This is a genomic window from Rubellimicrobium mesophilum DSM 19309, from assembly GCF_000600335.2.
Classification (GTDB): domain Bacteria; phylum Pseudomonadota; class Alphaproteobacteria; order Rhodobacterales; family Rhodobacteraceae; genus Rubellimicrobium; species Rubellimicrobium mesophilum.
Map to the genome: position 1 here is coordinate 122,802 of NZ_KK088560.1, position 54,813 is coordinate 177,614.

General features: G+C 69.7%; 50 protein-coding genes and 6 pseudogenes (1 of these 56 cut by a window edge). 25 read left to right on the top strand and 31 right to left on the bottom strand.

What is annotated here, in order from left to right; genetic code table 11:
* Positions 1-104 precede the first annotated feature (104 nt).
* The 4 genes from RUMESO_RS24985 to RUMESO_RS07160 all read right to left on the bottom strand — a co-directional run bounded on the left by RUMESO_RS24985 (position 105) and on the right by RUMESO_RS07160 (position 4,185).
* Positions 105-269, bottom strand: coding sequence for a hypothetical protein (locus RUMESO_RS24985; RefSeq protein ID WP_156362731.1), 165 nt, complete (start codon positions 267-269; stop codon positions 105-107).
* Between the two features lie 677 nt (positions 270-946).
* Positions 947-2,632 (bottom strand): hypothetical protein, encoded by a 1,686-nt coding sequence (locus RUMESO_RS24990; protein ID WP_156362733.1) that lies wholly within the window; start codon positions 2,630-2,632, stop codon positions 947-949.
* 498 nt (positions 2,633-3,130) lie between these two features.
* Positions 3,131-3,397 (bottom strand): AlpA family phage regulatory protein, encoded by a 267-nt coding sequence (locus tag RUMESO_RS24000; protein WP_342670737.1) that lies wholly within the window; start codon positions 3,395-3,397, stop codon positions 3,131-3,133.
* Positions 3,398-3,621: 224 nt separating this feature from the next.
* The gene (locus tag RUMESO_RS07160; protein WP_037279217.1) at positions 3,622-4,185 is read right to left on the bottom strand and encodes a hypothetical protein; all 564 of its coding nucleotides are present in this window, start codon (positions 4,183-4,185) and stop codon (positions 3,622-3,624) included.
* Positions 4,186-4,800: 615 nt separating this feature from the next.
* Between RUMESO_RS07160 and ytfQ the strand changes: the two genes are divergently transcribed.
* From ytfQ to RUMESO_RS07185, 7 genes are all read left to right on the top strand, one after another.
* The gene (ytfQ, locus tag RUMESO_RS07165) at positions 4,801-5,748 is read left to right on the top strand and encodes a galactofuranose ABC transporter, galactofuranose-binding protein YtfQ (protein ID WP_037279219.1); all 948 of its coding nucleotides are present in this window, start codon (positions 4,801-4,803) and stop codon (positions 5,746-5,748) included.
* Between the two features lie 174 nt (positions 5,749-5,922).
* Positions 5,923-6,216: an ATP-binding cassette domain-containing protein gene (locus tag RUMESO_RS26960; protein ID WP_281177543.1), complete on the top strand. Its 294-nt coding sequence runs from the start codon at positions 5,923-5,925 to the stop codon at positions 6,214-6,216.
* Complete coding sequence (locus RUMESO_RS28415; RefSeq protein ID WP_425414881.1) at positions 6,201-7,427, top strand: sugar ABC transporter ATP-binding protein; 1,227 nt, start codon at positions 6,201-6,203, stop codon at positions 7,425-7,427. The genes RUMESO_RS26960 and RUMESO_RS28415 overlap by 16 nt, the downstream gene beginning before the upstream one ends.
* On the top strand, positions 7,424-8,464 hold the full coding sequence (locus tag RUMESO_RS07175; protein WP_037279221.1) for an ABC transporter permease: 1,041 nt from the start codon (positions 7,424-7,426) through the stop codon (positions 8,462-8,464). Before RUMESO_RS28415 ends, RUMESO_RS07175 begins: the two co-directional genes overlap by 4 nt.
* Positions 8,461-8,952, top strand: coding sequence for an ABC transporter permease subunit (locus RUMESO_RS26970; RefSeq protein WP_245639179.1), 492 nt, complete (start codon positions 8,461-8,463; stop codon positions 8,950-8,952). Before RUMESO_RS07175 ends, RUMESO_RS26970 begins: the two co-directional genes overlap by 4 nt.
* Entirely contained in the window at positions 8,925-9,425 is a 501-nt protein-coding gene (locus RUMESO_RS26975; RefSeq protein WP_245639180.1) for an ABC transporter permease subunit, read from the top strand. Before RUMESO_RS26970 ends, RUMESO_RS26975 begins: the two co-directional genes overlap by 28 nt.
* Before the next feature lie 5 nt (positions 9,426-9,430).
* Positions 9,431-10,156 carry a FadR/GntR family transcriptional regulator gene (locus RUMESO_RS07185; RefSeq protein WP_037279223.1) on the top strand — a complete coding sequence of 242 codons (726 nt, stop codon included), beginning with the start codon at positions 9,431-9,433 and terminating at the stop codon, positions 10,154-10,156.
* Positions 10,157-10,491: 335 nt separating this feature from the next.
* Here the strand turns inward: RUMESO_RS07185 and RUMESO_RS25680 are convergent, their stop codons facing one another.
* The 3 genes from RUMESO_RS25680 to RUMESO_RS24995 all read right to left on the bottom strand — a co-directional run bounded on the left by RUMESO_RS25680 (position 10,492) and on the right by RUMESO_RS24995 (position 18,081).
* The gene (locus RUMESO_RS25680; protein ID WP_245639187.1) at positions 10,492-11,787 is read right to left on the bottom strand and encodes a calcium-binding protein; all 1,296 of its coding nucleotides are present in this window, start codon (positions 11,785-11,787) and stop codon (positions 10,492-10,494) included.
* The gene (locus RUMESO_RS26980) at positions 11,678-13,111 is read right to left on the bottom strand and encodes a calcium-binding protein (protein ID WP_245639181.1); all 1,434 of its coding nucleotides are present in this window, start codon (positions 13,109-13,111) and stop codon (positions 11,678-11,680) included. Before RUMESO_RS26980 ends, RUMESO_RS25680 begins: the two co-directional genes overlap by 110 nt.
* 77 nt (positions 13,112-13,188) lie before the next feature.
* Positions 13,189-18,081, bottom strand: a complete 4,893-nt coding sequence (locus RUMESO_RS24995) for a calcium-binding protein (protein WP_037279227.1) — start codon at positions 18,079-18,081, stop codon at positions 13,189-13,191.
* Positions 18,082-18,471: 390 nt separating this feature from the next.
* On the opposite strand from RUMESO_RS24995, the gene RUMESO_RS07200 reads away from it, so the two are divergent.
* Positions 18,472-19,302 (top strand): SDR family NAD(P)-dependent oxidoreductase, encoded by an 831-nt coding sequence (locus RUMESO_RS07200; RefSeq protein WP_037279373.1) that lies wholly within the window; start codon positions 18,472-18,474, stop codon positions 19,300-19,302.
* Between the two features lie 15 nt (positions 19,303-19,317).
* On the opposite strand, the gene RUMESO_RS28085 is transcribed toward RUMESO_RS07200, so the two are convergent.
* The gene (locus tag RUMESO_RS28085; protein WP_342670736.1) at positions 19,318-19,842 is read right to left on the bottom strand and encodes a DUF808 family protein; all 525 of its coding nucleotides are present in this window, start codon (positions 19,840-19,842) and stop codon (positions 19,318-19,320) included.
* Between the two features lie 121 nt (positions 19,843-19,963).
* Positions 19,964-20,515 (bottom strand): annotated as a pseudogene (locus RUMESO_RS28420) (DUF808 family protein); the annotation flags it as partial.
* Between RUMESO_RS28420 and RUMESO_RS28425 the strand changes: the two are divergent.
* Positions 20,438-20,755 (top strand): annotated as a pseudogene (locus RUMESO_RS28425) (creatininase family protein); the annotation flags it as partial. The pseudogenes RUMESO_RS28420 and RUMESO_RS28425 sit on opposite strands and share 78 nt — an antisense overlap.
* Before the next feature lie 110 nt (positions 20,756-20,865).
* Positions 20,866-21,165, top strand: coding sequence for a creatininase family protein (locus RUMESO_RS26210; RefSeq protein ID WP_211262810.1), 300 nt, complete (start codon positions 20,866-20,868; stop codon positions 21,163-21,165).
* On the opposite strand, the gene RUMESO_RS07215 is transcribed toward RUMESO_RS26210, so the two are convergent.
* On the bottom strand, positions 21,152-21,709 hold the full coding sequence (locus RUMESO_RS07215; protein WP_037279229.1) for an SRPBCC family protein: 558 nt from the start codon (positions 21,707-21,709) through the stop codon (positions 21,152-21,154). The two genes, RUMESO_RS26210 and RUMESO_RS07215, sit on opposite strands and share 14 nt — an antisense overlap.
* A 73-nt stretch (positions 21,710-21,782) precedes the next feature.
* Positions 21,783-23,384: a polysaccharide biosynthesis/export family protein gene (locus tag RUMESO_RS07220; RefSeq protein WP_051521104.1), complete on the bottom strand. Its 1,602-nt coding sequence runs from the start codon at positions 23,382-23,384 to the stop codon at positions 21,783-21,785.
* A 398-nt stretch (positions 23,385-23,782) separates the two neighbouring features.
* Between RUMESO_RS07220 and RUMESO_RS25000 the strand changes: the two genes are divergently transcribed.
* Together RUMESO_RS25000 and RUMESO_RS07225 are read left to right on the top strand one after the other, a co-directional pair.
* Positions 23,783-23,947, top strand: a complete 165-nt coding sequence (locus RUMESO_RS25000) for a hypothetical protein (RefSeq protein ID WP_156362735.1) — start codon at positions 23,783-23,785, stop codon at positions 23,945-23,947.
* 313 nt (positions 23,948-24,260) lie between these two features.
* The gene (locus RUMESO_RS07225) at positions 24,261-24,572 is read left to right on the top strand and encodes a hypothetical protein (protein WP_037279231.1); all 312 of its coding nucleotides are present in this window, start codon (positions 24,261-24,263) and stop codon (positions 24,570-24,572) included.
* A gap of 75 nt (positions 24,573-24,647) precedes the next feature.
* On the opposite strand, the gene RUMESO_RS07230 is transcribed toward RUMESO_RS07225, so the two are convergent.
* The 3 genes from RUMESO_RS07230 to RUMESO_RS07240 form a co-directional block, all read right to left on the bottom strand.
* Positions 24,648-24,884, bottom strand: a complete 237-nt coding sequence (locus RUMESO_RS07230; protein WP_037279233.1) for a hypothetical protein — start codon at positions 24,882-24,884, stop codon at positions 24,648-24,650.
* 164 nt (positions 24,885-25,048) lie between these two features.
* Positions 25,049-25,339, bottom strand: coding sequence for a hypothetical protein (locus tag RUMESO_RS07235; protein WP_037279235.1), 291 nt, complete (start codon positions 25,337-25,339; stop codon positions 25,049-25,051).
* 217 nt (positions 25,340-25,556) lie between these two features.
* A complete protein-coding gene (locus RUMESO_RS07240) occupies positions 25,557-27,233 on the bottom strand; it encodes an MFS transporter (RefSeq protein ID WP_037279237.1) in 1,677 nt (558 codons plus the stop codon).
* Between the two features lie 338 nt (positions 27,234-27,571).
* Here RUMESO_RS07240 and RUMESO_RS07245 point away from each other — a divergent pair, with 338 nt between their 5' ends.
* The 3 genes from RUMESO_RS07245 (at position 27,572) to RUMESO_RS07255 (ending at position 29,628) form a co-directional block, all read left to right on the top strand.
* Positions 27,572-27,853, top strand: coding sequence for a hypothetical protein (locus RUMESO_RS07245; protein WP_156362736.1), 282 nt, complete (start codon positions 27,572-27,574; stop codon positions 27,851-27,853).
* A gap of 189 nt (positions 27,854-28,042) precedes the next feature.
* Complete coding sequence (locus RUMESO_RS07250; protein ID WP_037279239.1) at positions 28,043-28,777, top strand: ABC transporter ATP-binding protein; 735 nt, start codon at positions 28,043-28,045, stop codon at positions 28,775-28,777.
* 89 nt (positions 28,778-28,866) lie between these two features.
* The gene (locus RUMESO_RS07255; RefSeq protein ID WP_037279378.1) at positions 28,867-29,628 is read left to right on the top strand and encodes an ABC transporter permease; all 762 of its coding nucleotides are present in this window, start codon (positions 28,867-28,869) and stop codon (positions 29,626-29,628) included.
* A gap of 157 nt (positions 29,629-29,785) precedes the next feature.
* On the opposite strand, the gene RUMESO_RS07260 is transcribed toward RUMESO_RS07255, so the two are convergent.
* The 5 genes and pseudogenes from RUMESO_RS07260 to RUMESO_RS07280 form a co-directional block, all read right to left on the bottom strand.
* Entirely contained in the window at positions 29,786-30,376 is a 591-nt protein-coding gene (locus tag RUMESO_RS07260) for an ABC transporter ATP-binding protein (protein ID WP_037279240.1), read from the bottom strand.
* Positions 30,373-31,122, bottom strand: coding sequence for an ABC transporter permease (locus tag RUMESO_RS07265; RefSeq protein ID WP_037279241.1), 750 nt, complete (start codon positions 31,120-31,122; stop codon positions 30,373-30,375). Before RUMESO_RS07265 ends, RUMESO_RS07260 begins: the two co-directional genes overlap by 4 nt.
* A 1-nt stretch (position 31,123) precedes the next feature.
* On the bottom strand, positions 31,124-32,095 hold the full coding sequence (locus RUMESO_RS07270; protein WP_037279242.1) for an ABC transporter substrate-binding protein: 972 nt from the start codon (positions 32,093-32,095) through the stop codon (positions 31,124-31,126).
* A gap of 102 nt (positions 32,096-32,197) precedes the next feature.
* A pseudogene (locus RUMESO_RS07275) lies at positions 32,198-33,162 on the bottom strand (YVTN family beta-propeller repeat protein).
* On the bottom strand, positions 33,159-34,346 hold the full coding sequence (locus RUMESO_RS07280; RefSeq protein ID WP_037279380.1) for an ABC transporter substrate-binding protein: 1,188 nt from the start codon (positions 34,344-34,346) through the stop codon (positions 33,159-33,161). The pseudogene RUMESO_RS07275 and the gene RUMESO_RS07280 overlap by 4 nt, the downstream one beginning before the upstream one ends.
* Before the next feature lie 70 nt (positions 34,347-34,416).
* Here RUMESO_RS07280 and RUMESO_RS07285 point away from each other — a divergent pair, with 70 nt between their 5' ends.
* Complete coding sequence (locus RUMESO_RS07285) at positions 34,417-34,929, top strand: DUF3280 domain-containing protein (protein ID WP_037279244.1); 513 nt, start codon at positions 34,417-34,419, stop codon at positions 34,927-34,929.
* A gap of 20 nt (positions 34,930-34,949) precedes the next feature.
* Here the strand turns inward: RUMESO_RS07285 and RUMESO_RS07290 are convergent, their stop codons facing one another.
* From RUMESO_RS07290 to RUMESO_RS07310, 5 genes and pseudogenes are all read right to left on the bottom strand, one after another.
* Positions 34,950-35,489 (bottom strand): PQQ-dependent catabolism-associated CXXCW motif protein, encoded by a 540-nt coding sequence (locus tag RUMESO_RS07290; protein ID WP_037279246.1) that lies wholly within the window; start codon positions 35,487-35,489, stop codon positions 34,950-34,952.
* Between the two features lie 5 nt (positions 35,490-35,494).
* Complete coding sequence (locus RUMESO_RS07295) at positions 35,495-36,328, bottom strand: substrate-binding domain-containing protein (RefSeq protein ID WP_037279248.1); 834 nt, start codon at positions 36,326-36,328, stop codon at positions 35,495-35,497.
* On the bottom strand, positions 36,309-36,842 hold the full coding sequence (locus tag RUMESO_RS07300; protein WP_211262811.1) for a c-type cytochrome, methanol metabolism-related: 534 nt from the start codon (positions 36,840-36,842) through the stop codon (positions 36,309-36,311). Before RUMESO_RS07300 ends, RUMESO_RS07295 begins: the two co-directional genes overlap by 20 nt.
* Positions 36,843-36,911: 69 nt before the next feature.
* Positions 36,912-38,849, bottom strand: coding sequence for a methanol/ethanol family PQQ-dependent dehydrogenase (locus tag RUMESO_RS07305; protein ID WP_245639182.1), 1,938 nt, complete (start codon positions 38,847-38,849; stop codon positions 36,912-36,914).
* Positions 38,850-39,263: 414 nt separating this feature from the next.
* Positions 39,264-40,396, bottom strand: a pseudogene (locus RUMESO_RS07310) (S-(hydroxymethyl)glutathione dehydrogenase/class III alcohol dehydrogenase).
* A gap of 103 nt (positions 40,397-40,499) precedes the next feature.
* Here RUMESO_RS07310 and RUMESO_RS24010 point away from each other — a divergent pair.
* Positions 40,500-40,808 (top strand): I78 family peptidase inhibitor, encoded by a 309-nt coding sequence (locus RUMESO_RS24010; protein ID WP_051521105.1) that lies wholly within the window; start codon positions 40,500-40,502, stop codon positions 40,806-40,808.
* A 77-nt stretch (positions 40,809-40,885) separates the two neighbouring features.
* Positions 40,886-41,224 carry an I78 family peptidase inhibitor gene (locus tag RUMESO_RS07320; RefSeq protein ID WP_037279251.1) on the top strand — a complete coding sequence of 113 codons (339 nt, stop codon included), beginning with the start codon at positions 40,886-40,888 and terminating at the stop codon, positions 41,222-41,224.
* Between the two features lie 4 nt (positions 41,225-41,228).
* Here RUMESO_RS07320 and RUMESO_RS07325 read toward each other — a convergent pair whose 3' ends face one another.
* Entirely contained in the window at positions 41,229-41,603 is a 375-nt protein-coding gene (locus RUMESO_RS07325; RefSeq protein ID WP_037279252.1) for a GFA family protein, read from the bottom strand.
* 126 nt (positions 41,604-41,729) lie between these two features.
* Between RUMESO_RS07325 and RUMESO_RS07330 the strand changes: the two genes are divergently transcribed.
* Entirely contained in the window at positions 41,730-42,080 is a 351-nt protein-coding gene (locus tag RUMESO_RS07330; RefSeq protein WP_037279254.1) for a DUF2794 domain-containing protein, read from the top strand.
* A gap of 3 nt (positions 42,081-42,083) precedes the next feature.
* Here RUMESO_RS07330 and RUMESO_RS07335 read toward each other — a convergent pair whose 3' ends face one another.
* Positions 42,084-42,905, bottom strand: coding sequence for a C40 family peptidase (locus RUMESO_RS07335; protein ID WP_037279256.1), 822 nt, complete (start codon positions 42,903-42,905; stop codon positions 42,084-42,086).
* Positions 42,902-44,287, bottom strand: coding sequence for a leucyl aminopeptidase family protein (locus tag RUMESO_RS07340; protein ID WP_037279258.1), 1,386 nt, complete (start codon positions 44,285-44,287; stop codon positions 42,902-42,904). The genes RUMESO_RS07335 and RUMESO_RS07340 overlap by 4 nt, the downstream gene beginning before the upstream one ends.
* Positions 44,288-44,407: 120 nt before the next feature.
* Between RUMESO_RS07340 and RUMESO_RS07345 the strand changes: the two genes are divergently transcribed.
* On the top strand, positions 44,408-45,052 hold the full coding sequence (locus tag RUMESO_RS07345) for a carbonic anhydrase (protein ID WP_037279260.1): 645 nt from the start codon (positions 44,408-44,410) through the stop codon (positions 45,050-45,052).
* A gap of 710 nt (positions 45,053-45,762) precedes the next feature.
* On the opposite strand, the gene RUMESO_RS07350 is transcribed toward RUMESO_RS07345, so the two are convergent.
* From RUMESO_RS07350 to hemN, 3 genes and pseudogenes are all read right to left on the bottom strand, one after another.
* Complete coding sequence (locus RUMESO_RS07350) at positions 45,763-46,785, bottom strand: aspartate-semialdehyde dehydrogenase (RefSeq protein ID WP_037279262.1); 1,023 nt, start codon at positions 46,783-46,785, stop codon at positions 45,763-45,765.
* A 58-nt stretch (positions 46,786-46,843) separates the two neighbouring features.
* Complete coding sequence (locus RUMESO_RS07355) at positions 46,844-48,013, bottom strand: MFS transporter (RefSeq protein WP_037279264.1); 1,170 nt, start codon at positions 48,011-48,013, stop codon at positions 46,844-46,846.
* A 231-nt stretch (positions 48,014-48,244) separates the two neighbouring features.
* Positions 48,245-49,599 (bottom strand): annotated as a pseudogene (gene hemN, locus RUMESO_RS07360) (oxygen-independent coproporphyrinogen III oxidase).
* Positions 49,600-49,696: 97 nt separating this feature from the next.
* Between hemN and fnrL the strand changes: the two are divergent.
* Positions 49,697-50,485 carry a transcriptional regulator FnrL gene (gene fnrL / locus RUMESO_RS07365; protein WP_082483415.1) on the top strand — a complete coding sequence of 263 codons (789 nt, stop codon included), beginning with the start codon at positions 49,697-49,699 and terminating at the stop codon, positions 50,483-50,485.
* Between the two features lie 24 nt (positions 50,486-50,509).
* Here fnrL and RUMESO_RS07370 read toward each other — a convergent pair whose 3' ends face one another.
* A complete protein-coding gene (locus tag RUMESO_RS07370) occupies positions 50,510-51,352 on the bottom strand; it encodes a universal stress protein (protein WP_037279266.1) in 843 nt (280 codons plus the stop codon).
* Positions 51,353-51,541: 189 nt separating this feature from the next.
* Between RUMESO_RS07370 and ccoN the strand changes: the two genes are divergently transcribed.
* The 4 genes and pseudogenes from ccoN to ccoP all read left to right on the top strand — a co-directional run.
* On the top strand, positions 51,542-53,143 hold the full coding sequence (gene ccoN / locus RUMESO_RS07375; RefSeq protein ID WP_037279268.1) for a cytochrome-c oxidase, cbb3-type subunit I: 1,602 nt from the start codon (positions 51,542-51,544) through the stop codon (positions 53,141-53,143).
* 11 nt (positions 53,144-53,154) lie between these two features.
* Positions 53,155-53,880 carry a cytochrome-c oxidase, cbb3-type subunit II gene (gene ccoO, locus RUMESO_RS07380; protein WP_037279270.1) on the top strand — a complete coding sequence of 242 codons (726 nt, stop codon included), beginning with the start codon at positions 53,155-53,157 and terminating at the stop codon, positions 53,878-53,880.
* Between the two features lie 13 nt (positions 53,881-53,893).
* Positions 53,894-54,151 carry a CcoQ/FixQ family Cbb3-type cytochrome c oxidase assembly chaperone gene (locus RUMESO_RS07385; protein WP_037279272.1) on the top strand — a complete coding sequence of 86 codons (258 nt, stop codon included), beginning with the start codon at positions 53,894-53,896 and terminating at the stop codon, positions 54,149-54,151.
* Positions 54,148-54,813 (top strand): annotated as a pseudogene (ccoP, locus tag RUMESO_RS07390) (cytochrome-c oxidase, cbb3-type subunit III); it runs 223 nt beyond the window's last position. The gene RUMESO_RS07385 and the pseudogene ccoP overlap by 4 nt, the downstream one beginning before the upstream one ends.

Consider the following 54,813-nt stretch of genomic DNA (forward strand, 5'->3'; position numbering starts at 1 on the left):
GGCATCCTCATCCACTAACCCACTCAGCCTCCAAGAGGAATCCCGCAGGATTTGCGCAACAGAGCCACCTAAGTCCAAGGTGTCCCCCCGTGAGTCCCCCCACCTCATGAGGGACGGGGAGCGTAGAGCTTGGCGTTCTGGCAGTAACGGGCAATGCCGAGGTCGGCCATGATGGCGAGCACCTCTTGAACGCACCGGCGGCGCTGGGGGCTCAGACGACCCTTGAAGGCGCGGGCCACGTCCTCGGCCGAGAGTGGCGACTCGGCCACGTCGAGAAGGTCGCGGATGGCGCGGACCCGGGCGCGGGCTCTTCGGGCCAGGGGCGCGGTTCGGGCAGGCCGGCGGGAGGCCCACGTCGCGCTCCTCCTGCTTGCCGGCGCCGGCGACGTGAGCGTCAACCCGAGCTGCCTGACACCCGGACCTGAGCCAACGGTCGCGGCCCTGTGCCTCCCCCAGCCGCCGCTCGGCGTCGAGAGGGACAAGACGGAAGAGGATCTCGTCCTCAGTCTGCCGCTCGGGCGTCACGAGGTAGGAGAGCAAGGTTGCGCCGGGGTGACCCACCAACCGGGGCGCGGTTGTCCTTACACCAATTACCCAGCGCGGCACAGCCTCTGTTGTCGTGAAGCTCGGCCAGTGACGACACGTCTGCGCACTTCTGGTCCTCACGCTCCAGCTCCGTGAGGTTCACGACCCCGCGCGGCCCTCACATCGACTCGCCAGATCGTTGAATGGGCCGATCAGGTGAACCATGGCAGTGCGGCAAGGTCCCCCATCCGCAATTGCTCAAACCCGACATACCCCTTCCGCAACCAAGCCATCAAGACCCGGATGCATGGGGCGTGATCACAGAAGCTTCGGCCAAACTGCCGGCATCGCAGTTGCCCACCATCCGCAGCGTCAGCGTCCCGACCAACTTAAGGCGCACGAATATTTCCATTCTACACCTTTAGGATGCGTACTGCAGGAGATGATATGTGCTGATGACGCTCGCTTGGTATTCGGGCATGACGGCTGGTTTTACTTGGCCACGATTAATGATGTCGGCTACGTACCCATCGAAGTCGAAATCGTCGTAAATGCCGATCTCCTTGATTCCGGTGACGGCCTCCTTGAACTTCTCTTCGATGAGAGCACTTTTCCGCTTGCTATCGAACAGAGCCGGTGGCTTGGCGGAGGTGATCGAGACGGGGTCATAAGCCTTGCCCGGCCATTGGAGGGACTGAGGAACCATGGCCTTCTCAGGCCGATCGAAAGGAATCTTCATGAGGTCCGGATGAAACGCTTCGTAGATATCGGCCAGAATGCGTCTAAGATCCCGACCTTCCCTGCGGCTGATCTCGGCGGCATCCAAGAGCCCGACCTGCATTAGCGGCGACATGCTGATGCGGTTCATTTTACTTGACGTGCCGCCGCCGAAGTGAAATCGGTTTCGGTAATTCAGGTAATGGGCCCTGAGTTTTTCTCGAACGCTTGCACCGGGCAGCGCGTTCAGCTCCTCGCAGTACGACTCAGCGATCCTATGCGCAGAACCTCGAAGTGACGGGGTATCACCACTCACTATAGCTGCGATGCGTTTCCTGAACTTATGTTCTCTCTCTATATCCACATCGGCGAAATAAAAATCTCGATAACACTCTCCGCCACCACCAAACAGCACCGCCACCGTTCGATCGTCGAAACTGGCTCTCGCGTGTTTTTCGAACCCCAGCAAGGTGCTGTAAGAACCGAAGTTGTTACTTGCCCACTGGTTGAAGGCATCTTCAATGGTCAAGGGGACCACCGCGCGACCAAACGGGAAATCACTGCAGAATTCGCCGCCATACTGCTCGACAAGCATCTGCACCGATCTGAAATCGTCAGCGAGATGCGGAAACGTCCAGCAGTATGCTCGCTTGAGTAGATCAAGGCGAATGAGTGCACCGAACACCGCCCGGCTGTCATATCCACCGGACAATCGGTACACGAGGCAATGGAATGTGTTCGCGGCTGCGGCAACCTGATTGGTGATGGCTTCGATGCTGGCTTCGAGTGCATCCGCGTACCGGGTGAAGGGTTGGCGTGGGCTGCGGATGATGCGAAACCCGGTCGAGCGGCTCCCCCTAAGCTCCTCGTCGGTTAATAGAAGCGTGATCTCGCTGAATGCACAAACACGGCCGGAGGCCTGCTGACCAATCCAACGCGGCAGGAGACGACGCTCGAAGAAGGGCTTGTACGGGGTCAGTCGTATACCCAGTTGGCGACAAACTGAGACGAGCATGTGGAGATTGTTGGATGCCAGTTGGTTCGTAGCGGACCGATACAAATAGATCGCCTGAAGGCCGAAAATGTCACTTCTTACCGAGAGTTCCCTATCGTGCTCTTCGACGATTGCGTAGTTGCCGGGGTGCCGATCTGTCCAGTCGAGCGTGAAGGCGTCGGCGCCCGAAACAACTCGGCGGTTACGAGCGCAGAAGCCAGAGAAGAGGTGAATGCTGGGGTTCGGGTTCTCCGCTAATCCGCAGCCAATAGCAAGAATAAGCGTGGAGCCGTTCAGAGGCTTTAATGTAAAGCCGTTTAACTTAGTCGGGTCCAAGGGGCTGTTTGCAAGTACGAAATCTACATCAGGCGCCAAAGCTGGCCGGAAAGTGAGCACTCTTGCATTTCCTTATAGGTCGGTGCCATTCCGCCCCGAGGATGGTGAACTATACGCAGCAGAACGGCTACGGTAAACTGAGCAACCATCCGTGCTACCGCGCTCACTCATGCTCCCTCACCAGCGTTTAGGCGGCTTTGGCGTGGTACTGCAAGTCTGCGGACTCAGCTTCTGCGTGATGTAACTTACGGTCCGCCCAGTCGATCGGGGAGGCACGCCCAAGAATCGTTGAGCGACTGATCAAGAATGTGCGGTGCGGCTCGTCCTAGCGGCGGGGCGGCAGTGTGTTTCCCGGCCTGAGCTTGCTGACCCGGCGCAGGAGCCAGTCGTGGGGCGTCTCCGACTGGCTCTGAAACGCGAGCCGGTAACAGTTGCGGCACAAGAAGTGTCGTCCGCCCGAGTAGAGGTTGAACGGCTGGCGCAGGCAGGGACGTCCGCATACCTGCCCCGGGCAGACGAAGTAGGGCCGCTCCCCACCCTTGATGCAGGATGTCGAGGTTAGCGGGACCGTGTAGGCCATGTCCTCCCAGTCGCCACGTCGCTCTCGCGCCAGCCGACGGCGCGGGCACTGAGCCAAACGGGCCGGACGAACTCGCCCAACTCTGGCATGGCGTAGAATGTCGAACGGCCCGGGCCCGTACGCGCGAGGACGGCGCGAAGTCTGAGAACTTGATCAGCGGCCACAAAGGGCTCCTTCTTGCGGGGCGCTCTGACGCGGCTTGCGTGAGCATGGTTCCGAAATCGGTTGTGGGATCGCAACCGCACTGCCAAGAGGGGGACTTAGGGGCACTCATCCTACACCCTGTCTCTCCGCCACTGACCTTCCATCAACCACCTCATGGTCTCCGTTGCCTATTCCAAGGCAGAGGAATGTTCGACGACATCTGTCCAAGGCCGGTCGATGAGGCACGAGGGATGTTGCGGGCGGCAATCCGAGCCGGTGCGGGCGCTGCGGGGGTTCAAGCTCTGCCGCTAGATCATCGCTGACACTAGGACCCGAACCCCGGACCTGTTCGGCTGCGATCAGCCAGAGGGAGCCGCATCGGCGTCCGGGTCGATCCGCAGGACCTGCTCGGGGGCGAGGCCCATCTCGTCCGCGCGCATCTGGGCCACGCGCCGAGCCCGGCCCAGGTCGCGGCGACCAGGGCCGTCAGGCCGATCTTCTGGTACGCGCTCCGTGCGCTGCCTTGGTTGTAGGCCCCCACGTCCCGCTGCGCGGCCGCGACGATGTCGTGCAAGGTCCCCGAGTAGATGGCGTAGCGCGGTCGGAAGTCGGGCTCGCCTCCACCCTCGCGAAGGAATTCGGCGCGAGCCACGAAGTGGCTTCCGTCCTGACGGGCGTTCGCGCTCCGGGGCACGGGGATCCGGGGCTCGCGCAGCGTCCAGGCCGCCTCGCGCCAGCTCAGGCCCGCCCCCACGAGCTGGTCCGCCGCGAGCAGGGCGGCGGCATGCTGGAGGCCGAAGTTGGACCACAGCCGCCCCTCGGCATCCCAGACCTCGCCCGCCTCGGTCCCGAACGGCAGGTCCCCCGCACGCAGGCACGCGTTGAACATGGGGATGCTCATCCGGGTGAGGGCACACAGCTCAGAGCGGATCATGGGTCTGGGCGACAGGGATGCAGATGGGCAAGGTGACGCATCTCCAACGTCCTGGCCCGCTGCTGGGTTCACCGGCTTGCCGCCGAGGCCGACGTTCTCGCTGCCGTTCTCGATCACGACCGGGTCCCCCGCGGACCACGTTGAGAATGCGCCGATCGCTGCCACCCTGAGTAGAGCGTGTGTGCCGTAAGCGCCCCGAGAACCTTGATGCCCGCGCCTGCCATCGGCGTCTCAGCTCCCCGGGGGCCGCCACCTCGTCGGCTATTTGAGCGGGTCGTGACGGATCGTGAGGGCGGTCTCCTTTCCTGGCTGCACCGGGGTCAGTCCGCTCTGGACGGTGGAGCGAAGGCGATGGATCGGCCTTCATGGCGACCTCGCCGCGATGATCCGGCTTCCAAACCGGCGGAGTGGAAGGACGGGAGCAATGGACCCTCGCGGGTCCGCTCCGTTGGTGCGGCCAGGGACGCCAAGGCCTCCGAATGCAATTCGTCCGACGCTTCGTCCTTGACCAGTCATATAATCATACTAATCATACGTCGAGCCTCATGGCTCCAAGGGAGGAACTTCAGAATGAAGAAGACGCTTTTCGCCAGCGCGTCGGCGCTGGTGCTCGGGACCGCTGCGTCCGCGCAGGTCGTGGGCTTCTCGCAGATCGGCTCGGAATCGGGCTGGCGCGCGGCCGAGACCACCGTGACGAACCAGCAGGCCGAAGAGCGCGGCATCGACCTGCAATTCTCCGACGCCCAGCAGAAGCAGGAGAACCAGATCGCGGCGGTGCGGTCCTTCATCGCGCAGGGGGTGGACGCCATCCTGCTGGCGCCGGTGGTGGCGACCGGCTGGGACGCGGTGCTCGAGGAGGCGAAGGAGGCCGAGATCCCCGTCGTGCTGCTCGACCGCATGGTGGACAGCGATCCCTCGCTCTACCTGACCGCCGTGGGCTCGGACCTCGTGCACGAAGGCGAGGTCGCGGGCCAGTTCCTGGTCGATCAGGTGGGCGACGAGCCCTGCCGGGTCGTGGAACTCCAGGGCACGACGGGCTCCTCGCCCGCCATCGACCGGGCCACGGGCTTCCGCAACGCCATCGAGGGCCATGACAACATCGAGATCGTCCAATCCCAGACGGGCGACTTCACCCGCGCCCAGGGCAAGACGGTCATGGAGGCCTTCCTCCAAGCCGAGAACGGCGGCGCGGACATCTGCGCGCTCTACGCCCACAACGACGACATGGCCGTGGGCGCGATCCAGGCGATCAAGGAAGCGGGCCTCAAGCCCGGCGAGGACGTCACCATCGTGTCCATCGACGGCGTGCCGGACCTGTTCCAGGCGATGGCGGCCGGCGAGGCCAACGCGACCGTGGAGCTCACGCCAAACATGGCGGGCCCGGCCTTCGACGCGCTCCAGGCCTACTGGGACAACGGCACCGAGCCGCCGAAGTTCATCCAGACCGAGTCGCGCCTCTACACCCAGTCCGACGATCCGCAAGGAGAGTACGACCGCCGCAAGGACCTGGGCTACTGAGCTCGCACCGCGGGGCGGGCCGGTCGCTCTCCCGCCGGCCCGGTTCCAGCCCCGCGACCGGAGCGGACCTGCCTCCGCTCCGGTTCCTTCGCGCGCCCATGGGCAGGATGGCTCGCGCGCGGCGGCTCGCCATCCGCTAGACTGGCCGCATCACCAAGCCGGAAGGAGGCCCCGATGCTCCTGCAAGCCCGAGGACTGACCAAGCGCTTTCCCGGCACGGTCGCGCTCGACGGCGTCGACTTCGGCCTCAAGGCCGGCGAGGTCCATGCCCTCCTGGGCGAGAACGGCGCTGGCAAGTCCACCCTCATCAAGTGCCTGACGGGGGCCTATCGCCGGGACGGGGGCGAGGTCCTCCTCGACGGGAAGGTCGTGGACCCCACAGCACCTTCGAGGCCCAGGAGCTGGGGATCGGCACGGTCTATCAGGAGGTCAACCTCCTGCCGAACCTCACGGTGGCCGAGAACCTGACCCTGGGCCGCCAGCCCCGCCGACTGGGCCTGGTCAGCCGCCGGGGGATGCGCGCCATGGCCCGGGAGATGCTGGCGGGCTATGGCCTTTCCATCGACGTGGAGCGCGACCTGGGCAGCTACTCGGTGGCCGTGCAGCAGATCGTCGCCATCGCCCGCGCCGTCCACCTGTCCGGCAAGGTCCTGATCCTCGACGAGCCTACCGCGAGCCTCGACGCCCGCGAAGTGGCGCTGCTCTTCGACGTGGTGCGGAACCTGCGCGAGCGGGGCCTCGGCATCGTCTTCGTCTCGCACTTCCTCGACCAGGTCTTCGCGATCTCGGACCGGATCACCGTCCTGCGGAACGGTCGCCTCATCGCGACGACCGAGGCGGCGCACCTCGACCGGGTGCAGCTCATCAACCTCATGCTGGGCAGGGAGCTGGAGCAGGCGACCGCGCATGGCCAAGGCGGACGGGCCGCCGGCGGAGAGATGCTGCGCGTCGAAGGGCTGGGGCGGCGCGGGAAGGTCGCCCCGTTCGACATGACGGTCCGCTCGGGCGAGGTCATCGGCATGGCGGGGCTTCTCGGCTCGGGCCGAACCGAGACCGCCGAGGTCCTGTTCGGCGCGACGGGGGCCGACAGCGGCACCGTGCGCGACGAGAAGGGGCGGATCGACCTCTCCTCGCCTGCCCGCGCCATCTCGGCCGGCTTCGGCTTCGCCCCCGAGGACCGCAAGACGGACGGCATCATCGGCGACCTCACCCTGCGCGAGAACATCGCCCTCGCGCTCCAGGCGCATCGCGGCTGGGCCCGGCCCATCCCGCGCGCCGAGCAGCGGCGGCTGGCCGAGGACTACGTCCGGCGCCTCGACATCCGCACGCCGGGGGCGGAGAAGCCGGTGGGGCTCCTCTCCGGAGGAAACCAGCAGAAGGTGATCCTCGCCCGCTGGCTTGCTATGAACCCGCGCTTCCTGATCCTCGACGAGCCCACGCGCGGCATCGACGTGGGCGCGCATGCCGAGGTGCTGCGACTCATAAACGAGATGGTGGCGAGCGGCATGTCCCTCCTCGTGATCTCCTCGGAGCTGGAGGAGCTGGTCGCCGTCTCCGACCGCGTGATCGTGGTCCGCGACCGGCGCCATGTGGCCCAGTTGACCGGGCACGAGATCACGACGGACGCCATCGTCCGGGCCATCGCCGCGCCCGAACGCGATACGGAGGCTGCCGAATGAACGGCTTCGGACTGCTTCGGCGTGTCGCGCCCCAGCTCCTGACGCTCGCCGCGGTGCTGGTGCTGGTCACGCTCTTCTTCCCGAGCTTCCCATCCGTGAGCTTCGGCGGCGACCGCCTCGTCGGGAGCCCCATCGACGTCCTGAAGCGCGGCGCCCCCGTGGCGCTCCTCGCCATCGGCATGACGCTGGTGATCGCCACGCGGGGGATCGACCTGTCGGTGGGCGCGATCATGGCCATCTGCGGGGCCGTGGCGGCCTTTGCCGTCACCGGGGGCTGGGGCCTGGGAGTCGCCGTCGCGCTGGCGTTGGCGACGGGGCTGATCTGCGGGCTCTGGAACGGGTTCCTGGTCGCGGTGCTGGGCATCCAGCCCATCGTGGCGACGCTGATCCTGATGGTGGCCGGGCGCGGCATCGCCCAGCTCGTCACCGAGGGCAAGATCCTGACCTTCAGCGACGCGGGCTTCGCCTATCTCGGCTCCGGCGCCTTCCTGGGCCTTCCCGTGCCAGCCTGGGCCTGGATCCTGGCCGGCATCCTCACGGGCCTCGTCGTGCGGCGCACCGCGCTGGGCCTCCTCATCGAGTCCGTGGGCGTGAACCTCCGCGCGAGCCGTCTGGCCGGCGTGAACAGCACGGTGCTGCTGCTCACCGTCTACATGATCTCGGGCCTCTGCGCGGCGGTGGCGGGCCTCATCGTCGCCGGCGACATCAAGGGGGCGGACGCGAACAACGCCGGCCTCTGGCTCGAGCTCGACGCCATCCTGGCCGTGGCCATTGGAGGGACCTCGCTCCTAGGTGGCCGCTTCTCGATCCTGGCCTCGCTGATCGGCGCCATGATCATCCAGTCGATCAACACCGGCATCCTGCTCGCGGGATTTCCGCCCGAGTTCAACCTCGTCATCAAGGCCATCCTCGTCCTGCTCATCCTGACGCTCCAGTCGCCGCGTCTGGGCGCCGTCGCCGCGGGCCTCCTCTCGCGCCGGCGCCGGGCCGACGAGGCCGGCGCCGCGCCCCGATCGGTCCAGGAGGCCGGCCAATGAACCCCCGTCGTCTTCCTCTCTACGTGACGATCGCGATCTTCGTGCTCGCCTTCCTGCTGTGCTGGCTGCAGTTCCCCCGGATCCTCTCCACGCGCGTGGTGGGCAACCTGCTCACCGACAACGCCTATCTCGGCATCGCGGCGGTCGGCATGACCGTGGTCATCCTGTCGGGGGGCATCGACCTGTCGGTCGGATCGGTGATCGCCTTCTCCGGGGTCTTCATCGCCGTCATGCTGAGGGACTCGGGCCTGCATCCGATGGTCGTGTTCCTCCTGGTCCTGGCGCTCACGACCGCTTTCGGGGCCGCGCAGGGCGCGCTCATCCACGGCCTCGCCATGCCGGCCTTCATCGTGACCCTGGCGGGCATGTTCCTGGCCCGGGGATCGCCTACCTCCTGGCCCTGGACTCCATCCCCATCGACCACCCCTTCTTCGAGACTCTCCAGAAGGCCTACTGGCTCATGCCCGGCAAGGGGCGCTTCACGCTGATCGGGGCCGTGATGCTCCTGTCGGTCGCGGGCGGCATGCTGCTCGCCCATCGGACGCGCTTCGGCACGAACGTCTTCGCGCTGGGCGGGGGCGAGGCGACGGCGCGGATGATGGGGGTGCCGATCGCCCGGACGACGATCCTCATCTACGCCTTCTCGGGGTTCATGGCGGGCCTCGCCGGGATCGTGTTCGCGATCTACACGGCGGCCGGCTACCCCCTGGCCACGGTGGGCGTGGAGCTCAACGCCATCGCGGCCGTGGTGATCGGCGGCACACTCCTCTCCGGCGGCAGCGGGACGGTGCTGGGCACCCTGTTCGGCGTGCTCACCATGGGGCTGATCCAGACCTACATCGTCTTCGATGGCACGCTGTCGAGCTGGTGGACCAAGATCGTCATCGGGATGCTTCTCTTCCTCTTCATCGTCCTCCAGAAGGGCCTGCTGACGATTGGAGCAGCCCGGCGGACGGGATGAGCAGGATGGCCGAGATCTTTTGGGGCTCCCTCGGGACGCAGTTGACGCGCAACAGCCACGCCCAGGTCGTCGATGCCATCGGCGCCGACATCATCCAGGGACGCCTGCTGCAGGGTTCGATCCTCCCCCGGGACGAGGACCTGGTCAGCCGGTTCGGCGTCTCGCGGACGGTGCTGCGCGAGGCCATGAAGACGCTGACCGCCAAGGGCCTCCTGGTGGCGCGCAGCCGCGTCGGCACCAAGGTCCGGCCCCGGGACGACTGGAACATGTTCGACGCCGACGTCCTGCGCTGGCACATGGAAGGAGGAACGGGCAAGGCCTTCTTCGCCGACCTCAGCGAGATGCGGCTCGCCATCGAGCCCTATGCGGCGGGGCTCGCGGCCGCGCGCGCCAGCGTCGAGGACGTCGCGAACATGCGCAGCACCGTCGAGCGCATGGCCGCCGCGCCCGACCGCAGGTCCTTCGCGGCGGTCGACATCGAACTTCACCGGCAGGTCGCCAAGGCGTCGGGCAACGTCTTCATGCACTCGGTCAGCGCCCTGATCGAGGCGGCACTTCTGTCGTCCTTCTGGATCAGCTCCCCGGCCGAGAGCCCGATCATCCAGTCGGAGGTGACCGAGGATCACCGCAGGATCGTGGAGGCCATAGCCGCTCGGGACGGTCCCTCGGCGGAGGCTGCCATGCGACACGTCATCGTGGTCGGACGGGATCGGATCTTCCGAGCCCTTTGAGGGCTTGCTGCCGACCAGAGGATGAGATGGGCGATCCTGCGCACGACCGCCCGGGCTCGGCGGCCGCCGTTGCGATGGTCCGCTTGGGTGGAGCGCCACGGTAGCTGTCGAAGGGGATCTCCCTGAGCCGCTCTGCTGCCACGGGGGGCGCCGTTCACGTCCGCCTGCCGGCCCGTGATCGTCAGTATGAGAGCCAAGCAACGGCTGGGTTGAGGCGCGGTGCGTCCCCGGCTTCCGATGACCGGTTGCCGGCCGAGACGTGACCGCAGCGGGTGGGCCCCGGGCGCCGAGTTGGTCCGACCGGGCATGCGCCGAAGGCTTGGCCAGTCGGACCCTCACATGACATGGAACTCCGATGCGGTGAGCAAGAGGCCCGCCGTCAGCTTGGCGAACTGGATGCGAGCCGCCGTACCGCTTCCGTCAGGGTCGTAGAACAGGGCGCCCGTATCGTTCTCGTAGATGATCCGATGCCCTGTCGCGCTGGCGAGGCCCGTCGTGTTGCTCACGAAGGCGCCGCTCGCGAGGTTGCCGAGAACGAGCTTGGTGAAGACGGCATCATCGAGATCGAACTGGTCGTCGACGACCTTGTAGTCGCTGATCGTGTCGATGTTCGAGGCTCCAAGCGCGGTCGAGAATACGAAGACGTCGCCGCCGGCACCGCCCGCAAGCCTGTCCATTCCCGCTCCACCGTTCAGGCGGTTGACCCCGGCGTTACCCGTGATCGTCTGCGCCAGGGTGTTGCCGGTCAGGTTGATGGCCGTCGTGGCGGTGGATGAGGTCGTCGCCATAGCCTCGACGTAGTCGTCGCTGGCCAGCGCGAAGGACAGCCCAGCCAGGACTTTGTCCGCCGTACCTTCGGTGGCGCCTTCCTGGATGGTCGTGCCGGTATTGCGGATCACGAATGTATCGTTGCCGCCCAGTCCTGCGAGCAGGTCCTTGCCGCCCCCGCCGCCATCCGAGAGCACGTTGTTCCCGGCATTGCCCGTAATCGTCTGCGCCAGGGCGTTGCCGGTCAGGTTGATGGCCGTCGTGGCGGTGGACGAGGTCGTCGCCAGGGCCTCGACGTCGTCGTCGCTGGCCAGCGCGAAGGAGACGCCGGCCAGCACCCGGTCGGCGGTGCCCTGCCCCGTGCCCTCGTCGATCAGGGTCAGCGCGTTGCCGACGAGGTAGGTGTCGCTGCCCGCGCCCCCTTGCAGCCGGTCCGCGCCGGTGCCGCCGCCGTCGGACAGCGTGTTGGCCCCGGCATTGCCGGTGATCGTCTGGGCCAGTTCGTTGCCAGTGAGCCGGAGCGCGGCCGTTCCCGCAGCATCGGCAGCCGCCAGCACCTCGACTTGGAGGCTCGTGGCAAGCGTATGGTCGGTGGCGACCAGGATCCGATCCGCCGTGCCCTCGCCCTCGCGTCGTACCACCGTGTCGTCCGCGTCGACGATGTAGGTGTCGTTCCCCAGCCCGCCGATGAGCGTGTCGTGGCCGCCCCCGCCGTTCAGGGTGTCATCCAGGGCTCCGCCGTAGAGCGTGTCGTCAGCGGCGCCGGCCGAGATGTTCCAACGCTCGACGTTCGTTGCGGTCACATAGAGCCAGCCGCGATTCTCGATGTAGGTCGAGAGGTACGTGCCGCCCGAGTAGATCATGCCGGTCGCGCCGGACCAGTCGAGCACCAGCGTGTCGGTGCCGGCGCCGCCGTCGAAGCTGGCGCCGGCCCGGCTCTGGAGGTCGATGGAGAAGCTGTCGTTGCCGCCGCCCCCCGCGACCTGGTGGGCGGCACGGTCCGAGGCGACGCCGCGCACGTCGACGGCATCGTTGCCGGAGCCCCAGGGTGAGGTCGAGGATCTCGATGCCTTGCCAGGAGGTTTCCACGCCCATGCCGGCGTTGACGACCACGGTCCTGGCCTGCGTGTCGGCCAGTCGCAGGACGAAGTCGCCCGTGGAGGCGACCCCGCCCGACGCGATGGTGGCCGAGACCAGGTCCTGGCCCGCGCCGCCGAGATAGGCGCCCTTCCCCGCGCCCCCCGCCAGGTTGTCGTTGCCGGCCCCGCCCGAGAGCGTGTCGTCGAGGTCGCCGCCCCGGATGTCGTCGTCCCCGGAGCCGCCGACGACGGTCCAGGCCTCGATGCCCGAATAGTTCAGGTATACCCAGCCGCGAAGGTCCACGAAGGTCGCGAGCGAGTTCCCCGACCAGACGATCCCGTTGGTGGCGGCCGACCAGTCGAGGGTCACGCGGTCGGTGCCGTCGCCGCCCCAGACGGTCGCGCCGGCGAGGCTCTTGAGGTCGATGGCGAAGCTGTCGTTGCCCGACCCCATGTCGAGCTGATGGGCCGCCCGGGCCGAAGCGACGCCCCGCACGTCGATGCTGTCATTGCCCGATCCGAGCGTGAGCTGGACCACCTCCACCCCCTGCCAGGAGGTCTCGAAGGCCGTGCCGGCGTTCACGGTCACGGTCCGCGACTGGGTGTCGGCGAGGCTCAGGACGAAGTCCTGAGTGGTCGCCGCGCCGGTCTTGCTGGCGATCGTCGCGACGATCAGGTCCTGTCCCGCCCCGCCGAGGTAGGTGCCCTTGCCGGTGCCCCCGCGCAGGTCGTCGTCCCCGCCGCCGGCCGAGATGACATCGTCCAGACTCCCCCCGCGCAGGTCGTCGTTGCCGGAGCCGCCCGTGATGTTCCAGTCCTCGACCCCGGTGTGGTTGAGGTAGACCCAGCCCCAACCCTCGACGAAGGTGGCAAGCGAGTTGTCCGACCAGGTGATGCCGTTCGTGGCGGCCGACCAGTCCACCGTGAGCCGGTCGGTCCCCTCGTCCCCGGCGAAGGTCAGCGTCCCGAGGCTCAGGAGGTCGACCGCGAAGCTGTCGTCCCCGGCGCCGGCGGTGATGCTATGGGCGTAGCCGGTGACGCGGGAGTCGTCGGCCACCCCGCGCACGTCGATGCTGTCGTTGCCCGAGCCCAGCGTGAGCTGGAGCACCTCGATGCCCTGCCAGCGCGTCTCCACCTCGGTGCCGGCGTTGACCACCACGGTCCCGCCCTGGGTGTCGGCCAGGCTCAGGACGAAGTCGCGGGTGGTGAGGGCGCCGTCGTTCGTGGAGATCCGGGTGACGACGACGTCCTGGCCCGCCGCGCCCAGGAAGGTGTCGCGCCCCCCTGGCCGAAGAACTGGTCCTGGCCGGCGGCGCCCGACAGCCGGTCGTCGAGCGTCCCTCCGCGCAGCAGGTCGTTGCCCGAGCCGCCCGAGAGCTGCCAGCGCTCGACGCCCGAGGTGTTCATGGCGATCCAGCCCCAGCCGTCCACGAAGGTCTGATAGTTCGTGGTGGCGTAGAAGTCGCTGAAGCCCACCCCGTTCGTCGCCTTGGACCAGTCGAGGATCAGGGTGTCGGCCCCTTCCCCGCCGTCGAAGGTGAGAGCCCCCAGGCTGAGGAGGTCGGTCGCGAAGGTGTCGTTGCCGCCCGCGCCGGTCACGCTGTGCGCGTAGCCCGTCACGCGGGCGTCCGCCGCGACCCCGCGCGTGTCGATCAGGTCGTTGCCGGAGCCGAGCACGATCTGGACGGCCTCGATGCCGCGCCACTTCGTCTCGACCGAGGTGCCGGCGTTCACGGTGACCGTCGCCGCCTGGGTGTTCGCGAGGACGAGGCTGAAGTCGAGCGTGGTCGTCACGCCCGCGTTGGTGGAGACGGTCGTGAAAACCACGTCCTGGCCCGCCCCGCCGTCGAAGGAGTCCCGGCCGCCGAAGCCCCGCAGTTCGTCCGAGCCCGTTCCCCCCACGAGGCGGTCGTCGAGCGCGCCGCCGCGCAGGTCGTCGTCGAGGGCGCCGCCGGTCAGGTTCCAGCGCTCGACCCCTGTCGTCGTGAGGTGGATCCAGCCGAAGCCGTCGGCGAAGGTGTTGTAGAAGACCTGCCCGTAGAGGCTGTTGGAATCGAAGGTCACGGCGTTCGTCGCCGTGGACCAGTCGAGCGTGAGCGTGTCGGTGCCCTCGCCGCCCGCGAAGGTGCTGTCGCCCAGGCTGAGGAGGTCGAGAGCGAAGCTGTCGTCCCCGGCCCCGGCAGAGATCGAATGCGCGTAGCCCGTGACATAGGCGCTGAAGGCCACGCCGCGTACGTCGACCGTGTCGTTGCCCGAGCCGAGGTCGAGACGGAGCACCTCGACGCCCTTCCAGGTGGTCTCGACCGAGGTGCCCGCGTTGACCGTCACGGGGCCGTTCTGGGCGTCCTTGAGCGTCAGCACGAAGTCCCGCGTCGAGGCGACGCCGCCGTCCTGCGAGATGGCGGCCCAGGCCACGTCCTGCCCAGCGCCGCCGTCGTAGACGCCACGGCCCGCCCCGCCATGGAGCTCGTCGTGGCCGGCGTTGCCGATCAGGGTGTCGTCGCGGTCGCCGCCCCGCAGGTCGTCGTCGGCGATGCCGCCCTTGAGGGTGAAGGCTTCGTTGCCGACGTGCCGGAGCCAGATCCAGCCCACGCCGTCCTTGTAGGTCTGGTAACAGACGTCGCTGAAGAAGACGATGGAGTTGGTGGCGCCCGACCAGTCCATGACGAGCCGGTCGATCCCGGCCCCGCCGTCGACCTCCACGTCGCGGCTGTGGAACGAGACCTGGATCGTGTCGTCGCCGCCGTCGCCGAAGAGGTGGTCGCCCCCGTCGCTCCCCCCATCGAGGATGTCGTCGCCGTCGCCGCCGTGTAGGGTGTCCATCGCGGCGTTGCCCCTGACCTCGTTGCCGAGCGCGTTGCCGGTGATCTCCGTGTCGCGGCCACCGTCCACCACCACGAGGTTCTCGACGTTGGCGGCGTCGGTCCCCATGTCGAAGACCGCCGCGCCGGCGACGACGCCGGTGAAGTTGGCGACGCGCATCTCGATGGTGTCGCGGCCGGCCCCGGAGCTCTCCGTGACGTGGTCGCCCGCGCGGTCGATGCGGTAGGTGTCGTCGCCTTGGCCGCCGATCAGGAGATCGATCCCGCCGCCACTGTCGATTGTGTCGTTCCCGGCGGTGCCGGTGATGGTGTTCGCAAGCGCGTTCCCGATGGCGACGCGGGCCGCGCCGGTGATCGTCAGGTTCTCGAGGAGGTCGCCCAGCGTCCAGTCGACCGAGGCCATGACGAGATCGGTGCCGCTGTCGCTGCCCGAAGGCACCTCGCCGCCCAGGTTCTCGGCGATGACGTCGTCCGTGCTGTCGACCCGGTAGGTGTCGTCTCCCATGCCGCCGATCAGGATGGTCGCACTGCCGAGGCTGACCAGCAGGTCGTTCCCGGCCCCGCCCATCAGGACATCGTCCTTGCCGGTCCCGCCGGTGAGGGAATCGTCGCCTCCGGCTCCGAGCAGCATCATGCCGCCGAGGTTCGAGGCCACGAGCGTGTCGCCATGTCCCGATCCCTCGATCACCTCGATGCCGGCAAGGGTGTCCCCTTCGGCGTCGCCACTGTGAAGGACCCCGGTCTGCGAGTTGATCGTGACCCCCGCGGCGGAGTGGCGGTAGCTCGCGATGTCCTGGCCAGCGCCCCCGTCCAGGGCGTCGGCCCCGCTTCCCCCCAGGAGGACGTCCTTGCCTCCACCCCCGCGCAGGGTGTCGTTGCCGCTGTTGCCGGTCAGGATGTCGTCGTCCTCTCCGCCGTCCAGGGTGTCGTCCGCGGCACCGCCGCCGAGCATGTCGTCCCCGAGGCCGCCGCCCAGCCTCGCGGAGATCGCCAGGTCCTCCGAGAGCACGACCTCGTCGTCCCCGCCGCCGGCGTCGCCGAGGATCAGCGCGACGTCCGAGAAGGTCTCGATATGGCTGAGGAGCTGGACGCCCAGGGCGCCGCCCGCGTCGGCGACCAGGGCGCTCTCCGCGTGGTCGGTGTTGTCGGCGATGGCCCGGAGCCCGGCCCGAGCGCCGATATTGAGCGTGAGCGTGCCGTCGGAGAAGCTGGCGAGTTCCGGCGGCGGGGGCGGCGGCGCGATGACGACCTCGCCATCCGGGCCGGTAGTGGCGCCGGTTCCGTCGAAGGTGAAGGCCCCCAGCGTGATCCGGGGCGAGTTGAGGCGCCAGACCTCTCCGAAGAGGACGGTGGCGTTGGCGGAGAAGCCGGCCGTGATCTGGCCCGAGGCGTCGAAGATCGCGAAGGGGTTGGTGGTGAGCGCGCCCAGGAGCTCGTCGAGGTAGAGCTTGCCCGGGGTGTGCTGGAACCCGTCCGCGAGGTCGAGGTCGATCTCGCCGGTTATGTCGCCGCCGCCCACGAGGCTTGCGATCAGGAAGTCGAGCGCGACGCTGAGGCTGATGGAGGCGTCGAGCTTCACTTCGGTCCCCGAGCCGTCGACGAGGTAGAAGCCGTTCAGCACCTTGAGCGGGTCGCCGTCGGCTGTCAGGAGGCCGCGCGTGTCGAAGCCGAAGGCGAGGTCGAAGGCGGCTCCGATGGAGCCGCCCACGGTCACGTTGATGCCGGGGAAGACCGGGAACAGCGCCAGCGTCGGGTTCGAGGCCGAGAGGTGCACCTCCGGCAGGTCGAGGTGGAAGAGGTCCGCCTGGCCGCCGAGCAGGAGCTTGATGATCTGGGCCGGGTCCTTGAGGATCGGAAGGCTGAAGTCGGTCCCCGTGGCCATCTGGTCGAGGATGTCCTTGGCCGTGAGGCCCGAGCCCGGGTCCGTCACGCCCCAGCCCTGTCCCGAAAGGCCCGAGAGGACGTTCGAGAGGGTGTCCTTGAAGCCGCCGAAGGTCGCGGAGGCGTTGGAGAGCTGGAAGGCCAGCGACCGGATGTCGTCGGCGCCCGACAAGGTGAAGTCGCCGATGACGTATTCCTTGGGGCCGAGGCTCGTGCTGGCGAGGAACTCGGCCCAGCTCAGGACGTCGCCCACCATGCCCATGAACTTCTGGATGGGCTCGATGTCGAGGCCGGGGTTGGCGACCTTGAGGAGGTCGATCAGCGTGACCTTGTCGTCACCCGTCCTCTCGAACATCTCGCGCCAGCCCGAGAAGGACTTGAGCACGCCGATGTCGCTGTTCAGGATCGCCAGGGCTTGGTTGATCGGCTGGAGGACCGGAACGATCTGCTGGAGCACGGGCTCGACGAAGTCATGGACGAAGGAGCCCATGTCGAGCGTGACGTTCTGGAACGACACCGTCGGCGTGCCGCCGAAGGAGGCGTTGCCGTCGTCGGGGTTGACCGTCGAGGCCGAGAAGTCCCAGTCGACGAGGAGGTCCGCGTCGAGCTGCGGCAGGGCGGCGCTGCCCATGTCGCCGTGCAGGTCGATCCGCACGTCCGCGGTGGCGTCGAGCCTGGCGTCCACGAGGTCGCCCGAGAGCTCGTTCAGGCGGAGCTTGCCGTCCTGGTTGGCGTCGAGGAGGTCGACGGAGAAGGTGCCGTCGAAGTTCGAGCCGGTGTCGGTGGCGCTGAAGCTGAGCGGGCCCAGTTGGGCGTCGGCGGCGAGGTCCGAGCCATCGAGCCGCACGCCGATGCCGATCTCGTGGCTGCCCGAGGTCCCGGCATAGAAGCCGGAGGAGTCGACGCCGACGCCGAGGTTGATGGCGTAATGGAGGCTCGCGTCGACCGAGCCCGAGGTCTCGATCCCCAGTCCCGGCAGGCCGAGGTCGTGCGCGAGGTCGAGGGTGAGATGGCTGTCCTTGGCTTGGGCGAAGGTCAGGGAGACATCGGCGCCGCTCACCGCCACGTCGACAAGATCGCCCGAGAAGCCGGCCGCGCTCAGAGCCCCGGAGATCGCGTTCTCGACCGTCGATTCGGCGTAGTCGGCCGCGTCGTTCAGCCGCCCAAGGGCGTCCCTCACCGCCGTGCGGAAGGCGTTGATGCTCGCCAGCGCGGCCTGGGTCTGCGGCAGGTCGTACGCGGCCTTCAGACCTGCGCCGACGAGCGGGATCTGTTCGGCGAGGACCTGCTTCGCGATCTGGTCCTGTATGGCCGCGAGGGCGGAATCGAGACCGGATTCCAAGGCATCGATCTGGGACTGCGAGACGACCGGCACGGATGAAACTCCTGAAAGTGACAGGGCGAGCCCGCCGCCATCCAGGGCACAGGGCACACGGGCCTAGGCCTGCACGGCATAGGGCCAGCGCCGGAGGAACTTCGGTTCGCTTGGTGGCAAGAATAGGCAAAAATCGTTAAGAATTAGTGAAGAAGGTATGTTGCACGGTCCTTGGCGAACATCGCGGACGCTTCGGGTCGGCGAATCCGCTTCCGGTGGCCCCTTCTCGTCCTCCGCCACCCCTCGCGGGGCCTGCCCTCTGCAGCCTGCTCGGCGCCTTGGCCGGGCCACGGCCCGCGCTCCCGCAGGCGACGCCTCTCGCGACTGTCGGATGGATTGACAGCGCGGGTCCAAGATCGCGGAATGAGGGCCGAACGGAGGGAGGAGACCATGAGCGTCATCACGGAAGGGCGGAGCGCCGTCGTCACGGGGGCGGCGGGCGGCATCGGGCTCGCCATCGCGCAGGCCTGCCTCGGGCGGGGGATGCGGGTGACGATCGCGGATCAGGACGCGGGTCGGCTGGACCGCGCGGCCGAGGACCTCCGCGCGCGGGCACCCGGGCGCGTGGCCCATTTCGCCTGCGACGTCCGCGACCCGGCGGCGGTCGAGGCGCTGCGCGACGCGGCCGTCGACGCGCATGGTCCGGTGGACCTTCTGGTCAACAACGCCGGCGTCGGCCGGCCGACGAAGCCCTGGGCCGAGCGGGAGGCCTGGGAGCTCACCCTGGGCGTGAACCTCTGGGGGGTCATCAACGGCCTCATGGCCTTCGTGCCGGGGATGATCGAGGCCCGGCGCGAGGCGGCGGTCGTCAACCTCGGCTCCAAGCAGGGGATCACCAACCCGCCGGGGAACGCCGCCTACAACGTCTCCAAGGCCGGGGTGAAGGCGCTGACGGAGCAGCTCGCCTGGGAGTTCCGGCAGATCGAGGGGGCGCGGCTCTCGGCGCACCTCCTCGTGCCGGGCTTCACCTTCACGGGCATGACGGCCCCGGGCGCGGAGAAGCCGTCGGGCGCCTGGTGGCCCGAGCAGGTGGCCGAGCGCATGGTCGAGGGCGTCGGGGCAGGCGACTTCTACATCGTCTGCCAGGACAACGAGGTGGACTGGGAGACCGACCGCAAGCGCATCGCCTGGGCCGCAGGGGACCTGACCGAGGGGCGTCCGGCGCTGTCGCGCTGGCACCCCGATCACGCCGAGGCGTTCAAGCGGTTCCTTGGAGGCTGACGGGGCGCCCCTGCGCTAGCCGTGAGCGGGCTGTCGGCGCACCAGGCCCAGGACGCCGAGGATCGCGGCGCCGATCCCGAATCCCACGACGCCCGAGGCGAGGGCCGTCAGGAGCCAGGCCGCCGCGGCTTCCAGGGCGCCGGCAACGACGGCAAGGGTGTGGGCGAAGTCGTGGATGAGGTCTTCGGGCGCGTGCCAGCCGAAGGCGGCGACGCCATGGATCAGGATGCCGCCGCCGACCCAGAGCATCGCGACGGTGCCGACGAGGCTGAGCAGGGCCAGGAACCGAGGCATCCCCACGACGAGCGCGCGGCCGATGGCGCGCGTCGCCGCGCCCCGACCTCGGGCCATGGCGGCGCCGATGTCGTCCGCCTTCACGATCAGCGCGACGACCCCGTAGACCGCGATGGTGATGGCGATCCCCACGGCCGCGAGCACGATGGCGCGCGTGACGAGGTCGTCCGCCTCGATGGTGGCCAGCGAGATGGCCATGATCTCGGCCGACAGGATGAAGTCGGTACGGATCGCGCCCGAGACCATCTGGTCCTCGAGCTCCTTCGAGGTAGCCGCCGTGGTGGCATCCTCCCCATGGGGGCCGGTGGTGGGCCCGGAACAGGTGGAGGAGCTTCTCGGCCCCCTCGTAGGCCAGGTAGAGGCCACCCAGCATCAGCAGAGGCGTGATCGCCTGCGGGAGCAGCGCGCTGAGGAGCAGAGCGGCCGGGAGCAGGAACAGGAGCTTGTTCCGCAGGCTGCCCAGCGCGATCCGTCCGATGATCGAGAGCTCGCGATGCGCCTCGATGCCGACGACGAATCGCGGGGTCACCGCCGCGTCGTCGATCACCACGCCGGCGGCCTTGCTGCCCGCCTTGACCGTCTGCGCCGCCACGTCGTCGAGCGAGGCGGCGGTGAGCTTGGCGATGGCCGCCACGTCGTCCAGAAGGGCGATCAGTCCGGTTGCCATGGTTCTCCCTGTCGTTGCGCGCCCGTCCGGCGCGGCCGGACCATGTCGCATGGAGGTAAGGCGCGCCAGGGCCGAGGTCGAGGAACGTCGCGGACCTATCGCGAAAGGCTGGCCGCGCGCGGGCGGGCCGCTTAACCTGACGGCGGGAAGGATGCGTCCATGCGCTACGAGCTGATGCGGCCCGAGCAGGTCCGGCGGGCCATCGAGGAGGACTGGCCGGCGGTGCTGCCCGTGGGCGTCCTCGAGTACCATGGGGAGCACCTTCCCCTGGGCATGGACGGGCTGGTCGCGGTCCGCTGCCTCGAGCGGCTCGAGGCCGAGATGGACCTCGTGGTGCTGCCGGCCTTCTGGTACGGGGCCGCGAGCTACGCCGTGGAAGGACCGGAGGCCAGGGGCTCGCTCCACGTCGACGCGGAGACGCTGGTGCCCGTGGCCCGACAGGTCTTCGCGGCGCTGCTGCGGGTGGGGTTCCGCAACATCCACTTCGTGATCCACCACCAGACGGAGAAGTTCGCCGAAGGGATGCCGACGGACCTCGCCTTCAAGCTGGCCGGCCGGCAGGCCGTCTTCGCTCATCTCGAGCGCGAGCGTGGCGAGGGCTGGTGGGGCGGCCCGAGGCGGCGGGCTACTACGCCGAGCACGCGGCGGGTCGGGACCCGTTCGGCTGGATCAAGGGGCACCCGCTGCTCACGCCCGAGGCGATGGCACGATATCCCTTCGACCATGCCGGCCAAGGCGAGACCTCGTTCATGCTCGCGCTCTGCCCCGAGACCGTGGAGATGGCCGAGGCGGCGGACGGGCCGTGGTACACGCGGTCAGCCGAGGACGCCTCGGCGGAGCTCGGCGAGGCGGGCGTGGCCCTGGTGCTCGACCACCTTCGCCGGGTCCTCAGGGGTGGCTAGGCCGACGCCGCCGAGCCGCGCCGAAGGTCAGGAAGGAGGGGCCGGGGGGTGGCAGGATGCGCGACCGCTCCTCGGGGGTCACGGCTCGCCGTCGGGCGAGCTCCAGCCGCAGGCTCTCCTCGCCCTGGCGCATGGCCCAGTCGTGGTTGGCGGTGAAGACCGGGCGGAAGAGCCAGCTAAGGGCGCGCAGGATCGGCTTTCGCGCCTCCACGTCCCAGTCGTAGCGCACGACCGCCGTGGGGCCATCCTGCACGAAGGTCCATTCGCCACGCCCCATGAAGTCGCCGGTCGGGGTGAGCACGACGTGCTGGCCGTCAGCCTCGGTCACCCGAAAGGTCCAGCGGAGCGTGTAGGGCAGCCATCCCTTGGTGAAGAGCTCCACTTCCTTGCCGACGCCGCTCTCGTCCCCGGGCGCGAGCTCCACCACGTCGAGGTAGACCGAGGGCCACCAGTCGATCAGCCGCTCGACGTCGGCGAGGACGGTGGCGACCTGCTCCACGGTGGCGTCGAACCGCCACGTGGTGACGAGGTGGTAGCGGCTCATCGGGTCGGCGAACGGACGACCGGCGCGACCCGCCGTTGGCAGGGAAGGGCCGCGCCGGCCCCTCCCGGCGCGGTCATGGGGCGTTTCCGTCCATGGCCGGGACGACCTCCAGCGAGTCGCCCGGCTGCAGGGGCTGGTCCTGCTCCACGGTGGTCGCGACGGCCTCGTCGCCGTTCCCCCGGTAGAGCACGAAGTCGTACTGGATTCCGGCCTGGCCCGCCGCCGAGCCGCCGAGGAGGGCGAGCTGCTGGTCGATCGAGCTGACCTGCGCGCGGGCAACCTCGCCGTCGGCCAGCCGCTTCTCCAGCTCGAGCAGGATCTCGCGCGCCGATTCGGACGGCAGCCGCTGGAGGTCCGCCGTCATGCGCGCCAGGTCGATCTCCAGCCGGGCGACCATGTCGGCGGTGTCGTAGGACTGCAGGGTCGACATCAGCAGCGTGCGTTCGGCGGCATCGGACTCCGTCGCCGGCACGAGCCCCCGGTCGATCAGGTCCTGGACGCGGTTCACCTCGGCCCGGTCGTTGGCGACGAGCTGCTCCTCCTCGGCTTGCCGGCGGCGGAGGAGGTCGAGGCGGGTGTTCATCTCCTCGATCAACTGGCGCGCCGAGGCCGCGTCGACGCCCCGCATCGCGACGCCCGAGGCCACCAACTCCCGCCCGACCTGCTCCAGATCGTCGGTGTCGTCGCTGGTGCTGGAGCGAGGAGCCGGAGCAGGAGGCGCGACCGCCTCGGCGGCCTGGGCGTCGGGCTCCTCCGCGACGGGCAGCGTCGGTTCGGCGTCGGCGGCCGGCAGGACCTGGGCCTGCTCCGTCGGCCGGGCCCTTGGCCGCGTGAGGAGGTCGTCCCCTCCGGCCGACGTCGCGACCTCGTCGTTCAGGACGACGAGGGGCAAGGCCCCGTCCGCCGACGACAGGTCCTGCTCCTCGGTCGCCCTGGCGGGCGCCTCGCCCGGCTCCGGCGCGACCTCGTCCGCGGGGCCGGGCGCGTCCGAGGAGGGCACGGACGGCTCGCCTTCCGCGGAGATGCTCCGAAGCTCCTCCCGAAGGCGCCCGACCTGCGCCATGATCGAGTCGAGGCGCTCGACGGCGACCTCCCGTTCGGCGGTCAGGTCCATGGCCTGCCGGGCGCTCGTGTCGGCGTCGAGGCCCGACATCCCGAGCCCCCCGGCCGTCGCGACCAGTTGGCGAACGGTCATGCCGGGCGTGTAGTCGAAGCGGCCCGGCTGGCCGACCGCGCCGGACACGAAGACCGGCGAGTAGCTGGAGATCTCGACCAGGATCTCGGACGGCTCCAGGTTCAGCCAGTTCTCCTGCCCGTCGTTGCTGAAGATGCGGAGCGGCTCGGCGCTCATGGCGGCCGTGATCTGATCCTGGGCGTCGGCAAGGGTCAGTCCGGCGACGTCGATCTCGCCCACGATGGGAAGCGTGACGCGGCCGTCGGGGCCCACGACCGATTCATGAGCCATGGCGAAGGGACCGCGCGTGGAGACCGAGATCGTGTCCCCTGGGCGGAGCGCGTAGTCGGCCCACGCGGCCAGCGGCCAGCCGAGGACGCAGGCGGCCAGTCCAGCCGTCCGAAGCCGGCGCCAGGCGGTGGCGACCCTGGCCACGCCGGCCGCCGACCCCGCGCCGGCGAACGGAATCGCGCCCCCACAGTTCCCGCGCACATTCGTCATTACCGAGAAACCTCCGCCAACGGGACCGAATGGGAGCCGGCGGCAGGAGGGCCAGCCCTGCCCTCTTCGGCAAGTCGCATTAGCATTGGGGAGAATGCTCTCCCCAGTCAAGTTGACTGCCCCTTTTCGGTCCCCGACGGAACGACGGGCGCTCTCGTGCCGGCGACCCGACCGAGCCAGGCCCGACGTCCGGTGCCCGCTCTCCTAGGCGGGATCACGGGCTCGCCTCCCCTTCCCGTGGCCTGCCCGGGGCACCGCGCCCCATCGTTCGACGGGTCGGCGCCCCTACGAAGAAACCCACGGTCATTGGGCGGCCCTGACTGTCCCGAAAGCATCGCAGGGAGGCCGCAAGCCAGCCACAATTCGGCGGGAACCTGGAATCGCATCCGGGGTTAGCCATGACCATGCCGCGCATCCTTCACATCCTGCTGATCGTGGTCCTTTCGATGCCCATGTGGGGGCTGCCCTATGGCGTCCTGGTCGCGGCCCTGATCCGTCTGCTCTTCGAGGGCGCGCGCGTCCAGTGGCAGGCCGCGCCCGGGGCGGCAATGCGACTCGGCTAGGACACCAGCCTCCGCCACGACAGCCGCCCCAGTCCGATAGGCTTGAGCGTGTCCCTTTGCATCTGCCCTGGCGTCAGGGGCGCCTCACGTTGCCTTCCTGGATCGAGCGGGACCTCACCGGGCAGGACGCCGGAACAGCCGGGCCAAGCCGATCCTGATCGTTGCAATCCGAGCCCAATTTCACAATCGAGGGTTGAAATTCTGCGGTTCAGTTCCATGAACAAGTGCAGAGCCCACCTATGTCTGGCCGGCGTTGCATGATATGTTGACATCGCTTGAACGAAACCCGCTGCGGTCCAAGGAGGAGCGCGCGGTGACGGTCGCCGCGGAAAACAAGGCCAGCGCCCTCGCGGTCGCCGCGCTCCTGGAGCGGTGGGCCGACGAGGTGCCTCATTGGGACCCGTCGGCGGGCGAGCGTTGGGATGCCTTCGCGGACCGACGCTACCTCGCCGAGAAGGCGCTGAAGGAGCGCCTTCGTCGCCTGCCCACCTGCGTGCTGCGGACGGACGACTGCTGCACCGAGGTCGACTTCACGCTGGCCGGGGTGCGCGTCAGATCCCGCGTCTGCCTGGAGGACGGCTGCCGGGCCTGGGCCGCCAAGATGAGGCGGCAGGCCGCGCAGTAGCACGGCCCCACGGGTTAGCAGGCACATGGGCCACCGCCGGCGGCCCTCCAAGGCGCCCTGCGCGCGGCTGCGACGTCACTCCGCCGGGGGAAGGCTCACAGGAAAGGCGGAGGCCGGACGGAAGGCCCTGCCGAACTCGTGGTCGGTGACCGACGAGCGCAGGGCCTCGGCCATGCCGCTCGCGAGGATGCCCAGGTTCCCGCCCAGGATCGCGAGCGCCACGATGCCCCAGACCGAGCAGCCGGCGAAGGCGGCGATGACGCAGACCATCAGGGCAGTCAGCCATCCGGCGCACAGGTGACGTATCAGCATCGGACCTCTCCTTCTGGTCCAAGGCTGCCGGCAGAATCGGGCCATTTTGTGGAGCGGATGGGTCCAGGGGACGGCAGTCTTCGGGCAGGGCGGTGGCCATTCCGTCCAATCCGGCGCGCGGGGCGGCGAGCCCCCGACGAGGCGCTACCCCCCGGCTTCGACCCTCAGGTCGCGGGCCGCGCGCGGGCGAGCAGCGCGTCGAGCCGTGCCAGGGCCTCGCCGAACACGCTGAGAAGCTCGTCGGCGGCATCGGTGAGGGCGGGAGGCGCGTCCTCGAACAGCATCGTCACCAGCAGGGAATGGGTCTCCTGCCTGAAGGCCCGCACCAGATCCCGCAGGCCTCCCAGGGCGGCACGGTCAGGCGCCTGCGACCGCGAGAGCATCTCGATCTCGCCGCGGAGCGCGTCCCATCCGGCGCGGAGCCTTTCCATGACCTCTCCGAACAACCCGATCATCCCAGGCCCCACATGTCCCCAGTGGGCAGGCCCTCGGAGGAGCCGCCGACATCCCGTTCCGGTCTGATAACGGTGGCGACTGGCCCGGTCCACCCTGGCGCCGGACACGGCGGCGGGCCTCGGCCACGTCCCGCCGGTCGGTCCCCGGCTTCCGACCCCGGGTCGCTCCTTGGCGGAGGCCCGCGTCACGCCGCGTGCGCCCGCCGACAGGGGCCCGTCACGCGTTCCGCGATGGATCGGCCAGCGGCGTGGCGAGCTCGCGCGCGACCCGCCCCGGGTCGCGGGTCCAGGGCCGGGCCTCTCGCTCGATCATGCGCCGGACCTGGGGTGGCCAGGCCCCGCGATGGAGGCGCCTCAACGTCTCGAAGACCTCGGCGTCGTCGCGGGTCAGCCGCGTGTTGAGCCGCTGGTAGTCGTGCCAGGTGGGCGCGTGGTAGCGTTCCACCCAGAGCGACGGGTCCGCGAGGTCGCGCAGGAGCATCCAGTTGTGCGCCCCGTCGCGGCGGCGGATGCGCCGGCGCTCGGCCATCACGCCCAGGAACTCCGGCAGGTCGGCCTCGGCGACGTGCCATTCGACGGCGACCACCACCGGGCCCGTGCGACCGTCCACCGGCACGGCCGTCTCCGGCGCGGCCCAGGACCGGAGCGGCCCCAGATCGCGCCCCTCGGCATCGGCCAGCGGCCGCACGAAGCCGATCAGGGTGCAGCCGACCAGGACCGCCCCGGCCGAGAGCAGCGCGACCCGGAGCCCCTGCCCTTCGGCCACCGTGCCCCAGAGCCAGCTTCCCCCGGCCAAGCCCCCGAAGGCGGCCATCTGGTAGAGGGACAGCGCCCGCGCCACGACCCAGCGGGGGGTCGACATCTGCACGGTGACGTTGAAGCTCGACAGCGCGAGGACCCAGCCGGCCCCGGTCAGGAGCAAGGCGCCCAGGGTCAACGGCAGGAACCCGCTCAGCCCCGCCGTGGCCGCCCCTGCGGCGAAGCCCAGCGAGGAGACCCGGACGAGCTTCTCGGTGGAGAGCCGTGCCCGCAGGCGGGTGCTGACCAGCGCCCCCGCGACGGCTCCGACCCCGAAGGCCCCGAGGAGCAGGCCGTAGGTCAGGGGACCGCCCCCGACCAGTTCGCGCGCGATGAGCGGCATGAGGGCGTTGACCGCGCTCGCGCCCATCCCGAACACGAAGGCGCGGAGCAGCACCACCCGGACGGCCGGCGACAGCGCGACGTAGCGCGGCCCCGCCAGCATCGCCGCGCCGAGCGGCTCGGGCGGGAGGGTGGCCACGGTCGGCTCCGGCCGCCACCGGGTCAGCACGGCGATCAGGCCGACATAGCTCACTGCGTTGATCGCGAAGGCGGCGGCGGCGCCCGCGAGGGCGACGATGGCGCCGCCCAGGGCCGGGCCGACGCTTCGCGCGATATTGAAGCCCATGCTGTTGAGCCCCACCGCCGCCGGCAGGTCGCCGCGCGGCACCATGTCCCCGACCGAGGCCTGCCAGGCGGGATTGTTCAGGGCGGTCCCGCAACCGATCAGGAAGGTGAAGAGAAGCAGGAGCCAGGGTGTCATGAAGCCGATCCAGGCCACGATCGTGAGCAGGGCCGAGACGACCAGCATGAAGGCCTGCGCCGTCAGCATGACCCGGCGTCGGTCGAAGTTGTCGGCCACCGCGCCCGAGAACAGCGACAGCAGCATGATGGGCAGCGTGGCCGAGGCCTGGACCAGGGCCACCATGCTGGCCTGCGGGGCGATGGAGGTCATGAGCCAGGATGCGCCCACCGACTGGATCAGCCCGCCGAAGTTGGAGGCCAGGCTCGCCAGCCATAGCGCGCGGAAGACCGGGTGGCGGAGGGGTGCCAGGACCGCTGATCGGGGCGGCGCTTCCGCTCTCGTCTCTGCCATGCCCCTGTGTCCCTGAACCGGTGCCGGAACGCACTGGGCCACCCGGCTAAGCCGCCCCGCCCTTGTCGGCAAGTCGGCCTCGACGGCGTGGCCCCCGCGCAGCCTGTCACGCAACCCCGCTCCCGCAGGCGGGTTCCACATTCGGTCCATGACAAAGGACTCCGGATCCCGCGGCACGTCCGTGCGACTGCCGATGGACCTCGCGTCAACCTGCTACACATATGATCGGAGTTGGAATCTTCCGCCCGGTGCCGTAGTGGAACAGAACGATCTAGGGTTGCAGGCGGTGAAGGATTGACTACCTGCAGTTTAGTTCTCTTCGACTTGCGAGGGCCGAGGTGACTGCCAGGAGGAAACCGAAGTCGTCGCCGGGCCACGAGAAGCTCCTCTATTTTCTGATGCTCCGGCAGATCGAGGCCGAGTCGGACCTCGTTCGTGCCGCCTATGAACGCCTTTCCGACGCCGCCTCGGGGGCCGAGGGCTGGGACCTGCGGACGGTGATCCTCGACTGGCTCGAGGCGGAGCTGCGGCACCTGAGGACGGAGGCCAGCGACACCAAGGCCGTGGCCGCGGAGCTGCTGAGAGCCTCCGTGGCCCTGGCGAACGCCCTGAAGCAGTGATCGCCTGCCCGGTCGCCGCGTGATCCCGTCCGTGGGTCCAAGGGGCGACTCGACCGGCCCTTCCCGCCCTGGGGCTGACCGGCGGGCGGATCCTGGTCGCGTGGCTGGGACCGAGACCTTGGTCGGTCCGGGCTTGCCTTGCCACGGCGGCGCCCGCGGGCGATCATCCGGGCCAAAGGGAGGGCTTCCATGACCCAAGCGGCCGGAGGCGGGCTGTCGGTCCGCCACCTGAGTCATTCCTTCGGACCGCGCCGCGCGCTCGACGACGTGTCCTTCGAGGTGGCGCAGGGAGCCTTCTGCGCTCTCCTGGGGCCGAACGGTGCCGGCAAGTCGACGCTCTTCGCCCTGCTCACGCGGCTCGTCACAACGCCGCAGGGCGAGATCGAGGTGGCCGGGGTGAACCTCGCCCGGCATCCGCGCGCGGCGCTGGCGCAGATGGGGGTGGTGTTCCAGCAGCCGACGCTGGACCTCGACCTGACCGTCCGGCGGAACCTGCGCTACTTCGCCGCCCTCCACGGGCTTTCGGGGCGCGAGGCGGAGGCGCGGATCGACGCGGCGCTCGAACGGCTCGACATGGCCGAGCGCGGGGGCGAGCTGGCGCGGAGCCTCAACGGCGGGCATCGCCGGCGGACGGAGATCGCGCGCGCGCTGATCCACAGGCCGCGCGTCCTCCTCCTAGACGAGCCGACGGTGGGCCTCGACGCCGCGAGCCGGGCGAACATCACGCGGCACGTCCATGACCTCGCCTCCGACATGGGGCTGACGGTGCTCTGGGCGACGCACCTGACGGACGAGGTGTGGGCGACGGACCGGCTGGTGATCCTGCACCGGGGACGCGTGCTGGCCGACTCGGTCGCCGGCCGGGTCGCCGGGGACCGGCCCCTGACCGAGGTCTTCCTCGCCATGACGGGAGCCGAGGCGTGACGGCGCAGACGCAGGAGGCGCAGGCTGCGCAGGATCGGGATGCCGCGACCCAGAGGCCCCGCACCGCCTGGGGCACCTCGCTCCTCGCGATCGTGGAGCGGGAGGCGCTGCGGTTCCTGGGGCAGCGGGGGCGGTTCTTCGCGGCGCTGGTGCGGCCGCTGGTCTGGCTCCTGGTCTTCGCGGCGGGGTTCCGGGCGGCGCTGGGCCTGTCCATCATCCCGCCCTACCAGACCTACATCACCTACGAGGTCTACATCGTCCCGGGCCTCTGCGGGATGATCCTGCTCTTCAACGGGATGCAGTCGTCGCTGTCGCTGGTCTACGACCGCGAGATGGGGTCCATGCGGCTCCTCCTGACCTCGCCGCAGCCGCGCTGGTGGCTGCTGTTTTCGAAGCTCGTGGCGGGGACCTGCGTGTCGATCCTGCAGGCCTATGCCTTCCTCGCCATATCGGCCGCGTTCGGGATCGTCATGCCGTGGCTGGGCTACATCCTCGTGCTGCCGGCGCTGTTCGTGGGGGGGCTCATGCTGGGGGCGCTGGGCCTCGCGCTGTCGAGCTTCGTCCGGCAGTTGGAGAACTTCGCGGGCGTGATGAACTTCGTGATCTTCCCGATGTTCTTCCTGTCCTCGGCGCTCTACCCGCTCTGGAAGATGGAGGAGAGCTCGCAGCTCCTGCGCGACATCTGCGCCGTCAATCCCTTCACCCACGCCGTCGAGCTGATCCGCTTCGCGCTCTATGCGCAATTCAACGGGTGGGCGCTGCTCTGGACGCTGGTCGCCACCGTCGCCTTCGGGGTCTTGGCGCTCTGGGGCTACGATCCGGCGCGGGGGACGACGCGGGCCGGGGGGTAGGCCGGGCTCGAGTCCCGACCCGGGGCCGAGGGCGCAGCTTCCCCTACCCCGCCGGGCGGCGACCCAGGGACAGGATCACCATGACAGCGGCGGGTTAAGATCCGGTTAACGGCCGAAGAGAAAATGCGGAGGACGCGCGGCCAGCCGGGTCACGGGCCTAGACCAGCGTCGCGGGCGAGCCCTCGAGCCGGACGATCCGCTCGCCCAGGCGCTCGGCCTCGGCCCGGACATGGGTCACGAGGAGCACGGCGGGGCGGGTCTCGGCGATGAGGCTCTCGGTCAGCGCGATCATCTCCTCGGCGAGCGCGGGGTCGAGCGAGACGAAGGGCTCGTCGAGGATCAGGAGCTCGGGCCGTCCGACGAAGGCGCGGGCCAGCGCCACGCGCCGCTGCTGCCCGAGCGAGAGCTGGCCCGGATAGTCCCCCGCCTTGGCCTCCAGCCCGACCCGGCGCAGCATGGCGCGCGCGGATTCCTCCGGCAGGCCCGGATGGGTCAGGGTGAGGTTCTGCAGCACGCTGCGCCAGCGCAGGAGCGTGGGTTCCTGGAACACGATGGCGATGTTGTCGGGCCTCTGGACCTCGCCCTCGAAGGCGCGGTCCACCCCGGCGACGATGCGGAGGAAGGTGCTCTTGCCCACGCCCGAGGGGCCGAGCACCGCCACCCGCTCGCCCGGGGCGAGGTCGAGGCGCAAGCCCCGTAGGACCTCGGTGTCGCCGAAGGCCTTGCGTCGCACGTGGATGCGGATCATGCGGTGCGCCAGCGACGGACCCGCGACTCCCAGGGGCGCAGGAACGCCGCCTCGACCAGCAGCATCACGACGACGAAGGACAGCGCGTAGATCAGCACCATGCCCACGTCGAAGAGCTGGAAATACATGTGGATCTTGAAGCCGATCCCGTTCGAGCGGCCCAGGAACTCCACCACCAGCACGATCTTCCAGATCACCGCGATGCCGCCCCGGGCGGCGGCGGCGATGTAGGGGGCGAGCTGCGGCAGGACGACGTGGCGGAGCCGGGCGAGGCGCGGCATCCGGTAGACGCGCGCCATTGCGTCAAGCTCCGGGTCGAGCGAGCGCGCGCCCTCCCGCACGATGGTCACGACGTTCGGGATCTTGTTCAGCGTCACGGCGGTGATCGCCGCCGTCTCGTTGAGGCCGATCCAGAGGTAGCAGAGCACGACCAGCACGAGCGCGGGCAGGTTCAGGAACACCACGAGCCAGGGGTCGAGCCAGCGGTCGGCCTCCGGGTTCGTGCCCATCAGCGTGCCGATGGCGATGCCGATCGACATGGCCAGGACAAAGGCCCAGGCGACGCGGACCAGCGTCTTCCAGAGGTGGAAGGGCAGCTCGCCCGAGGCGATCTCGTGCCAGAGCGGCCCCAGCAGCTTCCACGGCCCGGGCAGGATGGTCGGGTCCGCCGTAAGGGCCGCCCCCACCACCCAGAGCCCGAGGATCGCCGCGAGGGAGACGAGCCGTGCCGCCGCGTCCCGCGTCATGTCACTTGGACAGGTCGAGGAAGAGGCTCTCGGGCACCGAGGTGGCCTTGCCCACCAGCTCCTCGCCGCCGAGCTGCGCCATCACCTGCAGCATCCGGTTCGCGGCCTCGGTGTCCACCGGCCCCTCGGCCGGGATTCCCGCGCGGAAGCCGGCCCTCAGCGCCTCGAACTCGGCGTCGTTGTCGGCGTTCATCATCGGCCGGATGCCGTCCCAGGCAGCGTCCTGCATCAGCAGGTCCTTCGCCTGCCGCGAGGCCTCGTAGAGACCCTGGACGAGGTCCGGGTGCGCCTCGGCGAACTCCCTCTTCATGTAGTAGGTGAGGAGCGGCGTGTTGGGGTCGAGGCCCAGCGCCGTGGCGGCGTCGGTCACGGACATGAGCTCTCGCATCCCGTTCGCCTCCATCTTGGCGAGGAAGTGCCAGAAGTTGATCGCCGCGTCCGTCCCGCCCTCCAGCGCCGTCTTGTAGATCAGGGGCGGCGCGCCGAAGACCTGCTCGGTCTCGGAGGCGAGGTCGAAGCCGTATTCCTGCTCGGTGTAGGCGCGCAGGATCAGCCAGGACTTGTCCAGCGGGCCGCCGGCGATGCCGATGCTGTGGCCCTTGAGGTCCTCGAGCGTCTGGTAGGGGCTGTCGGCCTTGACCACGATCCCGCCCACGGCGGTCGAATAGGGGAAGGCCACGTAGTCCTTGCCGCCGGCGTTCTGCTCCGCCACCCAGATCCAGTCGGCGACCGCCATGTCGGCGGCGTCCCCCTCGACGGCCACCCGGGTCGCCCCGTTGTCGGCGAGCTTCAGGAGCTCGAGGTGGAAGCCGTTCGCCTCGTCGAGGCCGTTGTCGATGATCGTCTGGAGCTCCCAGTTGAGGGTGCCGCTCTCGAGCGTCGCCGCGCGGATCGTCGGCAGGTCCTGCGCCGCCACGGCCTGCGCCGAGAGCGCGACGGCGAGGCCCGTCGCCAGGTTCCGTAGGATGGTCATGTCATTCTCCCCCTTGTCCTTCAGCCTTGCGGCAGGGCGCCCGGCGAGGATGCCACCGCCCGCCAGGTCCCGCCATTCGCCTTTCGGCCTACACCTTCACCTTCACTCTGGCGCGACCACGACCCCCCAGGGCTGCTGGCCGACCTGCACGGACCGGACCACCTCCTGCGCCTCCACGTCGATGATGGACACGTCGTTGGAGTTGCCGTTGGTCGTGACGAGGAACCTCTCGTCCGGCGTGAAGGCGAGCTGCCAGACCCGCTGGCCGACGAGGAGATAGTCCAGCACTTCCCATGTCGCGCCGTCGATGACCGCGACTCGGTTCGAGGGGCCCAGCGCCACGAAGACGCGGCTGCCGTCCCCGGTGATGCGGATGCCGACGGGCTGGATCAGCTCGGGTTGATGCCGGGGATCTCGAAGCTGATCCTGTGCAGGACCTCGCCGGTCGCCGGGTCGATCACGCTTACCGTGCCGCCGATCTCGGAGCTGACGTAGAGCAGCTTGCCGTCCGCCGTGAACTGCGCCACGCGCGGGCGCTGGTCCACCAGCGTGTTCTGCGTGATCTCGAAGGTCTCCGTGTCGATGAAATGCGCCATGTTCGTCGTCTCGGAGGTGTTCACGAGCGTCTTGCCGTCCGGCGAGATGCCCATTCCTTCCGGCTCCACGCCCACCGGGATCTCGCCCACGATCTGCCCCGTCTTCACGTCCGTGACGGTGACGAGGTTGTCGTCCTCGTTCGCGATGTAGAGCGGGTTGCCCGAGGGATGGAGCACGAAGAGCTCCGGGTCGGGGCCCGAGGGCAGCGTATGGGTCTCCTCGTAGGTGTTCGGGTCGAAGACGCGGATCATGTCGTCGTCCGAGGAGGCGACGTAGAGCTCCGAGCCATCGGGCGCGACGGTGATGCCGCGCGGGCGGTTCCCGGCGGGGAACTCGGCCAGCACCTCCCAGGTGTCGCTGTCGAGCACGGTCACGGTGTTGCCGCGTTCGTTGGAGACGAAGACCTTGTAGGCCTGGGCTGGGGCGGCCAGCCCCAGGAGCAGGACGGCGGCCGTCGCGTGTCGGATCATTCCGCTCCTCCCCCAAAGGCGGTGCATTTCGATTCGGGCCGGTCGAGCCCCAGCGTGTCGAGCGTCGAGACCGGGTGCAGGAATCCCTCCTGCGGCGAGACGCTGACGGTGATGCGCCCATCGGTCAGCAGGATCGGCTGGCGAAGCTGCCCGTTCCAGTCGCGGAAGGTGAGCGGCTGCCCCTTGAAGGCGCCGACCTCGAAGTCGGGGCCGAGCGCATAGTCCCGGATCGCCTGCGGGTCGGCCGAGCGGGTGCGCGTCACCGCCTCGCCCACCACGCGGAGGGCGAGCCAGGCCTGGTAGTCCTCCTCGCGCATGGGGCGATGGGCCAGGGCCTCGAAGCGGTTCTGCATCTGCGTGGCGCCCCAGCTCTCGTGCGCGGGGTGCCAGGTCACGGGGCGCAGGCCCGCCGAGCCGGTGACGGGCCGGGCGTCCCAGGTCTGGAACGGCAGGTAGGCCGCGAAGACGTCGCTCGCGTCGGCCGCGACGACGACGTCGTGCCGCCTCGCATCCTGGGTGAAGAGCGGGATCTGTTGCTGCACCTGCGCCTGACCCGTGTCCGTGACCCGCGCGCCGCCCCGGTCCTCGAACTCCCGCTCCTCCGCGATGGTGGCGCCGAACTTCTCGGCCGAGGCCTCGTAGGCCTGCGCCAGGGCGAGGTCCTCGGGATGCGAGCCGTGGATGAGGAACCACCTCTCCCAGCGCTTCCAGACCAGGAACTGCGCGAGGGCGTCCGTCAGCATCCGCTCGCTCGGCGCGACGTGGAGGACGTTGGCCCGACAGTCCTCGCCGCGCAGGGATTCGTCGGTGGCCTCGGCGTTGAGGATCAGCATTCCTTCCGGCGCGGAATCGGCAAAGGCCAGGACCTCGTCCCGATGCGCGAGCACGACCACGATGCCGTAGCCCTCCGTGACGAGCTGGTCGAAGGCGGCCTGCGCCTCCTCCGGCGCGACGGCGACATCGTGGACCGCGTAGGTGTCGCCCAGGAATCCGCCGGTCGTCGCATTGTCCTCGGTGGCGAGCTCCGCCCCCGCGAAGCCCAGGTCCTCGGGCGGCAGGTCGAGGCGCGAGATCGGCAGCAGCCCCGGATAGTCCACCCGCAGCACGGCGGCGCGGACCTCGGCGGAGGAGGCAGGCTGCGCGGCGGCAAGGCCGAGGGCGCAGAGCGCGGCGACCCGCCTCAGCACCGGCGCACCCCGCTGGCCCGCGCCGGAGCGCGGCCTATGTCCGATCCAGCTTCCAACGGGTATCGCAATGATGAAGTCCCTTTCCTTCGCGGCCGCCTTGATCTTGGCCCTTCCCGGGGCGGCCCCGGCCCTGGAGGCGCTGAAGCCCGGCGCCAAGGTCGCGTTCTTCGGCATCCACTTCATCGACACCTCGACCGAGGGCGCGATCAACGGCGTCCGAGCCGACGAGACGGCGCGGCTCGCCCTCCTGGAGGAGGAGGTCCGCGACCGGTTCCTTGCCGAGGGGTTCGACCTCGTGGACACCACGCCGGTCGCCGAGGAGCTCGGGCGCACCCAGAACCCGGCGCATTGCAACGATTGCGAGGTCCGCATGGCCGAGAGGCTCGGCGCCGACTATTCGCTCGTGGGCGAGGTCCAGAAGGTCTCGAACCTGATCCTGTCGATGAACCTCGCGCTGCGCGAGGCGGACACGGGAGACCTCGTGCGGATGCTGGCCGTCGACATCCGGGGGAACACCGACGAGTCCTGGCTGCGCGGCGGGCAATACATCCTCGACAACCACGTCTTCGCCGAGGAGTGACCGGACCAGACGGGGCGCCCTCACGGCCGCACCAGCGGCTCGGCCCGCTCGGTCGGGAAGCCCGCCCCCGCCCAGCCGTCCGCGCCGCCAGGGAACCAGAGGACGTTCCGGTAGCCCATGGCCAGGGCGCGCTTGGCGGCGTTCCAGGACATCCAGCAGTCCTGCTTGCAGTAGAACAGGACCGGACGGGAGGGATCGCCCCCGGTGACCTGCCGCAGCCCGTCACCGAAATACCTCTCCTCCTCGGTCGAAAGCGCCTCGTAGCCGACGTTCGGCAGCCATGTCGCGCCGGGGATGCCGTCATGGGCACGCTCGTGCCAGATCGTGCCCTCGGGCAGGTTCCCGGGCTTGGGCTCGCGCGGGAGGACGTCCACGAAGGCCACATCGCCCGCCTCCCAGAGCCGATGCGCCTCCTCCGCGTCCACCGTGGTGGCGCCCGCGAGGCCCCCGGGCACCGGCGCCGCGTAGGGCGCGCCGCGATAGCCTTCGGGCTCCGGGACGGTCTCGGCCATTGCGGCCACCGGGAGCAGGACGGCGAGGAGGAGCGCGGCGCGCAGCACGGACCCTAACCCTCCGGCTTCAGTTCGGTGCCCATGTCGTTCAGCAACGGCACCCCGGCATCGCGCAGGATCGCGTCGATCTCGTCCTGATGGCGCCGGATGAGGGAGTTGAGCTGCCGCTTCCAGGCGTCCTCGCCCTGCCGCACGCCCATGGTGATCCGGTAGGACAGGCGCGGCTGCGCGGCCTCGTGGAGCAGCGGGACAGCCGTCAGGTCGGGGTGGCGCTGCTTGACCATGGGTCCGGCGATCGGTCCCCACATCAGCGCCACGTCGATCGCGCCGGATTCGAGGTCGGCGATCATCATGTCGGGCGGAGAGTCGTATCGCCGGTCGGCGAAGAGCTCGTAGGACTTGATGTTGCCGAGAAGGCCGAGCCGCGCAAGGTGCGTCGCGGGCGGGCTCCCCGCGACGAGGCCGATCCGCGCGTCCTTGAGCCGGGGATCGGACAATTCGGCGACGTCGGCGAAGGGGCCGTCCGCCTTGGTGACCAGGACATGGGTCGAGGTCATGTAGTGGTTGGTGTTGAGCACCGTCTCGGCGTCCTGGGCATAGCCGATGACCACGTCGCAGCGCGCCGCGTTGAGCGTGTTGCGGATGAACCCGGTGGACATCGGGTACCAGACATACTCGACGCGCCGGTCGAGCTCTCGCGCGAGAAGCTCGGCGATCCTGTTCTCGTATCCCGACCCGTCCTCCGAAGAGGCGGGCCAGGCGGCCGGATCGGAGCAGACGCGGAACGCCGTCGTCGAGACGAGGTCGGCGGTCTGCGCGCCCGCCGCGCCGGCCAGGACCAGGCAGAGCAGGGCCGCGAGCGCCCGCTCAGGTGCCCATGCAGGCATTCTCGTCCTCGCGGATCACGTCGGTCTTGTCGTCGTGCTTGGCGGGGCGCCCGCGCGGGATCGCGTCGGTGCCACGGGCCCGGAGATAGACGTAGATGTCGTCCAGGTAGCACATGACGTTCGCGTTGTCGCCGAAGGCGGGCATGACGTTCTCGTGGCCGCCGCCGACGTTCTGGCGCCCGCCCGCGACGATGCCGACGAAGTCGTAGTAGTCGAGCCGCATCACGGAGTTCTTCAGGGCGGGCGCGTAGCTCGACCCTTCGCCGTCCGGCCCGTGGCAGACGTGGCATTCCGAGTGGTAGCGGCGGTAGCCCGAATAGGTGCGCCAGTCGACGGTCCCGTCCTCGGCGATGTGGAAGGTGGGAATGTCCTCGGCGTTGAAGTAGCGGCCGTCCTCCTCGCGGGCCACGGCGGTGTCCGGGGCCGCGGCCGTGTCCGCCTGCTGCGACCAGCCGACCGAGGCCGTGAGCATGAGGATGGCGAGCACGGCGCCCGGCGAGCCTGGTTTGCGCATGTTCATGAGCTCCTGCTGTCGTGAAGGCCGGCGGGGGACGCCCCCGCCGGCGTGATTTGCATGGTCCGATCAGTCCGGCAGCGCGAAGACGGTGAGCTGCCCGCCCAGGGCCGTGAAGTCCCGCAGGCCGGCATAGCCGCCCACGGCGCCCAGGCCCTCGGTCGGGTTGGTCAGGCCCGCCGCGAGGCCGATCCCGGCCCATCCGCCGATCCCCGAGAGGACGGCCACGTACTGCTTGCCGTCATGCTCGTAGGTGTTGATGTTGCCGATGATCCCCGAGGGGGTCTTGAAGCGGTAGAGCTCCTCGCCCGTGGTGGCGTCCACCGCCTTCAGGTAGCCTTCCAGCGTCCCGTAGAAGACGATGTCCCCCGCCGTGGCGAGCGCGCCCGACCAGACCGAGAACTGCTCGGGCAGCGACCATTTGATCTCGCCCGTGGTGGCGTCCCAGGCGATGAAGTTGCCCATGCCGCCGTGGCTGTTCGGCGCCGGATACATCGAGAGCGTCGCCCCGACGAAGGGCTGGCCTGCGGTGTAGCTGACGCGGAACGGCTCGTAGTCCATGCAGACGTGGTTCGTCGGCACGTAGAACAGCCCCGTCTCCGGCGAGAAGGCCGCCGGCTGCTGGTCCTTGGAGCCGAGCGCGGCCGGGCAGATCTGGGTGACGTTGGTGTCCTCGCCCCCCTGCGCGGTCGAGTAGTCGGCGACCACCTGCGGCCGGCCGAACTGGTCCGAGTTCGGGTCCATCACGACCTCGGTCGCCCAGTTGACGGCCGGATCGTACTTCTTGGCGACGAGGAGCTCGCCCGTCTCGCGGTCCAGCGTGTAGGCGAAGCCGTTCCGGTCGAAGTTGACGAGGAGGTGGCGCATCTGGCCGTCGATCTCCTGATCGACCAGGATGTTCTCGTTCACGCCGTCGTAGTCCCACTCGTCATGGGGCGTCTTCTGGTAGAACCACCGGGCCATGCCGTCGTCCGGGTCGCGGGCCATGATGGTCATGGACCACTTGTTGTCGCCCGGACGCTGCGACGGGTTCCAAGTCCCTGGGTTCCCGGTGCCGTAGTAAATCAGGTCGAGCTCGGGGTCGTAGCTGTACCAGCCCCAGGTCGTGCCGCCGCCGATCTGCCACTGGTCGCCTTCCCAGCTATCGATCGACGAGTTCTCGCCGATGGGCTTGCCCAGGACCGTCGTGTTCTGGGGATCGACGAGCATGTCCTCGTCCGGGCCTGTCGAATACGCGAGCCACCGCAGCTCGCCCGTGGCCTGGTCGTAGGCGGACAGACGGCCGCGCACGCCGTATTCGCCGCCCGAGACGCCGACGAGCACCATGTCCTTGACCGGGAGCACCGTCGCGGTGTTGGTCTCGCCCTTGGAGGGATCGCCGGTCTTGACGCTCCACTTCACCTCGCCCGTCATCGCGTCGAGCGCCACGAGCGTGGTGTCGGCCTGGTGCAGGAAGATGGTGTTGTTGTCGTAGGCCACGCCACGGTTGACCGTGTCGCAGCACATGACCGCGATCACGTTCGGGTCCTGCTGGGGATCGTAGCGCCAGACGATGCGCCCGTCGTTGTTGAGGTCGAGCGCGTAGACGGTGTTCGGGAACGGCGTCGTGAGATACATCATGTCGCCGATCACGAGCGGGCCGCCCTCATGGCCGCGCAGCACCCCCGTGGAGAAGGTCCAGGCCACCTGCAGGTCGCCCACGTTGTCCTTGTTGATCTCCTCGAGCTCGGAATAGCGCGTGTTCGCGTAGTCGCCGGCCTGCAGAACCCACTGCTTGGGGTCGCCCATCATGGTCTGCAGGTCGCTCTGGCCCGCTTGGCCGGCGTCGGCCGTCTGGGTTGCCTCATCGGTCCCGGTGGCGGGTTCGGTTTGCGCCGTCTGGTCCGCCGGGGCCGTCTGGTCCGTCGTAGCCGCCTGATCGGTCTGGTCCGTCTGGGCCTCCTGGGCGAATGCCTGGGCCGCTCCGACTGCGAGGACCGCAGCGGACATCATAAGTGATCTTCTCACCTTTTTCCTCCCTGGGTGGGACTTGGTCGTCCGTTCACTCATCTGGACGGGCGGAGCCTCCACCTCCGCTGGCTGCCACCTGGCGCGGGCTCAGGACATGTCCCGCAGGTGCCGTCCCGAAGATCGTCCTGGCTTACTCCTTCCTGTGGCCCCGGACCCCGATGGTCGCGGGCACCCGGGTCATGGCGCCGCGCGTCCTTTCCCGGATTCGATCTCGCATGGCCCCTCCCGGGCGAGGATCCCTGGAGCGGCGGACACCTCTCGACCTGCCCCGAGCCTCGTCCGCGATGACGGAAGCGGGCGCGTCCGGCACCGCTCCGAAGGGCGCGACGAGGATCGTATCGGCGAAGTTAGTGCTGCCACTCCTGTGCATCTCTACGACCTTGGTATTAGTCCTCTCCCGTCCGGCCCTTCTCAATACACGACGACGCTTCGGACGCTTTCGCCTTTGTGCATGAGGTCGAAGCCCTGGTTGATCTGGTCGAGGCTGAGGGTGTGGGTGATCATCGGGTCGATCTGGATCTTGCCGTCCATGTACCAGTCGACGATCTTGGGCACGTCGGTGCGCCCGCGCGCGCCGCCGAAGGCGGTGCCCTTCCACACCCGCCCGGTGACGAGCTGGAAGGGGCGCGTGCTGATCTCCGCCCCCGCCGCCGCCACCCCGATCACCACCGACACGCCCCAGCCGCGGTGGGCGCATTCCAGCGCCTGGCGCATCACCTTGACGTTGCCGGTGCAGTCGAAGGTGTAGTCCGCCCCGCCGATCGTGTCGCCCCGCCGCTTGGTCAGGTTGACGAGGTGTGCCACCATCTGGTCCGGCGGCACCTCGGAGGCGTTCACGAAGTGGGTCATGCCGAAGCGCGGCCCCAGGCCTCGCGCTCGGGGTTGAGGTCGACGCCGATGATCATGTCGGCCCCGGCGAGCCTGAGCCCCTGGATGACGTTGAGGCCGATGCCGCCCAGCCCGAACACGACGCTCGTGGCGCCCACCTCCACCTGCGCGGTGTTGATCACCGCCCCCACCCCGGTCGTCACCCCGCAGCCGATGTAGCAGATCTTGTCGAAGGGCGCGTCCTCGCGCACCTTGGCCACCGCGATCTCGGGGAGCACCGTGTGGTTCGCAAACGTCGAGCAGCCCATGTAGTGCAGGATCGGCGTGCCATCGAGCATCGAGAAGCGCGAGGTCCCGTCCGGCATCAGCCCCTGCCCCTGCGTGGCGCGAATGGCCGTGCACAGGTTGGTCTTGCGGCTCAGGCACGAGGGGCACTGCCGGCACTCCGGCGTGTAGAGCGGGATCACGTGGTCGCCGGGCTTCACGCTCGTCACCCCGGGGCCGACCTCCAGCACCACCCCCGCCCCCTCGTGGCCCAGGATCGCCGGAAACAGCCCCTCCGGGTCCGCCCCCGACAGCGTGAACTCGTCGGTGTGGCAGATCCCCGTCGCCCGGACCTCCACCAGAACCTCCCCGGCCCGCGGACCCTCCAGGTTCACGTCCATGATCTCCAGCGGAGCCCCAGCCCGAAGAGCCACGGCAGCACGCGTGCGCATGAGGATGTCCTCCCTGTTCCTTCGGGAAGAGCTTCAACACTCCCGTGAGGAGAATTCAACTCCGCCGCTTGGCCACCGCGCGAGCCGTGATAGGATCGCGACCATGACCCAACTCCGCCTTGCCCTCCCGCTCCTCGCCTTGGCTGCGCTTCCAGGCTGCGTCATTCCCATCCCGGTGCCCAACGGCACCCCGGGCGCGATCGTGGTCGACCCGGGCGATTCCTGCGGCGCCCGCGGCCTCCGGCAGTTCGTGGGGCAGGACCGGAGCGTGGTCGAGGGCACGACGATCCAGGGCCCCGGCCCGGTCCGCATCCTCGCGCCCGGCGACATGATCGCCGACGACCAGGACCCGACCCGCGCCAACATCCGCCTGGATTCGGCGGGCAAGGTCGCGGCGGTGGACTGCGGCTGAGCCTCTTGCCCCGCTTCCCTTGATTCGGAGCCGCGCGGAGCCAGACTCTGGCGCGACCCCGAACGGATGAGCCTGCCATGACCCTGTCCCTTCGCGCCTTCCCTGTCCTGGCCGCGCTGGCCCTCGCGGGCTGCGAGGCCCCGGGCGGCGGGACGACGCCACCGGCCGAGGCGCCGCCCGCCCTGGGCGGCGACATGCCGCCACCGGTGCTGCCGAGCCCGGCCGACGACACCTGCGGCGCCTCCCGCCTCACCAGTTACATCGGCCAGGACGCCTCGGTGCTCGACGCGGCGCGCTTCGCGAACCCGATCCGGGTGATCCGGCCGGGCGACGCGGTGACGATGGACTTCAACGCGCAGCGGCTGAACTTCGAGCTGGACGAGCTGGGCGAGGTCGAGCGCATCCGCTGCGGCTGATCCCTCACCAGAGGTTGCGGCCGTCGATCTCCCTTACCGGGATGGCGGCCAGGTCCACACCGTCGAAGAGGCGGGCGTTGATCGACCAGCGCTTCTCCTCGGGCAGGGTGCCGCTGCCGATATGCGCCTCGGTGAAGGCGGGTGAGATGCCGTGGGTCGTGCAGCCGCAGCGACCGCAGAAATGGTGGTCGTTGATCCCGGTCGCGGTATAGCTGCGGTCCTCGGCGTCCGCGCGGACCCGGACCTCGCCGGGCTCGTAGTAGGCCCAGAGCCCGCCCACCTTGCTGCAATAGGTGCAGGTGCAGGCGGTGACGGCCTCGGGCAGGCGATCCACCTCGAGGCGGGTGGCGCCGCAGTGGCAGGTGGCGGTGAAGGGCAAGGCGGTCTCCTCTCGAGATGGGATGCGGGAATCCTCGCACGGGGATGGTGACGGTTTGCGTCAGCATCTCACGGGGCTGCGACCCGCGCCTTGATTTGAGGGCCGGACGGCCCCAGACTCTCTCCCATGTCCATCCTGCCGCCGATCCCCTTTCCGGGGCCCGCCCCCACCGTCGGCCCCACCCAGGTCGCCTTCCACCGCACCGAGTTGAGCGCCATCCTCGCCCTCTACGGGCAAATGGTCGCCGCTGGCGAATGGCGCGACTACGGCATCTCGCACCTGAGGGACGTGGCCGTGTTCGCGGTCTTCCGCAGGACGGCCGAGACGCCGCTCTACCGGATCGAGAAGCGGCCCGCGCTCCGCAGCAGGCAGGGGCAATATGCGGTGATCGGGGCCGAGGGGCAGGTGCTCCGGCGCGGCCACGACCTCGGACAGGTGCTGAGGGTCATCGCGCCCAAGCCGAAGCTGGTGGAGTAGCCCTCAGGGCCGCCGGCGAGCCACGACCTCGCCGTCGCCCTGCGCCCTGATTCGCAGGATCGCCTTGTCCAGGTCCTCGTAGGCCACGGCCATGTGGTGGGCGTTGGCGTGGATCAGCGTCCCCTCGTCCACGGCCATGGCGACGTGACCCTTCCAGAAGAGGAGGTCGCCGCGCCGGAGGAGCTCGCCCTCGGGGATGGCGGCGCCCAGGGCCTGCTGGAGGTCGCTGTCGCCGGGGCAGGCGATCCCGCAGGCGAGGAGCGCCGCCTGCACGAGGCCGGAGCAGTCGATCCCCAGGACCGAGTTGCCACCCCAGAGGTAGGGCACGCCGAAATGGAGCTGCGCCACGGCGGCCGGGTCGGTGAAGGGACGGTCGAGGGGGCGGAGGTGAGGCTTGGGGATGTAGCCCTCGGGCGTTTCCCAGAATTTCCGGCCCTCGGCCTCGACCGTGACCAGAGCGCCGAAGGAGAGGTGCCGGAGGTCGGGGCTCTTCATGTCGTCGTCGCGGTAGAGATGGGTGGCGGGGACGGCCACCCGGTGCGTCGGCGCGCGGGCCGGGCCGAGCGAGACCGCCGTGACGTAGCCGACGTAGCCGTCGCGCCCCGCCTCGACGAAGGCGAAGCCGTCGCGGGTCTCGTAGACCGTGACCGCCTCGCCCCAGAGGAGCTGGCGGTCGCGCATCCCCCCCGGCGAGCCGTCGAGGTCGGCCACGGGGACGGCGACGCGGCGGGGCTCGCCCGCGACGAAGCGGGCGGCCTCGACCTGGCCGCGCAGGCGTTCGGCGGCGACGCGGCCGTTGGCGGGGGTGAGGCGCGAGTCGGTCACAGGCCGAGCGCCTCGGGCAGGGCGGCGAGGAGGGCCCGGGCGCCCATCATGAGGCCGCCCTTGGAACGGCCGGGGGCATTCGACTGCGACCAGGCGAAGATGTCGAAGTGGCAGTAGCGCGGGGGCGCGAAGCGGCGCAGGAACAAGGCTGCCGTGATCGCGCCGGCCATGCCGCCTGAGGGGGCGTTGTCGAGGTCGGCGATGCCGGGCTCGATCATCGACTCGTAGGCCTCGTGGAAGGGGAGGCGCCAGACGGGGTCGGCCCAGTCCTTGCCACCGCGCGCGAGGGCGGTCGCGAGGTCCTCGTCGTCGGTGAAGAAGGGGGCGAGGTCCGGGCCCACGGCGACGCGGGCGGCCCCCGTGAGGGTCGCGAAGGTGACGGTGAGGCCGGGCTCGCCCTCGGCTGCCAGCGCCAGGGCGTCGGCGAGGACGAGTCGGCCTTCGGCGTCGGTGTTGTTGACCTCGACCGTCAGGCCCTTGCGCGAGCGGAGGATGTCGCCGGGGCGGAAGGCGTCGGAGCCGATGGCGTTCTCGACCGCCGGGATCAGGACGCGCAGGCGCAGCGGCAGGCCTAGGCCCATTATGGCCTTGGCGAGGCCCAGGACCGTCGCCGCGCCGCCCATGTCCTTCTTCATGGTGAGCATTGAGGCCGAGGGCTTGATGTCGAGGCCGCCGGTGTCGAAGCAGACGCCCTTGCCGATGAGCGTGAGCTGCGGGCCGTCGCCGCCCCAGATCAGGTCGATCAGGCGCGGCGCCCGATGGGGCGCGGCGGCGCGGCCGACCGTGTGGATCAGCGGGAAGTTCTCCGCGAGGAGGTCGTCGCCCACGGTGACGCGGATCGTGGCGCCGGCCTCCTCGGCCACTTGGCGGGCGGCGGCCTCGAGCTCGGCGGGACCCATGTCGTTCGAGGGGGTGTTGATGAGGTCGCGGGTCAGCCACTCGGCGGCGGCCAGCGTCTCCAGCCGCGCGGCGTCGACCCCCTCGGGGGCGACGAGGCGGGCCTTGGGCGGGGTCTGGTCCTTGTAGCGGGCGAAGCGGTAGCCTTCGAGGAGCCAGCCGAGGGCGCCTTCGCGGAGCTCGCGCTCGGGGAGGTTGCCGTCGAGGCGGTAGGCGCCCTCGGGGAGCTTCGCGACCGCCTTGGCGAGGGCGAAGCGCTCGCGCCCGCGCCTCTCGGGCTTGCCCCGGCCGACGAGCGCGTGGGCAAGGCCACCCTCCCCCGGCAGCAGCGCGACCTCGCCCGAGCCCGCCTTGAAGCCCAGGGTGCGCGCCCAGGCGGCCTGCTCAGGCGGCAGCGCGTCCAGGGCGGCGTCGAGCCCCTCGGGCTCCACGGCGAGGAGGGGGATGGCGTCGGGCGCGTCGGGGGCGAAGCTGGGGGCGGTCATGGGGCCTCGGGTATGGCGGTCGGGCGCAGACCCTAGCCCCGCGCGCCGCCGCCGCAAGCCCACGTTGCGTCCCGGCCGCGATTCGGCCCATATGGCGCCGCTGCTGACGCGAGGACACCGATGCCGATCCGCCCCCTGCCCGAATACCTCGTCCGCCGCTATCATGGTTGGAGGGCCACCACCTACAACGAGAACCGCGCCTGGTACCGCCACCTCGCCGACGAGGGGCAGCACCCGCGCGCCATGGTGATCTCGTGCTGCGACAGCCGGGTGCACGTCACCTCGATCTTCGGGGCGGATTCGGGCGAGTTCTTCATCCACCGCAACATCGCCAACCTCGTCCCCTCGTTCCAGCCGGACGCCGGGCACCACGGGACCTCGGCGGCGGTGGAATACGCGGTCCGCAGCCTCCGGGTCGCGCACCTGATCGTGCTCGGCCATTCGCAGTGCGGGGGGGTGAAGGGCTGCTACGACATGTGCGAGGGCCACGCGCCCGAGCTCGACGAGTCGACCAGCTTCATCGGGCGCTGGATGGACATCCTGCGGCCCGGCTACGAGACGCTGCCGCCGGGCGACGACGCGGAGCGGATCGAGGCGCTGGAGAAGGCGGCGGTGATGGTGTCGCTGAAGAACCTGATGACCTTCCCCTTCGTGCGCCAGGCCGTCGAGGACGGGCGGCTGACGCTGCACGGGCTCTGGCACCACATCCGCGAGGGGACGCTGGAGGGGTGGGACCCGGAGCGGGGGAGCTTCGTGACGCTGTGAGCGAGGGGGGCTTGCCATAGGGCCGGAGCCGGGGGGCTTCGGACCGGGAGGCGGGGTCCCCAAATGAAATCTAATCCCGCGGGGCCTCCGGGTTGCGTGGGCCCGGTGCCAAGGGGCTTGCCACGCCTGTCCGGACCGCCTCTTCGGCGGGCTTGAGTCTATGGAAGGGCCGGGGAGGATCTCCCGTCCTGGTATGTGGGCGGCTCAACGGGGCGCGCCGAAGGGGTGCCTGCTCATGGTCTCCGTGGCCCGGGGCTGGGCCGGGCTCTCTGATGGGTCTGCGAATCAGTATGCCGGAGCGGGGTTAACGAGTGGTGAACGGGGCGTTCGGTGGGGGTGGGGGGGACGCAACACCCCGGGAGCAAGGGGTTGATCCGTCTGCAAAACCACTCCGGCCGGGGTGTTGCGTGGCCCGGCAGGGTGCGCTCCACCGCACCAAGCGGCGGTGATTCGGGCGGGGGACGAGGAGGGTGCGCTGGAAGCGCACCCTACGGGGGACCGGTCGGCGTCGTGCGGGGCTCGGGCGTCGCGTGGCGGGGTGAGCCCCGCCCTACGGGAATCGGCGCTAGGTCGCCTGCGGTCGGACCAGGGCGCAGCGATGGTTGCGGTCCTGTCCCGCTTCCTGCCCCTCGCAGGGGCTCGGGGCCTTCGTCGTTCGAAGCAGCCCCCCGGGCGGTTTCGTCCCCGCCCGGATGGGCGGGGACCACTCCTCAGCCCTTCTTCAGCACCCGCTGGCCGAGCACCTCGGCGATCTGCACCGCGTTGAGGGCGGCGCCCTTCCTCAGGTTGTCCGAGACGATCCACATGTTCAGGCCGTTCTCGATGGTCCCGTCCTGGCGGATGCGGCTGATGTAGGTGGCGTATTCGCCCACGCACTCGATGGGCGTGACGTAGCCGCCGGGCTCGCGCTTATCCACGACGAGGCAGCCGGGGGCCTCGCGCAGGATATCGCGCGCCTCCTCCTCGTCGAGGAAGTCCTCGAACTCGACGTTCACCGCCTCGCTGTGGCCGACGAAGACCGGGACGCGGACGCAGGTGGCCGTGACCTTGATCGAGGGGTCGAGGATCTTCTTGGTCTCGACCGTCATCTTCCACTCTTCGCGCGTCTGGCCGTCCTCCATGAAGGAGTCGATGTGGGGGATGACGTTGAAGGCGATCTGGCGCGGGTAGACCGAGGGCTCGACCTCCTGGCCGGGGACGTAGACGCCCTTGGTCTGGTTCCAGAGCTCGTCGATGGCCTCCTTGCCGGTGCCGGAGACGGACTGGTAGGTCGATACGACGACGCGCTTGATCTTGGCGCGGTCGTGGAGCGGCTTGAGCGCCACCACCATCTGCGCCGTGGAGCAGTTGGGGTTGGCGATGATGTTCTTGCGGCCGTAGCCCATCACCGCGTCGGCGTTGACCTCGGGCACCACCAGCGGGACCTCGGGGTCGTAGCGGTAGAGCGAGGAGTTGTCGATCACGATGCAGCCGGACGCGGCCGCCTTGGGGGCGTACTGCTTCGTGGCGTCCGAGCCGATGGCGAAGAGGGCGATGTCCCAGCCGGTGAAGTCGAACTGGTCGAGGTCCTGGGTCTTGAGGGTTCGGTCGCCGAAGCTCACCTCGGTCCCCAGCGATTTCCGGCTGGCGAGAGCGGCGATCTCGTCCACCGGGAATTCCCGCTCGGCCAGGATGTTGAGCATCTCGCGCCCCACGTTGCCCGTGGCGCCGACGACGACGACCTTGTAGCCCATCTTTGGTCCCCTTTCGAATCGGACGCCTCTTAAGGCAGGGCGCGGGAAGGCGAAAGGGTCAGTCCGCGCGGTCGCGGGCGAGGAGGTAGGCGAGGAGACCCAGCGCCACGACGGCGGCGAAGAAGAGGAAGAGCGCGCGGTAGGCCTGCGTGGGGTCGGCGAAGGCGCCATGGATGGGACGGGAGGCGAACTGCATGAGGCCCGCGCCGCCGATGCCGAACATGTTGACGAGGGTGACGCCCCGGCCCGTCAGGTGCGGGGGGACGAAGGCGCGGGCATGCGCCATGATGAGCGGGAAGGCCGAGCCGCAGAAGCCCGCGACCGCGAGGAGGAGCGTCGCCCGGCCGAGGCTCGCCCCCGGGTTCGCGGCCAGCAGGAGGAGCGCCGCGAGGACCACGGCGTTGCCGGCCCAGACCACCCACTTGCGCGTCCCGAAAAGGCGGTCCGCCGGGCCGTAGGCGAAGTTGCCCGCCACCATGGCGAGGCCCATGGCGAGCGTCACCCAGCCGATCACGCCCGCGTCCGCGCCATGGAGGTCGCGGGCGAAGGGGCCTGCCCAGAGGCCTCGGAGCGAGGCGGCGGGGCCGTAGCCCGCGAACATCATCAAGAGGATCGGCCAGAGCGCCCGCATCCGCAGGAGGTCGAGGACCGAGCCGCGCGTGGGGCCGTCGGGGCCGCGCGGCGGGTCGGTGACGGCGAGCCAGAGGAGGGCGGCGACGAGGAGGGTGACCGCCGCGAGGCCGCCGAGGGCCGCGCGCCAGCCCACGGCACCCACCAGCGCGGCGAGGGGCGCGGCGGAGAGGACGTTGCCGAGGCTCCCGAGGCCGAGGGTCATGCCCGCCAGCGTGGCGAAGATCGCGGGCGGGTAGACCCGGGCGAAGATGACGTAGGCGGCCATCAGGACCGGCGAGCAGCCCGCCCCGATCAGCGCCATGGCGAGCATGACCTGGCCGGGCGTCTGGGCCAGCGCGAAGAGCAGGGCCCCACCCCCGCCCGCGAGCCCCAGGACCGAGGCCACCGTGCGGCGCGGTCCCATGCGGTCGAGCGCGGCGCCCACGGGAATCTGCATGGCGGCGAAGGCCAGGAACCAGAGCCCGGAGGCCCAGGCGAGGTCGCCCGCCGTGGCGCCGAGGTCGCGGCCGAGGTCCGGCGTCAGGACCGCCAGGAAGGCGCGGTAGAACTGCGAGAGGACATAGGCCCCGGCGAGGCAGGCGATCCCGACCTTCATGACCTCCGCCGGTCCCCTTTCCTCCGCGTCGGCGGCCAAGGTGGAGCGCCGGGACAGGAAGGGCAAGGCGTCGAGGCGGGGCCGCTGGTCGCAGCCCCGCCATTCACCTCTCAACGACCGGGCTGGGCGCTCGGCGGAGTTCCCGCCCGGCGTCACTCGGAAACCGGCACTCGTTACGCAGGCTCAACGCCCCTCCCGAGGCGGGGTTGCGGGCCCCGGACCTTGGTCCGATCAGAGCGCCCGGCTGTGGCGGCCCTCGGGCATGGCGTAGGCGTCGAGCGCCAGCGCGGCGAGGCGCGCGATCAGGCGCGGGGAGCGGACCAGGGCGATGACCTCCCCGTCGGTGGCGGTCCAGCCGGCGAAGCGGCGGCGCAGCGGCGCGGTCAGGCGCAGGAGGTCGTCGACCGGGACGCCGTGCGCCGCAGCGATCTCGGGCAGGTCGAGCTCGAAGCGGCACATCAGCCGCTCGATCATGTCGGCGCGCAGCATGTCGTCGGCGCTCATGGCGTGGCCGCGCTCGGTGGCCAGGCGGCCCCTCTTGATCGCCTGCGCGTAGGAGGAGGAGGTCGAGGCGTTCTGCGTGTAGCCCTGCGGATAGCGCGAGATGGCCGAGGCGCCCAGGCCGATGAGCACCTGCGAGCCGTCCTCGGTGTAGCCCTGGAAGTTGCGGCGCATCCGCCCCTCGCGCGAGGCGACCTCCAGCGGGTCCCCCTCGCGGGCGAAGTGGTCGATGCCGACCTCCTTGTAGCCGTCCCAGACCAGCATCCGCGCGGCGGCCTCGAAGAGGTCGAGCCGCTCCTCGGAGTCGGGGAGGGCGGTCGCGTCGATCAGGACCTGCCGCTTGGCCATCCAGGGGACGTGCGCGTAGCCGTAGAGCGCGAGGCGGTCGGGCGAGAGCGAGAGCAGCTTCTGGACCGAGGCCGCCATGCGCCCGCGCGTCTGGTGCGGCAGGCCGTAGAGCATGTCCATGCTGAGGCTGCGGACGCCCTGGTCGCGGATCATGTCCACCACGTCGCGGGTGAGCTCGTAGGGCTGGGCGCGGCCGATGGCGTCCTGCACCACGGGATCGAAGTCCTGCACGCCGACCGAGGCGCGGGTGAGCCCCGCCGCGCCGAGACGCGCAGGCGGGCTTCGTCCACCTCGGTCGGGTCGATCTCGACGGAGAAGCTCAGGTCCTTCGCCGGGGGGCGGAAGGCGTTGAGGGCGTCGCAGAGCTCGGCGAGCATCCCGGCGGGCAGGATCGTGGGGGTGCCGCCGCCCAGGTGGATCGCCGCGACCTCCACGTCGGGGCGCAGGTGGCGGCCCACCAGCGCGAGCTCGGCCCTGATCTGCGCGAGGTAGGGGATCAGCGGGCGGTCGGTCTGCGTGCCCTGCGTGCGGCAGGCGCAGAACCAGCAGAGCCGCCGGCAGTAGGGGATGTGGACGTAGAGCGAGATGCGGGCGCCCGCCGGGACCGCCTCGATCCAGCCCGTCGTCTCGGCGGGCCCGACGGTTGCGCCGAAATGATTGGCGGGCGGGTAGCTGGTGTAGCGCGGGGCGCGTGCGTCAAAGAGACCCAGGGCCCTCAGTTGGTCATGCAAGGGCATTGCAAACCCTGTCGGAAATAGCGTTATGAGGGCCCTGGCCGGCCCTGATCCCTTGATCCCCGGCCTGTCCTGCCGCACGATCACATGCGAGGCGCCCATGCCGTTCGACCAGAGGCTGTCCCGAACCGTGACCTCTTCCGCCCCGGTCCCGAAGCTCAAGAACGTCGAGGTGGAGTGCGCGGGCTGCCCCATCCGGCACCGCGCCGTCTGCGCCCGTTGCGACGCGGAGGATCTCCAGCGGCTCGAGGAGATCAAGTATTACCGCACCTACGAGGCCGGGCAGGCCATTGCCTGGGCCGGTGACGAGATGGGCTTCGTGGGCTCGGTCGTGCGGGGCGTGGCGACGATCAGCCAGACCATGGCGGACGGCCGCAAGCAGATGGTGGGCCTCCTGCTGCCCTCGGACTTCATCGGCCGCCCGGGCCGCTCCTCCACGCCCTACGACGTGACGGCGGTCAGCGAGGTCACGCTCTGCTGCTTCCGCCGCAAGCCCTTCGAGCAGCTCCTGGTGAGCACCCCCGCCGTGGCGGAGCGGCTCCTCGACATGGCGCTCGACGAGCTGGATGCGGCGCGGGAGTGGATGCTGATCCTGGGCCGCAAGACGGCGCGGGAGAAGATCGCCTCCCTCCTCACCATCGTGGCGCGGCGCGAGGCGACGGTGGGGCTCCCGGCGATCAAGGGCCCGATCGTGATCGACCTGCCGCTGACGCGCGAGGCGATGGCGGACTACCTGGGGCTCACGCTCGAGACGGTCAGCCGCCAGATCAGCGCCCTCAAGAACGAGGGCGTGATTGAGCTGGACGGCAAGCGCCGCATCGCCGTGCCGGACATCCGCCTCCTGATGGCGGAGACGGGCGACGACATGGACGGCGGCCTGATCGCCTGACAGCGGCATCCCCTCTCCCATCCCTCAGTGGGCCATCAGGAGGGGCAGCGGCACGGCGGCCAGCATGGCGCGGGTCGTGCCGCCCAGGAGCGCCTCGCGCAGGCGGGAATGGCCGAAGGCGCCCATGACCAGGGCCTCGGCCCCCCTCTCCTGACAGAAGCGGGCCAGCACGTCGGCCACGCGCGGCTCGGTCCGGGCGAGGACGGCGATCTCGGCCTGGACGCCGTGGCGGGCGAGCCAGAGGCCCAGCGCGCCGCCCGGATCCGCCCGGTCGTGGGCGTGGAGCGGCGGGTCCACGATGGCGATGTCCACGGTCTCGGCGGCCTTGAGGAAGGGCAGCGCGGCCCGGACGGCGCGGAGCGCCTCGTCCCCGTCGTTCCAGGCGACGCAGATCCGGCGGAAGGGCCGGTCCCAGTCGGTGCGGGCGTGGTCGGGGACGACCAGGACCGGCCCGCCGGTCCCGAAGAGCAGCGCCTCGGCCACGATGGGGGCGAGCGGGTCGTGGGCGGGCCCGTAGGGGCGCCCCGTCACCAGCAGGTCCGAGAAGCGGGCGGTGCGCGACAGCGCCGTGGCGAGCCCGAGGCTCTGGGCCGTGACCGGCTCCACCCGCGCCCGGATGCCGGCCGGGACCTGGGCCCGCGCCCAGGAGGCCAGCGCCTGCGCCCGTTCGAGCGATTCGAGGCGCCAGTCCTCCATCATCATCGGCGTCGAGGTCATGGGCACCGTCTCGAGGGGGACGGGCTCGATGCCGAGGCAGAAGAGGTCGATCTGCGCGTCCTCGCGGGCGGCGATCGCGATGGCCGCGCGGAGCGCGGGGGCGTCGCCGGTCTCGTCGGTGATCACCAGGCTCAGGGTCCGAATCGCCATGACGGGTCTCCTTTCGCGTTGGAGACTGGCCGTGTCTCCGCTGCCGCGCCTTGATCCTTGTCACGGAGTCGGCCGGGGCGGTTTGACCTGGATCAAGGAAAACCGCGATCGGTCGTGGGATGCCGCGCCCCAGACCACCGGACCCGCCGCGCCATCCCGCACGGGTCGAATCAGAGGGACGCATCCGCAATGTGGGATTGGATCAAGATCGCGACGTTCGGGGTGATCGCCCTGATCGCCGCCATCGCCGCCAACTGGGCGCGCGACCTGGCCTACCAGGTCCACGCCCTGATCGTCATGGCCGTGGCGGCCGGCCTCTTCGTCTGGACCGTGCGCCAGACCGGCGAGGAGCGGGCCGCAGCGGCGCCGCGCCTCGACGAATACAACGACGGGGTGATTCGCGCGGGCGCGATCGCCACGACCGTCTGGGGCCTCGTGGGGTTCTTGGTGGGCGTCTTCATCGCCTGCCAGCTCGCCTTCCCGAGCCTCAACTTCGAGTTCCTGCACGGCTTCGGCAACTTCGGCCGCCTGCGTCCCCTCCACACCTCGGCGGTGATCTTCGCCTTCGGGGGCAACGCCCTGATCGCCACGAGCTTCTACATCGTGCAGCGGACCTCGGCGGCGCGGCTCTGGGGCGGCAACCTCGCCTGGTTCGTGTTCTGGGGCTACCAGCTCTTCATCGTGCTGGCCGCGACCGGCTACCTCCTGGGCGCCACGCAGTCCAAGGAATACGCCGAGCCGGAGTGGTACGTGGACCTCTGGCTGACGGTGGTCTGGGTGGCCTACCTCGTGGTGTTCCTGGGCACGATCGTGAAGCGCAAGGAACCCCACATCTACGTGGCCAACTGGTTCTACCTGTCCTTCATCGTGACCATCGCGATGCTGCACATCGTGAACAACCTCTCGATCCCCGTATCGATCTGGGGCTCGAAGTCGGTCCAGGTGTTCTCGGGCGTGCAGGACGCCATGGTGCAGTGGTGGTACGGGCACAACGCCGTGGGCTTCTTCCTGACCGCGGGCTTCCTGGGCATGATGTACTACTTCGTGCCGAAGCAGGCGGGCCGGCCGGTCTACAGCTATAAGCTCTCGATCATCCACTTCTGGGCGCTGATCTTCCTCTACATCTGGGCGGGCCCGCACCACCTCCACTATACCGCGCTGCCCGACTGGGCCGCGACGCTGGGGATGGTCTTCTCGGTGATCCTGTGGATGCCCTCCTGGGGCGGCATGATCAACGGCCTGATGACCCTGTCGGGCGCCTGGGACAAGATCCGCACCGACCCGATCATGCGGATGATGGTGATCTCGCTCGGCTTCTACGGGATGAGCACCTTCGAGGGGCCGATGATGTCGGTGCGCGCCGTCAACTCGCTGTCGCACTACACGGACTGGACCATCGGGCACGTCCACTCGGGCGCCCTGGGCTGGAACGGCATGATCACCTTCGCCGCGCTCTACTTCATGGTGCCCAAGCTCTGGCACAAGGAGCGGCTCTACTCCCTCGCCGCCGTCAACTGGCACTTCTGGCTCGCCACCATCGGCATCGTGCTCTACGCGGCCTCGATGTGGGTCACCGGGATCATGGAAGGCCTGATGTGGCGCGAGGTGGACGCCAACGGCTTCCTGGTGAACAGCTTCGCCGACACCGTCGCCGCCAAGTTCCCGATGTACGTGGTGCGCGCCACCGGCGGGGGCCTCTTCCTGGCCGGCGCCATCATCATGGCCTGGAACCTGTACATGACGGCCTTCGGCAAGGTCCGCGTCGCCGCCGTCGCCACTCCGGCCGAATGAGGATCTGACCAATGGCCTTTCTCGACCAACACAAGAAGCTGGAGCGGAACGCGTCCCTCCTCCTGGGCGCGAGCCTCTTCGTGGTCCTCATCGGCGGCGCCGTGGAGATCGTCCCGCTGTTCTACCTGCAGAACACCATCGAGCACGTGGAAGGGGTGCGGCCCTACTCGCCGCTGGAGCTCGCGGGGCGCAACATCTACGTCCGCGAGGGCTGCTACGTCTGCCACAGCCAGATGATCCGCCCGATGCGCGACGAGGTGGAGCGCTACGGGCACTACTCCCTCGCCGCCGAGTCGATGTACGACCACCCCTTCCAGTGGGGCTCCAAGCGGACGGGGCCCGACCTCGCCCGCGTGGGGGGGCGCTACTCGGACTCCTGGCACGTCCAGCACCTGACCGAGCCGCGCTCGGTGGTGCCGGAGTCGATCATGCCGCCCTACGGCTTCCTCGAGGACACCCCCATCGACGGCCAGTACATCGCCGACGCGATGGCGACCAACCGCGAGGTGGGGGTCCCCTACACCGACGAGCAGATCGCCTCGGCGCAGGCGGACTTCCTGGTGCAGGCGGACCCGGAGGGGGACACCGACGGGCTCCTCGAGCGCTATCCGGGCGCCCATGTGGCCAACGCCGACGAGTTGCAGGGCGTGTCCGAGATGGACGCCTTGGTGGCCTACCTGCAGGTGCTCGGCACGATGGTGGACTTCTCCACCTTCACGCCGGACGCGAGCCGCTGAGGGAGGGGGCACGATGACCGACACCTATACCCTCCTGCGCGAGTTCGCCGATTCCTGGGTGCTGCTCTCGCTCACGCTCTTCTTCCTGGGGGCCATCGCCTTCGCTTGGCGGCCGGGGTCCCGGTCGCTGCACGAGGACGCGGGGCAGGTCCCCTTCCGCCACGACGACCGTCCGGCCATCGACGAGCCGGCGCCGGCCCGCCGGGTCCCGGCCTGCGGCCAGGACTGCGGCCACTGCACCTGCGACCTTCTCCCGGAGGGAACGATATGACGCGCAACGACAAGAATCCCTCCCCCGGCATGGAGACCACCGGCCACGACTGGGACGGCATCCAGGAGTGGAACAACCCCCTGCCCCGCTGGTGGCTCTGGATGCTCTACGCCACCATCGTCTGGGGGGTGGGCTACACCATCGCCTACCCGGCCTGGCCGCTGGTCCATGGCGCGACTTCCGGCCTCCTCGGCTACTCGACCCGCGGCGCCGTCGCGGAGGAGATCGCCGGGGTCGAGCAGGCGCGGTCGGGCATGATGGAGAAGCTCGCCAACGCCGACCTGACGACGCTGGGGCAGGACCCCGACCTCCAGGGCTTCGCGGTGAACGCGGGCGCCTCGGTGTTCCGCGCCAACTGCGCGCAGTGCCACGGCTCGGGCGCGGCGGGGGAACCAGTCGGGCGGCTTCCCGAACCTCCTGGATGACGACTGGCTCTGGGGCGGCTCGATCACCGACGTGGCCTTCACGGTGACGAACGGCGTGCGGAACGACTCCTCGCCCGACGCGCGGTGGTCGCAGATGCCGGCTTTCGGCGAGATGCTCTCGCCGGAGGAGGTCGATCAGGTCGTGAACCACGTCCTCGCCATCTCCGGGCAGGACCATGACGCCGCCCTGGCCGAGGCGGGGGCGCAGGTCTTCGCGGACAACTGCGCGGGCTGCCA

Excerpts from the sequence above, each read along its gene's own strand:
- RUMESO_RS07160 (WP_037279217.1), bottom strand. The coding sequence starts at position 4,185 with ATGTTCAACGCGTGCCTGCGTGCGGGGGACCTGCCGTTCGGGACCGAG.
- ytfQ (WP_037279219.1), top strand. The coding sequence starts at position 4,801 with ATGAAGAAGACGCTTTTCGCCAGCGCGTCGGCGCTGGTGCTCGGGACC.
- RUMESO_RS26960 (WP_281177543.1), top strand. The coding sequence starts at position 5,923 with ATGCTCCTGCAAGCCCGAGGACTGACCAAGCGCTTTCCCGGCACGGTC.
- RUMESO_RS07175 (WP_037279221.1), top strand. The coding sequence starts at position 7,424 with ATGAACGGCTTCGGACTGCTTCGGCGTGTCGCGCCCCAGCTCCTGACG.
- RUMESO_RS26970 (WP_245639179.1), top strand. The coding sequence starts at position 8,461 with ATGAACCCCCGTCGTCTTCCTCTCTACGTGACGATCGCGATCTTCGTG.
- RUMESO_RS26975 (WP_245639180.1), top strand. The coding sequence starts at position 8,925 with ATGCCCGGCAAGGGGCGCTTCACGCTGATCGGGGCCGTGATGCTCCTG.
- RUMESO_RS07185 (WP_037279223.1), top strand. The coding sequence starts at position 9,431 with ATGGCCGAGATCTTTTGGGGCTCCCTCGGGACGCAGTTGACGCGCAAC.
- RUMESO_RS25680 (WP_245639187.1), bottom strand. The coding sequence starts at position 11,787 with ATGATCTACTCGGGCGGCACGTACCTCTCGACCTACATCGAGAATCGC.
- RUMESO_RS07200 (WP_037279373.1), top strand. The coding sequence starts at position 18,472 with ATGAGCGTCATCACGGAAGGGCGGAGCGCCGTCGTCACGGGGGCGGCG.
- RUMESO_RS28085 (WP_342670736.1), bottom strand. The coding sequence starts at position 19,842 with ATGGTCTCGGGCGCGATCCGTACCGACTTCATCCTGTCGGCCGAGATC.
- RUMESO_RS07215 (WP_037279229.1), bottom strand. The coding sequence starts at position 21,709 with ATGAGCCGCTACCACCTCGTCACCACGTGGCGGTTCGACGCCACCGTG.
- RUMESO_RS07220 (WP_051521104.1), bottom strand. The coding sequence starts at position 23,384 with ATGACGAATGTGCGCGGGAACTGTGGGGGCGCGATTCCGTTCGCCGGC.
- RUMESO_RS25000 (WP_156362735.1), top strand. The coding sequence starts at position 23,783 with ATGACCATGCCGCGCATCCTTCACATCCTGCTGATCGTGGTCCTTTCG.
- RUMESO_RS07230 (WP_037279233.1), bottom strand. The coding sequence starts at position 24,884 with ATGCTGATACGTCACCTGTGCGCCGGATGGCTGACTGCCCTGATGGTC.
- RUMESO_RS07235 (WP_037279235.1), bottom strand. The coding sequence starts at position 25,339 with ATGATCGGGTTGTTCGGAGAGGTCATGGAAAGGCTCCGCGCCGGATGG.
- RUMESO_RS07240 (WP_037279237.1), bottom strand. The coding sequence starts at position 27,233 with ATGGCAGAGACGAGAGCGGAAGCGCCGCCCCGATCAGCGGTCCTGGCA.
- RUMESO_RS07250 (WP_037279239.1), top strand. The coding sequence starts at position 28,043 with ATGACCCAAGCGGCCGGAGGCGGGCTGTCGGTCCGCCACCTGAGTCAT.
- RUMESO_RS07260 (WP_037279240.1), bottom strand. The coding sequence starts at position 30,376 with ATGATCCGCATCCACGTGCGACGCAAGGCCTTCGGCGACACCGAGGTC.
- RUMESO_RS07265 (WP_037279241.1), bottom strand. The coding sequence starts at position 31,122 with ATGACGCGGGACGCGGCGGCACGGCTCGTCTCCCTCGCGGCGATCCTC.
- RUMESO_RS07270 (WP_037279242.1), bottom strand. The coding sequence starts at position 32,095 with ATGACCATCCTACGGAACCTGGCGACGGGCCTCGCCGTCGCGCTCTCG.
- RUMESO_RS07285 (WP_037279244.1), top strand. The coding sequence starts at position 34,417 with ATGATGAAGTCCCTTTCCTTCGCGGCCGCCTTGATCTTGGCCCTTCCC.
- RUMESO_RS07295 (WP_037279248.1), bottom strand. The coding sequence starts at position 36,328 with ATGCCTGCATGGGCACCTGAGCGGGCGCTCGCGGCCCTGCTCTGCCTG.
- RUMESO_RS07300 (WP_211262811.1), bottom strand. The coding sequence starts at position 36,842 with ATGCGCAAACCAGGCTCGCCGGGCGCCGTGCTCGCCATCCTCATGCTC.
- RUMESO_RS24010 (WP_051521105.1), top strand. The coding sequence starts at position 40,500 with ATGACCCAACTCCGCCTTGCCCTCCCGCTCCTCGCCTTGGCTGCGCTT.
- RUMESO_RS07320 (WP_037279251.1), top strand. The coding sequence starts at position 40,886 with ATGACCCTGTCCCTTCGCGCCTTCCCTGTCCTGGCCGCGCTGGCCCTC.
- RUMESO_RS07330 (WP_037279254.1), top strand. The coding sequence starts at position 41,730 with ATGTCCATCCTGCCGCCGATCCCCTTTCCGGGGCCCGCCCCCACCGTC.
- RUMESO_RS07340 (WP_037279258.1), bottom strand. The coding sequence starts at position 44,287 with ATGACCGCCCCCAGCTTCGCCCCCGACGCGCCCGACGCCATCCCCCTC.
- RUMESO_RS07345 (WP_037279260.1), top strand. The coding sequence starts at position 44,408 with ATGCCGATCCGCCCCCTGCCCGAATACCTCGTCCGCCGCTATCATGGT.
- RUMESO_RS07350 (WP_037279262.1), bottom strand. The coding sequence starts at position 46,785 with ATGGGCTACAAGGTCGTCGTCGTCGGCGCCACGGGCAACGTGGGGCGC.
- RUMESO_RS07355 (WP_037279264.1), bottom strand. The coding sequence starts at position 48,013 with ATGAAGGTCGGGATCGCCTGCCTCGCCGGGGCCTATGTCCTCTCGCAG.
- fnrL (WP_082483415.1), top strand. The coding sequence starts at position 49,697 with ATGCCGTTCGACCAGAGGCTGTCCCGAACCGTGACCTCTTCCGCCCCG.
- RUMESO_RS07370 (WP_037279266.1), bottom strand. The coding sequence starts at position 51,352 with ATGGCGATTCGGACCCTGAGCCTGGTGATCACCGACGAGACCGGCGAC.
- ccoN (WP_037279268.1), top strand. The coding sequence starts at position 51,542 with ATGTGGGATTGGATCAAGATCGCGACGTTCGGGGTGATCGCCCTGATC.
- ccoO (WP_037279270.1), top strand. The coding sequence starts at position 53,155 with ATGGCCTTTCTCGACCAACACAAGAAGCTGGAGCGGAACGCGTCCCTC.
- RUMESO_RS07385 (WP_037279272.1), top strand. The coding sequence starts at position 53,894 with ATGACCGACACCTATACCCTCCTGCGCGAGTTCGCCGATTCCTGGGTG.